Origin of the sequence: Rhodanobacter sp. K2T2, from assembly GCF_013408815.1 — a bacterium.
In the GTDB taxonomy this organism is placed as follows: Bacteria; Pseudomonadota; Gammaproteobacteria; order Xanthomonadales; family Rhodanobacteraceae; genus Rhodanobacter.
The window spans coordinates 26551-84221 of the sequence record NZ_JACCCA010000015.1; the positions used below are offsets into that span (position 1 = coordinate 26551).

48 protein-coding genes and 1 riboswitch (1 of these 49 running past the window's edge) are annotated in these 57671 nt (G+C 63.3%); of the genes, 31 read left to right on the top strand and 17 right to left on the bottom strand.

Annotation, left to right across the window (positions count from 1 at the left end):
• From HDE78_RS18825 to HDE78_RS18835, 3 genes are all read left to right on the top strand, one after another.
• Positions 1-353: hypothetical protein (locus tag HDE78_RS18825; protein WP_218862559.1), on the top strand; the 353-nt coding region annotated here is incomplete at its 5' end.
• Positions 354-513: 160 nt separating this feature from the next.
• Positions 514-2118 carry an APC family permease gene (locus HDE78_RS18830; protein WP_179482363.1) on the top strand — a complete coding sequence of 535 codons (1605 nt, stop codon included), beginning with the start codon at positions 514-516 and terminating at the stop codon, positions 2116-2118.
• 150 nt (positions 2119-2268) lie between these two features.
• Positions 2269-2952: a hypothetical protein gene (locus tag HDE78_RS18835; protein WP_345776086.1), complete on the top strand. Its 684-nt coding sequence runs from the start codon at positions 2269-2271 to the stop codon at positions 2950-2952.
• A 16-nt stretch (positions 2953-2968) separates the two neighbouring features.
• On the opposite strand, the gene HDE78_RS18840 is transcribed toward HDE78_RS18835, so the two are convergent.
• The 3 genes from HDE78_RS18840 to HDE78_RS18850 form a co-directional block, all read right to left on the bottom strand.
• Positions 2969-4063: a homoserine dehydrogenase gene (locus tag HDE78_RS18840; RefSeq protein WP_179482365.1), complete on the bottom strand. Its 1095-nt coding sequence runs from the start codon at positions 4061-4063 to the stop codon at positions 2969-2971.
• Positions 4060-5265 (bottom strand): cystathionine gamma-synthase, encoded by a 1206-nt coding sequence (metB, locus tag HDE78_RS18845; RefSeq protein ID WP_179482367.1) that lies wholly within the window; start codon positions 5263-5265, stop codon positions 4060-4062. The genes HDE78_RS18840 and metB overlap by 4 nt, the downstream gene beginning before the upstream one ends.
• A 65-nt stretch (positions 5266-5330) precedes the next feature.
• Positions 5331-6362 carry a homoserine O-succinyltransferase gene (locus tag HDE78_RS18850; RefSeq protein WP_179482369.1) on the bottom strand — a complete coding sequence of 344 codons (1032 nt, stop codon included), beginning with the start codon at positions 6360-6362 and terminating at the stop codon, positions 5331-5333.
• A gap of 87 nt (positions 6363-6449) precedes the next feature.
• A riboswitch (SAM riboswitch) is annotated at positions 6450-6568 on the bottom strand.
• Between the two features lie 238 nt (positions 6569-6806).
• Here HDE78_RS18850 and HDE78_RS18855 point away from each other — a divergent pair.
• From HDE78_RS18855 to HDE78_RS18930, 16 genes are all read left to right on the top strand, one after another.
• Positions 6807-7826, top strand: a complete 1020-nt coding sequence (locus HDE78_RS18855; RefSeq protein WP_179482372.1) for a cysteine synthase A — start codon at positions 6807-6809, stop codon at positions 7824-7826.
• A 60-nt stretch (positions 7827-7886) separates the two neighbouring features.
• Positions 7887-8615, top strand: a complete 729-nt coding sequence (locus tag HDE78_RS18860) for a 2OG-Fe dioxygenase family protein (RefSeq protein WP_179482374.1) — start codon at positions 7887-7889, stop codon at positions 8613-8615.
• Positions 8616-8700: 85 nt separating this feature from the next.
• Positions 8701-9873, top strand: coding sequence for an acyl-CoA desaturase (locus HDE78_RS18865; protein WP_179482376.1), 1173 nt, complete (start codon positions 8701-8703; stop codon positions 9871-9873).
• 101 nt (positions 9874-9974) lie between these two features.
• Entirely contained in the window at positions 9975-10331 is a 357-nt protein-coding gene (locus HDE78_RS18870; protein WP_179482378.1) for a DUF1304 domain-containing protein, read from the top strand.
• A 41-nt stretch (positions 10332-10372) separates the two neighbouring features.
• Positions 10373-11047: a M24 family metallopeptidase gene (locus HDE78_RS18875; RefSeq protein ID WP_179482380.1), complete on the top strand. Its 675-nt coding sequence runs from the start codon at positions 10373-10375 to the stop codon at positions 11045-11047.
• A 21-nt stretch (positions 11048-11068) separates the two neighbouring features.
• Positions 11069-11380, top strand: coding sequence for a hypothetical protein (locus HDE78_RS18880; RefSeq protein ID WP_179482382.1), 312 nt, complete (start codon positions 11069-11071; stop codon positions 11378-11380).
• Positions 11377-11856 (top strand): shikimate kinase, encoded by a 480-nt coding sequence (locus HDE78_RS18885; RefSeq protein ID WP_179482384.1) that lies wholly within the window; start codon positions 11377-11379, stop codon positions 11854-11856. Before HDE78_RS18880 ends, HDE78_RS18885 begins: the two co-directional genes overlap by 4 nt.
• Positions 11857-12107: 251 nt before the next feature.
• Positions 12108-13136 (top strand): LysR substrate-binding domain-containing protein, encoded by a 1029-nt coding sequence (locus HDE78_RS18890; RefSeq protein WP_179482386.1) that lies wholly within the window; start codon positions 12108-12110, stop codon positions 13134-13136.
• A gap of 343 nt (positions 13137-13479) precedes the next feature.
• Positions 13480-15609, top strand: coding sequence for an elongation factor G (gene fusA / locus HDE78_RS18895; RefSeq protein WP_179482388.1), 2130 nt, complete (start codon positions 13480-13482; stop codon positions 15607-15609).
• 311 nt (positions 15610-15920) lie between these two features.
• Positions 15921-18881: a TonB-dependent receptor gene (locus tag HDE78_RS18900; RefSeq protein WP_179482390.1), complete on the top strand. Its 2961-nt coding sequence runs from the start codon at positions 15921-15923 to the stop codon at positions 18879-18881.
• A 192-nt stretch (positions 18882-19073) separates the two neighbouring features.
• Positions 19074-20675 carry a peptide chain release factor 3 gene (locus HDE78_RS18905; protein WP_179482392.1) on the top strand — a complete coding sequence of 534 codons (1602 nt, stop codon included), beginning with the start codon at positions 19074-19076 and terminating at the stop codon, positions 20673-20675.
• Between the two features lie 87 nt (positions 20676-20762).
• Positions 20763-21662, top strand: coding sequence for a type II CAAX endopeptidase family protein (locus tag HDE78_RS18910; RefSeq protein ID WP_179482394.1), 900 nt, complete (start codon positions 20763-20765; stop codon positions 21660-21662).
• 126 nt (positions 21663-21788) lie between these two features.
• On the top strand, positions 21789-25457 hold the full coding sequence (locus HDE78_RS18915) for a response regulator (RefSeq protein ID WP_179482396.1): 3669 nt from the start codon (positions 21789-21791) through the stop codon (positions 25455-25457).
• 6 nt (positions 25458-25463) lie between these two features.
• Positions 25464-26333 carry a CheR family methyltransferase gene (locus tag HDE78_RS18920; protein WP_179482398.1) on the top strand — a complete coding sequence of 290 codons (870 nt, stop codon included), beginning with the start codon at positions 25464-25466 and terminating at the stop codon, positions 26331-26333.
• Positions 26320-26898: a chemotaxis protein CheB gene (locus HDE78_RS18925; protein ID WP_179482400.1), complete on the top strand. Its 579-nt coding sequence runs from the start codon at positions 26320-26322 to the stop codon at positions 26896-26898. Before HDE78_RS18920 ends, HDE78_RS18925 begins: the two co-directional genes overlap by 14 nt.
• Before the next feature lie 5 nt (positions 26899-26903).
• Entirely contained in the window at positions 26904-27914 is a 1011-nt protein-coding gene (locus HDE78_RS18930) for a diguanylate cyclase (protein WP_179482402.1), read from the top strand.
• A gap of 109 nt (positions 27915-28023) precedes the next feature.
• Here HDE78_RS18930 and HDE78_RS18935 read toward each other — a convergent pair whose 3' ends face one another.
• Positions 28024-30540, bottom strand: a complete 2517-nt coding sequence (locus HDE78_RS18935; protein ID WP_179482404.1) for an acyl-CoA dehydrogenase — start codon at positions 30538-30540, stop codon at positions 28024-28026.
• Positions 30541-30612: 72 nt separating this feature from the next.
• The gene (locus HDE78_RS18940; RefSeq protein ID WP_179482406.1) at positions 30613-31512 is read right to left on the bottom strand and encodes an alpha/beta hydrolase; all 900 of its coding nucleotides are present in this window, start codon (positions 31510-31512) and stop codon (positions 30613-30615) included.
• A 137-nt stretch (positions 31513-31649) separates the two neighbouring features.
• Here HDE78_RS18940 and HDE78_RS18945 point away from each other — a divergent pair, with 137 nt between their 5' ends.
• The 5 genes from HDE78_RS18945 (at position 31650) to HDE78_RS18965 (ending at position 36247) form a co-directional block, all read left to right on the top strand.
• Positions 31650-32228 carry a TetR/AcrR family transcriptional regulator gene (locus HDE78_RS18945; RefSeq protein ID WP_179482408.1) on the top strand — a complete coding sequence of 193 codons (579 nt, stop codon included), beginning with the start codon at positions 31650-31652 and terminating at the stop codon, positions 32226-32228.
• Positions 32229-32293: 65 nt separating this feature from the next.
• Positions 32294-34141: a phosphoenolpyruvate carboxykinase (GTP) gene (locus tag HDE78_RS18950; RefSeq protein WP_179482410.1), complete on the top strand. Its 1848-nt coding sequence runs from the start codon at positions 32294-32296 to the stop codon at positions 34139-34141.
• A 179-nt stretch (positions 34142-34320) separates the two neighbouring features.
• Positions 34321-34878 carry a sigma-70 family RNA polymerase sigma factor gene (locus tag HDE78_RS18955; protein ID WP_179482412.1) on the top strand — a complete coding sequence of 186 codons (558 nt, stop codon included), beginning with the start codon at positions 34321-34323 and terminating at the stop codon, positions 34876-34878.
• 1 nt (position 34879) lies between these two features.
• On the top strand, positions 34880-35329 hold the full coding sequence (locus HDE78_RS18960) for a hypothetical protein (RefSeq protein ID WP_179482414.1): 450 nt from the start codon (positions 34880-34882) through the stop codon (positions 35327-35329).
• Positions 35330-35347: 18 nt separating this feature from the next.
• Positions 35348-36247 carry a DUF4097 family beta strand repeat-containing protein gene (locus HDE78_RS18965; protein ID WP_179482416.1) on the top strand — a complete coding sequence of 300 codons (900 nt, stop codon included), beginning with the start codon at positions 35348-35350 and terminating at the stop codon, positions 36245-36247.
• Positions 36248-36357: 110 nt separating this feature from the next.
• On the opposite strand, the gene HDE78_RS18970 is transcribed toward HDE78_RS18965, so the two are convergent.
• Entirely contained in the window at positions 36358-37272 is a 915-nt protein-coding gene (locus HDE78_RS18970) for a hypothetical protein (protein WP_179482418.1), read from the bottom strand.
• Positions 37273-37545: 273 nt separating this feature from the next.
• Here HDE78_RS18970 and HDE78_RS18975 point away from each other — a divergent pair, with 273 nt between their 5' ends.
• Positions 37546-40443, top strand: coding sequence for an EAL domain-containing protein (locus tag HDE78_RS18975; RefSeq protein WP_179482420.1), 2898 nt, complete (start codon positions 37546-37548; stop codon positions 40441-40443).
• 67 nt (positions 40444-40510) lie between these two features.
• Here HDE78_RS18975 and HDE78_RS18980 read toward each other — a convergent pair whose 3' ends face one another.
• Complete coding sequence (locus HDE78_RS18980) at positions 40511-41410, bottom strand: Hsp33 family molecular chaperone HslO (RefSeq protein WP_179482422.1); 900 nt, start codon at positions 41408-41410, stop codon at positions 40511-40513.
• A gap of 128 nt (positions 41411-41538) precedes the next feature.
• Between HDE78_RS18980 and mtgA the strand changes: the two genes are divergently transcribed.
• From mtgA to HDE78_RS18995, 3 genes are all read left to right on the top strand, one after another.
• Entirely contained in the window at positions 41539-42279 is a 741-nt protein-coding gene (gene mtgA, locus HDE78_RS18985) for a monofunctional biosynthetic peptidoglycan transglycosylase (protein WP_179482424.1), read from the top strand.
• 72 nt (positions 42280-42351) lie between these two features.
• Complete coding sequence (locus HDE78_RS18990; protein WP_179482426.1) at positions 42352-43290, top strand: glycosyltransferase family 2 protein; 939 nt, start codon at positions 42352-42354, stop codon at positions 43288-43290.
• A 121-nt stretch (positions 43291-43411) separates the two neighbouring features.
• Entirely contained in the window at positions 43412-43840 is a 429-nt protein-coding gene (locus tag HDE78_RS18995; protein ID WP_179482428.1) for a CBS domain-containing protein, read from the top strand.
• A gap of 9 nt (positions 43841-43849) precedes the next feature.
• Here HDE78_RS18995 and HDE78_RS19000 read toward each other — a convergent pair whose 3' ends face one another.
• Positions 43850-45112, bottom strand: coding sequence for an MFS transporter (locus HDE78_RS19000; RefSeq protein ID WP_179482473.1), 1263 nt, complete (start codon positions 45110-45112; stop codon positions 43850-43852).
• Positions 45113-45270: 158 nt separating this feature from the next.
• On the opposite strand from HDE78_RS19000, the gene HDE78_RS19005 reads away from it, so the two are divergent.
• A complete protein-coding gene (locus tag HDE78_RS19005; RefSeq protein ID WP_179482430.1) occupies positions 45271-45471 on the top strand; it encodes a hypothetical protein in 201 nt (66 codons plus the stop codon).
• A gap of 139 nt (positions 45472-45610) precedes the next feature.
• A complete protein-coding gene (locus HDE78_RS19010; RefSeq protein ID WP_179482432.1) occupies positions 45611-46900 on the top strand; it encodes a serine hydrolase domain-containing protein in 1290 nt (429 codons plus the stop codon).
• Positions 46901-46966: 66 nt separating this feature from the next.
• On the opposite strand, the gene HDE78_RS19015 is transcribed toward HDE78_RS19010, so the two are convergent.
• From HDE78_RS19015 to HDE78_RS19055, 9 genes are all read right to left on the bottom strand, one after another.
• A complete protein-coding gene (locus HDE78_RS19015; RefSeq protein ID WP_179482434.1) occupies positions 46967-48010 on the bottom strand; it encodes an energy transducer TonB in 1044 nt (347 codons plus the stop codon).
• Between the two features lie 381 nt (positions 48011-48391).
• Positions 48392-48904 carry a met regulon transcriptional regulator MetJ gene (gene metJ, locus HDE78_RS19020; RefSeq protein ID WP_179482436.1) on the bottom strand — a complete coding sequence of 171 codons (513 nt, stop codon included), beginning with the start codon at positions 48902-48904 and terminating at the stop codon, positions 48392-48394.
• 228 nt (positions 48905-49132) lie between these two features.
• Complete coding sequence (locus tag HDE78_RS19025; RefSeq protein WP_179482438.1) at positions 49133-49408, bottom strand: hypothetical protein; 276 nt, start codon at positions 49406-49408, stop codon at positions 49133-49135.
• A gap of 198 nt (positions 49409-49606) precedes the next feature.
• A complete protein-coding gene (gcvH, locus tag HDE78_RS19030; protein ID WP_179482440.1) occupies positions 49607-50002 on the bottom strand; it encodes a glycine cleavage system protein GcvH in 396 nt (131 codons plus the stop codon).
• Between the two features lie 100 nt (positions 50003-50102).
• Positions 50103-51203, bottom strand: a complete 1101-nt coding sequence (gene gcvT / locus HDE78_RS19035) for a glycine cleavage system aminomethyltransferase GcvT (RefSeq protein ID WP_179482442.1) — start codon at positions 51201-51203, stop codon at positions 50103-50105.
• An 87-nt stretch (positions 51204-51290) separates the two neighbouring features.
• A complete protein-coding gene (locus tag HDE78_RS19040) occupies positions 51291-51926 on the bottom strand; it encodes an alpha-ketoglutarate-dependent dioxygenase AlkB (RefSeq protein WP_179482444.1) in 636 nt (211 codons plus the stop codon).
• Between the two features lie 50 nt (positions 51927-51976).
• Positions 51977-53854, bottom strand: coding sequence for an adenylyl-sulfate kinase (gene cysC / locus HDE78_RS19045; RefSeq protein ID WP_179482447.1), 1878 nt, complete (start codon positions 53852-53854; stop codon positions 51977-51979).
• A complete protein-coding gene (gene cysD / locus HDE78_RS19050) occupies positions 53854-54771 on the bottom strand; it encodes a sulfate adenylyltransferase subunit CysD (RefSeq protein WP_179482449.1) in 918 nt (305 codons plus the stop codon). The genes cysC and cysD overlap by 1 nt, the downstream gene beginning before the upstream one ends.
• Positions 54772-54867: 96 nt before the next feature.
• Positions 54868-56265: an amidase gene (locus HDE78_RS19055; protein WP_179482451.1), complete on the bottom strand. Its 1398-nt coding sequence runs from the start codon at positions 56263-56265 to the stop codon at positions 54868-54870.
• A 178-nt stretch (positions 56266-56443) separates the two neighbouring features.
• Between HDE78_RS19055 and HDE78_RS19060 the strand changes: the two genes are divergently transcribed.
• Positions 56444-57671, top strand: partial view of an electron transfer flavoprotein-ubiquinone oxidoreductase gene (locus HDE78_RS19060; protein WP_179482453.1) — the 5' portion only. The gene runs 374 nt beyond the window's last position; only the first 1228 of its 1602 coding nucleotides appear in the window; the start codon lies at positions 56444-56446; its stop codon lies off the right edge, out of view.

Genomic DNA, 57671 nt, shown 5'->3' on the forward strand with positions numbered 1-57671 from the left:
GTGATCGAGTGCTGAGGCGCGAGGACGGCTTGGCCATTTCACCGTTCGCCGGTTCACGGCTCACCCTCGCCCGAATCGACATGCGCTTCAACGCATGTCGATCCAGCCTCGACCTCGCGCGGCGGCTTGGCCGTCAACGTGATCGAGTGCTGAGGCGCGAGGACGGCTTGGCCATTTCACCGTTCGCCGGTTCACGGCTCACCCTCGCCCGAATCGACATGCGCTTCAACGCATATCGATCCAGCCTCGATCTCGCGCGGCGGCTTGGCCGTCAACGTGATCGAGTGCTGAGGCGCGAGGACGGCGAACCACCGACCGATACGCTACCGAAGCCATCCCGACCGACAGGCTGATTCGCCCGATCCGTTCGCCTATCGTGCCGAACCGATGTATTCCCCGCGCGACGCGGTATGAACGTGCCTCGGGCTGACAGTCCCTACCCCCTCTGTCATCATCGAACAATTGCGCCGTCGGGGATGGCGACCACCTTTCGCACCGTATCCAGGAGACTCCATGTCCTCATCCAGTTCGATTCGCCGCGACGTCGGCCCGTTTGCCCTGATGCTGACCGGCCTGGGTTCGATCATCGGCTCGGGCTGGCTGTTCGGTGCATGGAACGCGGCCAAGCTGGCCGGCCCCGGCGCGATCTGGGCGTGGGTGCTGGGTGCGGCGATCATCATGACGATCGCGCTGACGTACGCCGAACTGGGCGCGATGTTTCCCGAATCCGGCGGCATGGTGCGTTACGGCCATTACTCGCACGGCTCGCTGGTCGGTTTTATCGCGGGCTGGGCCAACTGGATCGCGATCGTCTCGGTGATTCCGGTCGAGGCGGAGGCCTCGGTGCAATACATGTCGGGCTGGAAATGGGGCTGGGCTCAGGATCTGTATCACGTGACGGCCGGCAAGGGCGAACTCAGTCATACCGGCCTCGGCATCGCCGCCGTGCTGGTGATCATGTACTTCCTGCTGAACTTCTGGAGCGTGAAGCTGTTTGCGCACTCCAACACCGTGATCACCGTGATCAAGCTGATCATTCCGGCAGCCACCGGCGTCGCGCTGATTGCCAGCGGCTTCCATAGCGAAAATCTTTCCGTCGGCATCAACGGCGGCAACCACACCAACGATTTCGCGGCGATCCTCACGGCCGTCGCCACCGCCGGCATCGTATTCGCCTTCAACGGGTTTCAGAGTCCGGTCAATCTGGCCGGTGAGGCACGCAATCCCGGCAAGAGCATTCCATTTGCCATCGTCGGCGCCATCCTGATCGCTACCGTGGTCTATGTGCTGCTGCAGGTGGCCTATCTCGGCTCGGTGCCGCAGGCGATGCTGGCCAAGGCCGGCTGGCACGGCATCAGCTTCAGCTCGCCGTTCGCCGAGCTGGCGATCATCGTCAATCTCAACTGGCTGGCGATTCTGCTGTACGCCGACGCCTTCGTCAGCCCGAGCGGCACCGGCATGACCTACACCGCCACCACTGCCCGCATGATCTACGGCATGGAGCGCAATGGCACCCTGCCGAAAATTCTCGGCCACGTGCATCCGAAATCCGGCGTGCCGCGGCCGGCGATGTGGCTGAACCTGGTGGTGTCGTTCCTGTTCCTGTTTTTTTTCCGCGGCTGGGACTCGCTGGCGGCGGTGATTTCGGTGGCCACCATCATCTCCTACCTGACCGGCCCGGTGAGCGTGATGACGTTGCGCCGCACGGCGCCCGAGTTGCATCGCCCGTTCCGGCTGACGGGCCTGCCGATCATCGCCGGCATCGCTTTCATCATGTCGGCCGAGCTGCTGTACTGGGCCAAATGGCCGCTCACCGGCAAGATCATTCTGCTGATCGTGGTGGCGTTGCCGATCTATCTCTACTACCAGTACAAGAGCGGCTTCCACGATTTCGGCCGGCAGATGAAAGGCGCCTGGTGGCTGGTGTTTTATCTGATCGCCCTGGCGGGCGTGTCGCGCATCGGCAGCGTCAAATTCGGCGGCCTGGACTACATCCCCTTCGGCTGGGATCTGGCCGTGGTCGCCGTGATCGGCCTGGTGTTTTTTCTGTGGGGCGTAAAGTCCGGCTGGCGCACGCCATCCATCGAAGAAGCGCGTGAGGAAGCGCACAACGATTGAGCGGCGCCTCTTCTGTGTGAATGAGGCAGCGATCCCGACCCAGAGTAAACAACATGGCGAGTCGTACGTTTGCAGTTGTATGACGGGATGCGCCGATCACTTTCTCGATGGCTCGCCTATCTCACAAACCCACAATCAACGGAGATCGGCGTGAAACTATCGATGAAAGTCGCGTTGGTTTTGCTCGGACTCAATGTCTTCGGGTCCGTCCCTGCCGCCTTCGCCGAGTCCCCGGCTGCGACGCAGGCCGTGCCGGCGGATGAAAAGATCAACAACTGCAACAGAGGCCTGGAACAGATTCTTCCCGGCGACTATTACGCCTGCGAAGCTCGCTACTATTTCCAGAACGGTCACAACCAGCACGGAGCCTCGGAACTCGAGGAGGCGGCCTATTGGGCCAGCAAGGACGCACAGTTTGCACTGGGCCTGATGTATTTCAATGGCGATATGCAGGGCATTCCGGCAAACCGTCCGCTGGGGCTGGCATGGTTTGCCCTGGCGGCCGAAAGAAACGATTTCGACCATCAAAGATCCTACGCCATCGCTCGCGCCAAAAGCAGCGAACAGGACATTCAGGCCTCCGAGGCGCTGCTGAAAAAAATGCAGTCGACGTACGGCGATAAAGTCGCCGGCTTACGCGCCATGCGCCGGTTCAATCATGAAATTGCCCCGCTGGAAGATGCCGCCAATACCGGAGGAATCGTTTACCTCCGGGGATATTCGCCGTTTCCCGAGGACGCCAACACCGTGGTCGCTCAGTTGCACGCGGAAGCCGACAAGGCCTTTGAGGGTTTAATCGGCACCGTCACGGTCGGCCCGCTGCAGGTGAGATAACCCGCCAAACTGCGGATCAGCAAAGCGCGAGAACGTCGGCCAGCAGTGCCTGCGCCGTGACTTCCGGCCCGGCGCCCGGCCCCTGGATTACCAGCGGCTGGGTGTTGTAACGCAAGGTGGTGAGGGCGAACTGGTTGTCGGTGCCGTAGAGGCGCGCGGCCGGATGCGTGGCCGGAACCTCGGCGAGGCCGACACGAGCCTTGCCGCGCTGATTGAGCCGCGCGAGGAAGCGCAGCACGTTGCCTTTGGATGTCGCTTCGGCGTAGCGGGCGGCCAGCGGCTCGTCCAGTTCGGCCAACCGTGCGAGAAACTGTTCGGCCGATATCGCCCGCAGCGTTTCAGGCACCAAGCTGTCGACCTGGACCTCGTCGACGCCCAGCGCAAAGCCGGCATTGCGCGCGATGATCAGCAGCTTGCGCGCGACGTCGTCGCCGGAAAGATCGGAACGCGGATCGGGCTCGGTATAGCCGAGCCGGCGCGCTTCCAGCAGCAGGGCGGAAAACGGCTGGCTGCCGTCGTACTGATTGAACAGCCACGACAGCGAACCGGAGAACACGCCTTCCAGCGTGAGCAGGCTGTCGCCGCACTGGCGCAAGCGACGCAGCGTCGAGAGCACCGGCAGGCCGGCACCGACGGTCGCCGAATCGCCGTAGCGCGCTCCGTGCGCGGTCGCGGCCTGCAGCGCGCGCCAGCCAGACAGCTCGCCGCCGGCCAGCGCCTTGTTGGCGGTGACGACGTGATAGCCGCGTCCCAGCCATTCGGCGTGGCGTGACGCCAGCGCGGCGTTGGCCGTGGCATCGACGATCACCTTGTGTCTGGCATCGCAAGCATCGAGAGCCGCCAGCAGCAGCGCGTCATCGCGCGGATCACCGCCAGTGTTCAACTGCTCGCGCAATGTCTTACTGGCGAGGCTTGCCGCCTCGGTGTACTGGCGACGCGAGTTCGCCGCACCGACGAGTCGAATGCTCGCCGCTGCCGGCGTGTTGAGCAGCTTGAGCAGGGCGCCGCCCACCACGCCCGTACCCAGCAGCACAATGCCTGTCGCGAATGCCGATGCAGAAGGTGCCGGCGATTTCAGCGGGGCGGCAGGCACGACGACCGCCGAACTCATGCGTGGACCCGGCCGACAGCGGCAGCCCGGGCGGCTTTGGCTGCCAGCGCATGTGCGCGGGTCAGCCCGGCATCGATATCGCGCAGCAGATCGTCGCCGTCCTCGATACCGACCGAGAGGCGCAGCAGACTGTCGGCAATGCCGGCAGCGTGGCGAGCCTCGGGGGCCATCGACGCATGCGTCATCGAGGCAGGATGCGCGACCAGGCTCTCGACGCCGCCCAGCGATTCGGCCAGCGAGAAATATTCCAGCCCGTCGACGAAGGCCTCGATCTGGCTCACGTCGCCCTCCAGCTCGAAGCTGAGCATGGCGCCAAAACCCTGCTGCTGGCGCGACGCAAGCGCGTGGCCCACGTGGTTTTTCAGGCCCGGGTAATAGACTTTGCGCACGGCCGCATGGCCGTCCAGATGGCTGGCGATGCGCTCGGCGTTTTCCTGATGCTGACGCAGACGAACGGCCAGCGTGCGCAGGCCGCGCAAGGTGAGGTAACTGTCGAACGGCGCGCCGGTGAGCCCATTGCAGTTGGCCCACCATTTCAGCTGATCGTAGACGGCGGCGTCCTTGGCTACCGCCGCACCGCCGACCACGTCGCTATGGCCATTGATGTATTTGGTGGTCGAATGCACGACCACGTCCGCACCGAGCAGCAGCGGCTGCTGCAGCGCGGGCGAAAGAAACGTGTTGTCGACGACCAGCAGCGCGCCGGCGGCGTGGGTGGCCTGCGCCACGTGGCGGATATCGGTGATGCGCAGCAGCGGGTTGGACGGTGTCTCCACCCACACCAGCGCCGGCTTCTTGGCGAGGCCGGCGGCCAACGCGGTGCTGTCCGTCAGGTCGACGAAATCCACTGTGAAACGGCCCTTTTTTGCCCAGGCATCGAGCAGGCGCCAGGTACCGCCGTAGCAGTCGTGCGCCGCCAACACATGGCCGCCGGCCGGTACCAGCTCCAGCACCAGCGCAACCGCCGACATGCCGCTGGAGGTCACCACCGCACCGGCACCCTGCTCCAGCTCGGCCAGCGCGTTGCCGAGAAGATCGCGGGTCGGGTTGCCGCTGCGCGAATAGTCGTAAGCGCGCTTGCGACCGAAGCCCTCGAAGCTGTAGTTGCTCGACAAATGCAGCGCAGGCACTACCGCACCGTGCTGGGTATCGGTTTCGATGCCGGCACGCACGGCGGTGGTACAGGGGGTGCACTTGCTCATGGAAGTCTCCGGAACCGTTTGATGTGTTGATGCAAGAGAGGCTTGAGTCGATCAGGCCGCATCGATTAATTCAGCGCGCCGCGCAGCAGCGGCGCGAGCTGTTCGGGCTCTTTCAGAAAGGCATCGTGGCCGTACGGCGAATCGACCACTTCCAGCGTGGCCGAACCGTGCAGCCGACTCTGCAGCTCGCACAGGTCGGACAACGGCACCAGCCGGTCGGACGGAAAGCCGATCAGGGTCGAGCGCACGGGCACCAACTCCGGCGCGATGTCATGCAGGTCGATCGATTCGGACAGCGCCAGGAAGCGATCCGCGTCGAAGTGTTCGACGAAGCGGCGGCCGGCGTGCTCCAGATAATCCTCGACCGGAAAATGGAAGCGGCCGTCGCGAAACTCCGGACCACCGGCGAAGCGCTTGCCGAACTCGGTGCTGCCGCGGTACGTGGTCATCGCCAGCTGACGCGCCAGCGACAGCGCCTCATTAACCTGCCCACTGGCCTGACCCATGCGCACGATGCCGCGCTGCACACTGCGCTGGGCGGTGGCCAGCGGGTGCGGCCGATGCGCCCCGGCCAGCAGCACCAGTCGATCGACCGCATGCGGATGACGCGCGGCAAACGCCAGACCCACCATGGCGCCATAGGAAGAGCCGATAAACGCATAGGCCTGCGTAACACTCAGCGACTGTAGCAGCGCGGCCAGGGCGTCGGCCTGATCCTCGCTGGAGATGGCATTCGTGCCCAGCTCGGCCGGGCTCAGCCAGTCGATCGACAGTACGCGCCATTGATTCAAATCGATGGCGGCACCGGCGCCGACCAGCGGCTGCCACCAACCCGGCGCGGCACCGCGATCCAGCGTCACCACATCGCGATCGGCCGAAATGCCGCCCTGCACGATCAGCGTAGGTGCATCCGGCGCCCCCGTCCACGCATAGCGCACGTCGACTTCGACCGCGTCGCTGCCGTATTTCGGGGTCAGCGTGACGCGGCGCATGCTGCGCCGAACGGTCAGGCTGGGGCGGTGGCGCAGCGGTGCCAGTATCGCGTCGATCGCGGCGCTGGTGCTGGAGGCGGCAAGGGCTTCGGGCGAACAGGTCATTCGGTCTCTCCGGTCGGCATCGTCCTGCGAAGGGCCGGAAAGGTCGTCATGCGTAGGATCGACAGCAAAGCGCTGCGAGAGACATGACGCCCATCTTCCGGATTGGCGCCAGATGGCGCTTCCGCAGGAATTAGCACCGTTGCGAAAACATTCCGCAGGTTGCCCCGGCTTCAATGGGCCTGTCCCTCAGCCGGTCTCGATGAGTGAGTCGACAGTAAAGGCTGACATTTTTATTGTCAATAGACGTCTAAACATCTAAACGTATAAACTGTCGATCGCCAAGAAAATAGACAAACATCCTTTTACGCCAATGCGCAGCCGCGTCGGACCGGGGACTGACGCCATCCTGGCGGCGATCCGCTACACCGGCGGCCCGATCGCCTTTGATCAGACCAATTCGCTCTAGACTTGGCTTCTGACTTCAGCCAGTGGCGAAACCTACCCATGAGCCATCACACCGACTTCGCCAGCGCCATCGGCCGCACCCCGCTACTGCGCCTGCGTCATGCCTCGGAACTCACCGGCTGTGAGGTGCTTGCGAAGGCGGAGCTGATGAATCCGGGCGGCTCGATCAAGGATCGGACCGCGCTGGGCCTGCTGCAGGACGCGCGCGATCGTCGGCTGATCCGCGCCGGGGGCACCGTCGTCGAGGGCACGGCCGGCAATACCGGCATCGGCCTGGGCCTGCTGGGCGCCAGCCTCGGCTATCGCACCGTCATCTTCATGCCCGAAACGCAGAGCCGCGAAAAGATCGACGCGCTGCGCCTCACCGGCGCCGAAGTGCGGCTGGTGCCCGCCGTGCCGTATAAGGATCCCGGCCACTACGCCCACCAAGCCCGCGCGCACGCCGAGGCCATGAACGCGGCGGATCCCGGCAACGCCTGGTTCGCCAACCAGTTCGACAACACCGCCAACCGCGATTTCCACGAGGTCACTACCGGCACCGAGATCTGGGAGCAAACGCATGGCCGAGTCGACGGCTTCGTCTGCGCGTCGGGTACCGGCGGCACGCTGGCGGGCGTGGGTCGCGCGTTGAAAGCGCGCAAGCCGCAAGTGCGCATCGCCCTAGCCGATCCGGCCGGCTCGGCGCTGGCGAACTACGTCAATACCGGCGAACTGATCGCCAGCGGCCATTCCATCAGCGAGGGCATCGGCTCCAGCCGCGTTACCGCCAACTTCGACGGCGCGCCGATCGATCTGGCCTGGTCCATCCCGGATGACGAATCGGTTCCGCTGGCGCATCGGCTGCTGCACGACGAAGGCTGGTGCGTGGGCGGCTCCAGCGGCGTCAACGTGGCCGGCGCGATTCGGCTTGCGCGCGAGCTGGGCCCAGGCCACACCGTGGTGACGATTCTCTGCGACGCCGGCACACGCTACCAGGCGAAATTGTTCAACCCCAACTTTCTGCGCGAAAAAAATATTCCTGTGCCGGCGTGGCTGGATGCCGCGTTTCCTGGCGGATGAAGCCCAAGCTATGGCCGACCCGAATATCTGCATAGCCTTGGCTGCTGGTAACGTAAGAGCATGACTACTCAATCCGATCTGTCCGCCCTGCACGCCCGGCTGCAAGGCGAGGGCTTTGCCTTCCTCGGCGCCGAGACCATGGATGGGTTGCTGGGCGATCCCCGCTCGCTGGAAGACTGGCAGACATTTACCGAAAGCTGGAACGATCTGGCGCCCGACGCCTATCTGGCCGCCAAGGGGCGCAAGCGTCGCCGCCGCCATGCCACGTTCACCATCGACGCCGACGGCGGCATCACCCGCAACCCACAGCAGCCGCACGTGCAGACCCTGCAGCACAACAAGCTGCAGGGCGGCATCGAGCGCTGGTTCGTGCCGATCCGGCCGAAGATCACCGACGGCCCCAGCTTTGGCCGCATTCTTGCGTTCAGCCACGCGCTGTTCGGCTCGCTGGCGCCGCGCGTGGCGCACTGGCACGTCGAGGTACACCAGTTCCGCATCGAGGCTACCATTGGCGAAGCAGGCGAACCCACGCCCGAAGGCGTGCATCGTGACGGTGTGGACTACGTGCTGGTGCTGCTGATCGACCGCACCAATATCGAAAGCGGCATCACGACCATCCACGGCGGCAGCGGCAATCTGCTCGGCAGCTTCACGCTTACCCACCCGCTGGACGCGGCCCTGGTCGACGACGCCAAGGTCAGCCACGGCGTAACCGCGGTGACGCCGTTCGATCCGACCAAGCCGGCGCATCGCGACGTGCTGGTCGTGACGTTCAAGGCGGCTGTTTAGCCGCCCCTGTCGTCGAAAGGCCCCACAACGCGCGCATAACCGCGAATGAGCTAGGCTGGCAATCACATCACTCGTCTGGCTGCCCATGTCCTTCGATTTATCGCATCGCAGGACGGCCGCCGCGGCGCCGTTACCCGACGCCCTGTCCGAACGCCTGAAGTTCAACGGCGACAACCGCTTTCATCGCGAACTGCGTCGACGCGTCGACGCGCAGTTCAAGCACAGCGGCACCCGCCAGCGCGACAGTGCGGCCATGTATCTGAAAACCGCCGTCATCCTGGCCATGTTTGCCGCCAGCTACATTGCGCTGGTGTTTTTCGCGACCAATGGATGGCTGGCTCTGGCGATCAGTACGGTGCTCGGCAGCACCGTTGCCTGCATCGGCTTCAACGTGATGCATGACGGCGGCCATCAGGCGTATTCGGATCGGCGCTGGATCAACCGACTGATGGCGCTGACCCTGGATCTGGTCGGCGGCAGCTCGTATATCTGGCAGTGGAAGCACGCACGCTTTCACCACACTTGGGTCAATGTGGCCGGGCACGACAGCGATATCGATCTGGGCGTGCTGGGACGACTGTCGCCCGAACAGCCATGGCGTCCCTGGCACCGCTGGCAGCACCTGTATCTATGGGTACTCTACGGCGTCACCGCCATTCGCTGGCATGTCTATGGCGACTTCCGCGACATGATTACCGGCAGAGTCGGCGAGCGCCCGTTCGATCGACCGCATGGCTGGGACCTGGTGGGCTTCGTGATCGGCAAGCTGGTGTTTTTTACGCTCGCCTTCGGACTGCCGCTGATGCTCCATTCGATCGGCGCGGTGCTGCTGTTCTACACGACCACCTCGGCCGTGGCCGGTGTGCTGCTGGCGCTGGTTTTCCAGATGGCGCACGTGGTCGAGGAAGCCGACTTTCCCGCACCGAACGCCCAGAGCCGGCAGATGGACACGCCGTGGGCGATCCACCAACTGGAGACCACGGTGGATTTTTCGCGCGACAGCCGCGTGCTGAGCTGGCTGATCGGCGGGCTCAATTTCCAGATCGAGCACCATCTGTTTCCGCGCATTTCGCACGTGCATTACCCGGCCGTAGCGCGCGTAGTCGAGGCCACCTGTCGAGAATATGGCATCACTTATCGCACGCATCGCAGCTTTGCCGCGGGCATCGCGTCGCACTATCGCTGGCTGCGGCAGCTGGCTATGCCGGTGGACGTGGTTCCACCGGCCCTCCTACCTATCGATGCAGTTCCACACTGAGCCACTGAACGGCGAATTTGCGATGGGCTGATCCGGCTGCGACACTGGCCGACACGATCACCGCCGCAACCGCCGGCGGACGTCGCCACCCGGGGAAGCTCATGTCCGTCGTCGCCACTGTCGTCATCGCCATCATTGCGCTGCTCCACGTGTATTTCCTCATCCTGGAAATGTTTCTGTGGACCAAACCAGCCGGCCGCCGCGCCTTCGGCCTCACCGCGGAGTTTGCCGAAGCGTCCAAAACGCTGGCGGCCAATCAAGGCCTGTACAACGGCTTCCTCGCGGCGGGGCTGATCTGGGGCCTGAGCCTCGGCGTCGCCGGCTTTGGTGTAAAAACATTCTTTCTCGTCTGCGTACTGGTGGCCGGCATCTTCGGCGGCCTCACGGCCAGCCGGAAGATTCTGTGGATTCAGGCGCTACCCGCGCTGATCGCTTTACTGCTTTTGCATTTGGGCTGATCGTGTCACTCCGTCAGCAACTCTCCCTGGGTTTCGACAGCATGCCTGCTACAGCGCGCGAAGCCGTCGGCAAACGCTACGACATCGAACGGATGCAGCTCGCCCGCGACAAAAGCTGGGCAGCGCTGCACGGCATTCGCGCCCGCATGCGCACAGGCATCTCCGAAGACGAGGCCGCGCTGGAGGCGGCCGAAGTCTTTCGCAAGCTGGGCATGGAACGACTTTGGCACCCGGTACTGATCCGTATCGGCCCGAATACCACCAAAACGTATCGGCAAGCATCCGACCCCGCCGTACGCCTGGGCGAGAACGACAGCTACTTCATCGACCTCGGCCTGGTGTTCGATGGTCATGAGGGCGATGTCGGCGACACGTTTGTGGTGGGCGACGCGCCACAGCGCCAGGCCTGCGCCGAAGCGGCGCGCGCGCTGTTCCACGAAGTGGCCGACACTTGGCGAAATCGAGGATTGAGCGGCCAGGCGCTATACGCATATGCCGACGAACGTGCCGAGGCGATGGGCTACCGGCTCAATCACGCCGTCAAGGGTCATCGCGTCAGCGATTTTCCCCACGCGATTCACAAGGGCGGCGACCTCGGCGCGCTGGAGGCCTCGCCGACGAGCGGACTGTGGATTCTGGAAATCCAGATCGCGCATCCCAGCGAGCCGTTCGGCGCGTTCTACGAAGATCTGCTGGTGTCGACGAACGCCGCATAACTACGCTGCCAGGAGCTGACGATGCCTCACTTCTACATGGAATTAGCCGTTGTGCTGGTCTGTCTTATCACCGGTATCGCCAGTTTCCGGAAGCATGACAAACGTACTGGCCTCGGATTTGTGTGCTCTTCGATCGGAATATTCGCCGTCGCACTGGAGCGGGTGCTGCCCGCCGCAGCCCCCTGGCTCGGCGATGCGGGTGCCTTCGTATCGTTGCTCGGCAGCGCATTTTTCGTTGCGAATCTCTGGCATGCGCGGCAGCCCATTTCTCGCAGCATGCCGATTGAATCTGCGCGGCAGCACGTACGAATTTCGCCAACACGCAAGTCATGAAAATTCTGATCTTCGGCAATTCCGGCTCCGGCAAAAGCACGTACGCGAAGGCGATGGCCAAGCAGCACGCGCTGGCTCATCTGGATCTGGACACGATCGTATGGGAGCCCGGACAGATCGCCGTGCCGCGTTCGTCCACCGCGATTGATCGCTCACTGAAAGCTTTCCTCGATGCTCATTCGCGCTGGGTCATCGAAGGCTGCTACGGAGAGCTCGTATCGGCTGCAGCGATGCGCTGCGACCGGCTGGTGTTTCTCAATCCGGGGCTCCAGACCTGTCTGGCCAACAACCGGCGGCGCCCGTGGGAACCGCACAAGTACGCCTCGAAGGAAGCGCAGGATGCGATGCTGGAAAAACTTCAGACATGGGTCGCCGGTTACTACCGACGCAGCGATCACTGGTCGTACCGGCAGCATCGGCAAATCTTCGATGCGCATACGGGCACGAAGCACGAATACGTGACGTCGCCACCATAGATTCCGGCTACTTGCTGGCGCGATTATCCGCGACCGGCATGAAATGCGCGCTTGACTCGTCATTCATTATGGATGTATAGACGTCCATATGACATTTATTGTGCAGCCCAACATCTTTGTGGCTCCCGCCGGGGCTAGCGGCGCGCTTTGCACTGGTTCGCCATGCGGCAAGAACGGGCGATGTTCGCGGGGGTAGCGTCTTCTCCTCAACCGGATCCCAGCCAGCCCCCAACACGCATTGCGAACAAGCCATGACCCTGACCCAGCTGCGCCACCTCGTCGCGATCGTCGATTGCGGACTCAATATCTCCCTCGCTGCCGAGCGCGTGCATGCCACCCAGCCCGGGCTGAGCAAGCACCTGCGTCACCTGGAGGAAGAACTCGGCTTTCCGATGTTCAACCGGCGCGGGCGCAACCTGGAAAGCCTGACCCATGTCGGTGGCCGCGTGCTGGAAAGCGCCCGCATGATCCTTGCCGAAGTGGATTCGATCCGCTCGGTGGTCGCCACCATGCATGGGGTGACGCGCACCATGCTGCGCATCGCCACTACGCACACCCAGGCGCGCTTCGCCCTGCCTGCAACGATCGGCGCGCTGAGCCAGCGCTTTCCCAACCTGAGCGTGCACCTTCAGCCGACGGCCGATGCCCTGCTGCTCGACGTGCTGGACAGCGACGGCGCCGATATCGCCATCGTCAGCACGTCGGGCGGGCCGCCGAAAACCAACGGCCTGGCGCTGCCGGCCTACCGCTGGCATCGCGTCGCCCTGGTGCCGCGCGAACACGCCTTTGCCCAGCTGACGCGGCCGTTGACCCTGGCGGAACTGGCCGGCGTGCCGCTGATCAGCTACGACTCGTCGCTGAAAGCGGATTCGTCGCTGCGGCAGATCTTCGAGACGGCGGGCCTGCACCCGCAGATCGCCATGACCGCCGGCGACGCCGACCTGATCAAAACCTACGTCCACGCCGGCATGGGTGTAGGCATTCTGGCCGAGATGGCGCTGCAGCCGTCGGACGCGGAGCACCTGCGCGCGCTGCCGGCCGATCACCTGTTCCCGACCTGCACTACCTGGATCGTGCTGCGGCGTGAGAGTCCGCTGCGCGAGCAAGCGCTGGAGTTCGTGGCGCAGTTCGCGCCGCATCTGGACCGGGGCCAGGTCGGCCAGGCGCTGACCAGCGGCGTCAATTTTGATGGCCAGTGGCCAGCTACGCCGTACTGGCATCAGCCCGGATCGGCCTCGGCCCAGGTCGTGCCGTTTCCGGCGCGCGGGTCGCAGCGGTAAACCACCACGCCGCCCCGGGTTCTCGGACAGCCATCCAGGGCTGACGAAGCCCCTATTCCACCCAACCGACGGCGCTCATCGCGAGCCGAAAACCCTGCCCCAGCACGGCGCGGCGGCTGCGGGTGCGCATGAAAATCGGCCGAATCACAACTCGGACCCGAAAACACGCTAAAATCATGAGTTAGCCGCTGCCGATCTTCACCGGCGATGCCTTTGAACCGGGTTCAAGGCACGCCCTATGAAGCGCGGCCGCAAGGCGGACGGCCCCGTGCGGCCCGCCGATCGACGTTATATACCCAACGATTACTCATCCAACCACGCTCGACATTTCGGAAACCAGGTCATGGCCAGAAACAAACCACTCACCCTTTATCGCAACATCGGCATCATTGCGCATATCGATGCGGGCAAGACCACGACGACCGAGCGTGTTCTGTACTACACCGGCAAAAAGCACCAGATCGTCGACGTGCATGACACGAAAGACGGCAAGGGCTCGACCACGACCGACTACCTCGAGCAGGAGCGCAAGCGTGGCATCACCATTCAGTCGGCCGCCGTGTCGACCGAGTGGAAGGGTCACCAGATCAACGTGATCGACACCCCGGGACACGTGGACTTCACCATCGAAGTGAACCGTTCGCTGCGCGTGCTCGACGGCGCCGTGGTGGTGTTCGACGGCGTGGCCGGCGTGGAACCGCAGACCGAAACCAACTGGCGCCTGGCCGACCAGTACAACGTGCCGCGCGTCTGCTACATCAACAAGATGGATCGCATCGGCGCCAGCTTCGCGCACTGCGTCAAGGGCATCCGCGAGCGCCTCGGCGCGCCGGCCCTGCTGTGCCAGATTCCACTGGGCAGCAGCGACGAGTTCTGCGGCATGGCCGACCTGGTTGCCAACGTGGCCTATATCTGGGCGTCGGACGACAAGGACAGCAAATGGGAAACCGTTTCCTTTGAAGAAGCGAAGGCCCGCCTGAAGTTCGGTTCCACCGTCGACAACGACTGGATCGATCAGCTGCCGAAGCTGCGCGAAGAAATGCTGGAAACCGCGCTGGCAATGGACGACGACGCGTTCGAGCAGCTCATCAACACCGGCGAGCACGATCCGAAGGTGCTGAAGGAGTGCATCCGTAAGGGCTGCGTCACCGGCAAGCTGGTGCCCGTGTTCTGCGGCTCCTCGTACAAAAATAAGGGTGTGCAGCAGCTGCTGGACGCCGTGGTCGACTACATGCCCTACCCGGGCGAGAACGGCGGCATCTCGATGGTCGACGAGGACGGTAACGTCATCGGCGAACAGGAAGTGCGCGACGACGCACCGGCACGCGCGCTGGCGTTCAAGGTCATCAACGACCAGTTCGGCACTCTCACCTTCTGCCGCGTCTACTCGGGCGTGATCAAGAAGGGCGACACGCTGCAGAACGTCACCCGCGGCAAGAAAGAGCGCGTGGGTCGTATCGTGGAAGTGCAGGCCAATGCGACCAAGGAAATCGACGAAGTGCGCGCCGGCGACATCTGCGCGTTCGTGTCGATGAAGGACACCGAGACAGGCGACTCGCTGAGCGATCCGGCGCACCCGGCCCTGCTCGAGCGCATGCGCTTCCCGGACCCCGTGATCAGCGTGTCGGTCGAGCCGAAGACGCGCAACGACGTCGACAAGATGTCCACTGCGCTCTACAAGATGGTCAAGGCCGATCCGTCGCTGCGCATGGAAGTGGACAAGGAAACCGGTCAGACGGTGCTCAAGGGCATGGGCGAGCTGCATCTGGAAATCACCCTGGATCGCATGCGTACCGAGCTGGGCGTAGACGCCAACATGGGCAAGCCAAAGGTCAGCTTCCGCGAAGCGTTCGGCCAGACCGTCGAGCACACCTACACCCACAAGAAGCAGTCCGGCGGTTCGGGCCAGTTCGCCGAAGTGAAGATCATCTTCGAGCCAGGCGAGTCCGGCTCGGGCGTGGTGTTCTCCGACGAAGTAGTCGGTGGCCGCATCCCGCGCGAGTACATCCCGGCCGTGCAGCACGCAATCGAAGTCGAGTCGCGCCAGGGCCAGGTCGCCGGCTACGAAGTGCTGGATTTCAAGGCGCGCCTGATCGACGGCAAGTACCATGACGTCGACTCCTCGGCGCTGGCCTTCGAAATTGCCGCGCGCGCCTGCTTCCGCGAGGCACAGAAGATGTCCAAACCGAAGCTGCTCGAGCCGATCATGGCCCTGGAAGTGGTCACCGAAGCGACCTATCTCGGCGACGTCATCGGCGACATCAACCGTCGTCGCGGCAGCATCTCCGACCAGGGCCAGAAGGGCATGTCGGCCTTCGTGCAGGGCTTTGTGCCGCTGTCGGAAATGTTCGGCTACATCAACTTCCTGCGTTCGGCCACCAGCGGCCGCGGCAACTTCACCATGATCTTCGATCATTACGAAGAAGTGCCGGCCAGCATGGTCGAGAAGCTGATGGAGAAGGAAGCGAAGTAAGCTTCGCTTTCATAGCGCGCTGCCCTCACCGTCAGCGCGAAATCAAAGAACCCGGGGAGCGATCCTCGGGTTTTTTTGACCGCGGTCGACGTGATGCGACACCTGGAATGATTAAAACTTTGGGCGCGGCACCGGGGTCTGCTCTTGTCGGTGCTGCATCGCATGATGACAGCGGCAATTTCTTTCGTTCATGCTCGGCGGAGGGGACACGAAACCTACGACCTCACCGGCATATTGCCGGCGCCGTCGGGTAGCGGCTCAAAAAAGGACGCCAAGTGATGGCGCGATGTATTCCAGGGTAGGGAAGCTGCATGAACGATTTTAGGCGGACGCCGTTCGCACACACGCGGGCACCGCAGGGCCGACGCCAGAGGCTCGCCAGCGCATGCGCGCTAGCTTTGCTGATAGCCGCGGCTAGCCAGGCCGTCTCGGCGCAAGATTCAGCGACGACAGCGCAAGGCCGCCAGGACCAGAAGCCTGCTGCGGCTACCGCAAATAAAGACGCCAAGGACACTAAAACGGCAGCGGCAAAACCGGTCAAGCCCGCCGCCAAACCAGAGGACTTGGCCAGCACGCTGGACACTGTCGTGGTCACCGGCATTCGGGCCAGTATCGAGAATTCGATCAAGGCCAAGCAGTTTTCCGATGACATCATCGAAGCGATCTCGGCGGAAGATATCGGCAAGCTGCCTGATTCCAGCATTGCCGAAAGTCTCGCCCGCCTGCCCGGCTTGGCCACGCAGCGCGTCGACGGTCGCGCCAACCAGATCTCGATTCGCGGCCTGTCGCCCGACTTTGCCGGCACCACGCTCAACGGACGCGAGCAGGCCACCATCGGCGAAAACCGCGGCGTAGAATACGACCAGTATCCGTCCGAGCTGATCAGCGGCGTGGCCGTCTATAAGACGCCCGACGCCAGCCTGATCGGCCAGGGCCTGTCCGGCACCGTCGATCTGCACACGATCAAACCGCTGGACCTGCCGAACCGGACCATTTCGGCGAACCTTCGCGGTGAGTCCACCTCCAACGGCAACCTCAATCCAGGCAGCGGCGTCGGCGATACGGGGCATCGGGCCAGCTTCTCCTACATCGACCAGTTTTTCGACCACACGCTCGGCGTTGCCGTGGGATTCGCGCAGCTCGATTCGCCGATCCAGGAAAAGCAGTATCAGGCTTGGTACTGGAGCGTCGACAACGGCCCCGCCGGCATTGAGCAGAACTACAACTACCCGCATACGCCAGGCATACCGGACAACGTGCTGTCGCAGGAAGGCATGGCCCTGCGTGCCAAGTCGGAGAGCCAGCAACGCAACGGGTTGATAACGGTACTTGAATGGGCGCCGAGCAAGGCATACCACTCCACGCTGGATCTTTACTACTCCGCCTTCCGCCAACGCACTTACAGCAATGACGCGCAGTGGTCGAGCAGCCCGTACGACACTGTCCCACACAGCTACAGCAACGTCGGATTGACGCAGGCGCAACCTTATCCTGTCGTCACCTCGGGCTCGATGACCAACATCGCGCCGATTCTGCAGAACGACTACACCAAGGAACGCGACAAGCTCTTCTCCGCCGGCTGGAACAACCAGTTCGAGTTCGGCGGCGACTGGTCCGGCACGGCCGATCTCTCCTATTCCAGCGCCAAGAAAAAACTGCAGGATGCCTACCTGTTCGCCGGCCTGCCGGACGGCGCGTTCACCAGCGTGGACTTCAACACGCCGGCCGACAACGGCTATCCGGATTTTCGTCCGGCGGTGAATCTGGCCGCCCCCGGCACGGTGGTGTTCACCGATCCGGACAATTACGGCTACAACGGCCGCGAGGAGTTCGACAGCCAAAAGGATTCGATCAAGGCCATCCGCCTCGAAGCCACGCGACAGCTCGGCTGGATCTTCGACAGCATGAATCTCGGCGTGGACTACTCCGATCGCATCAAGGTGAAGCAGGCCAATGTGTTTTTCGCGTGGCTCAACGGCAACGGTTCCGATGACGCCACTTACAACCACAACTTCAGCGTGCCGATCGACCCGGCTTATCTGCTGGGCCCCACGTCGCTGGGCTACGGCGGCATACCCGGCATCCTCAACTACAACGTGCTCGACGCGCTGGGCAGCCAGTTTTATCTGACCCAGCGCAACGGCCAGGGCGACTTCAGCCGCAACTACTCGGTGGAAGAAAAGGTGCCGCTGGGCTACCTCAAATTCAACATCGACACCTCGCTGGGAAGTATCCCGCTGCGCGGCAACGCCGGTGTGCAGGTCGTGCATACCGACCAGTCGTCGGAAGCGCTGCAGACCGATGGCGACACCCTGGTCGGCCGCATCGATGGCGGGGCCAGTTATACCAAGGCGCTTCCCAGCCTGAACCTGGTCGCCGAGCTAGGCGATCAGCAATACCTGCGATTTGGCCTGGCCAAGACGATGGCGCGCGGTCGCATCGACGACGAGAAGGTGGCCACGTCGGCGGGCGTAGCCGTTGTAACCGACGGCCCCGGCACGGGTCAGGTGCTGTGGTCCGGAAGCGGCGGCAACCCGAAGCTGCTGCCGTATATCGCGGTCGGCACCGACCTGTCGTGGGAAAAATACTTCGGCACGTCCAGCTACGTGGCGGTAGCGGTGTTCAACAAGAATCTCCTCAACTACATCTACAACCAGACCACGCTGAATTACGACTTTTCCAACTACGTCAACGACACTCCCACGCTCACGCCGACCAGCAATTTCGGCGCGTTCACCCGACCGGAAAACGGCACCGGTGGGCGCATGCAGGGGCTGGAATTATCCGGCGCGCTGGAAGGCGGTCTGATCGCGCATGCGCTGGATGGTTTTGGGGCGCAGGCCAACTTCTCGCTCACAAACAGCTCCATTCCCACCAACGCGATCTCGTCCATTCCCGGCAGCCCGAGCACCCTGCCAGGCCTGTCGCGCAAGGTGGCCAACCTGCAGCTGTATTACGAAAAACATGGATTCTCCGTGCGCATTGCCGAGCGATACCGGTCGTCGTTCACCGGCGAAGCTGTGGCGCTGTTCGACCAGCTTGGCTACACGAAGATCCTGCCCAACAAGCAAACCGACTTGCAGCTCGGCTACGACTTCACCGAAGGCCGCTGGAGCGGCCTGTCACTGCTGCTGCAGGTCAACAACCTCACCAACACTCCGGACACCACCGTGCAGGTTTCAAACCTGCCTAACGGCGTTTCCCTGTCCAGCCCGCTCGAATACGACACCTACGGGCGCACGGTACTGTTCGGCGTAAATTACAAGTTGTGAGGTGGATTTGTGCCATCAACGCCGCCGACTAACACGTTGCCCACGTAGGTTCGCGATGACCACAGCGAACCCCAACGCCGTATATTCCGTCACGTTGGGGTTCGCTGCGCTCACCGCCAACCTACGAGCGGAACGGGCGCGCGGCCGATCCGCGGTATCATTACGGGTTGACGCTCCAGCCGACCCGCCCGCATGTCTTCGCATCTTCAAGAAACCCGCCGCCGCCGCACGTTTGCCATCGTCAGCCATCCTGACGCGGGCAAGACCACGCTGACGGAAAAGCTGCTGCTGTTCGGCGGCGCGATCCAGATGGCCGGCTCGGTCAAGGGCCGCAAGGCCGCACGCCACGCCACGTCGGACTGGATGGCCCTGGAAAAAGAGCGCGGCATTTCGGTGACCTCGTCGGTGATGCAATTTCCATACGAGGGCAAGATCGTCAACCTGCTCGATACGCCGGGCCATGCGGACTTTTCCGAAGACACCTATCGCGTGCTGACCGCGGTGGATTCGGCACTGATGGTGATCGACTGCGCCAAGGGCGTGGAAGAACGCACCATCAAGCTGATGGAGGTCTGCCGCCTGCGCGACACGCCGATCATGACCTTCATCAACAAGCTCGATCGCGAGGGCCGCTCGCCGATCGAACTGCTGGACGAAGTGGAATCCGTGCTGGGCATCGCCTGCGCCCCGCTGACCTGGCCGATCGGCATGGGCAAGCGCCTGAAGGGCGTATATCACCTGCTGCTGGACGAAGTGCACGTGTTCGAGCCGGGCAAGAATTTCACCCGTCAGGACTCGACCATCTTCAAGGGGCTCGACGCGCCGGGCCTGCTGGAAAAGATCGGCGACGAGGCGATGCGTGAGCTGCGCGAGGAACTTGAGCTCGTGCAGGGCGCGGCGCCATCTTTCGACATGGACGAATATCTCGCCGGTCGGCAGACGCCGGTGTTTTTCGGCTCGGCGGTGAACAATTTCGGCGTACAGCTGCTGCTGGATTTCTTCGTCGAGAACGCACCCTCGCCACGCCCGCGCGCCACGCTCACCCGCGAGGTCGAGCCCGAAGAGGAAAAACTCAGCGGCTTCGTGTTCAAGATCCAGGCGAACATGGATCCAGCGCACCGCGATCGCGTCGCCTTCATGCGCGTATGCTCGGGCACCTATACCGCCGGCATGAAAATGATGCAGACCCGCACCAACAAGGAGGTTCGCATCGCCAACGCGCTGACCTTCATGGCCAGCGACCGCGAGATCGTCGAAACCGCCTACCCCGGCGACGTGATCGGCCTGCACAACCATGGCACCATCACCATCGGCGACACGTTCACCGAAGGCGAGTCGGTCAACTTCACCGGCATCCCGAACTTTGCGCCGGAGCTTTTTCGCCGCGCGCGCCTGCGCGATCCGCTGAAGATGAAGGCGCTGCAGAAAGGTCTGGCCCAGCTCAGCGAGGAAGGCGCCACCCAGTTCTTCCGGCCGCTGATGAGCAACGACCTGATCCTGGGTGCGGTGGGCGTGCTGCAGTTCGATGTGGTGGCGTATCGGCTGAAAGACGAATACAACGTCGACGCCAGCTTCGAACCCGTCACCGTCACCACCGCGCGCTGGGTGCACTGCGACGACGAAAAGGTGCTGGCCGAATTCCGCGAGAAGAACGCGATGAACCTCGCCATCGACGGCGCCGGCGAGCTGGTCTACATCGCGCCGACGCGCGTCAACCTGCAGCTGGCGCAGGAGCGCTGGCCGCAGGTGCGTTTTGTCAATACGCGCGAGCACGCCGCGTCGGTGGTTGCCTAAGCGCTGCGGTTGATCTGCGGCAAAGTTGCAGACAAAGCCCGCGCGGCGGACGTTCGAGCGACGTAACGACCATCACCGGGAATTGCCATGCAAGCCGCTTCGCTCGCCTTCGTCACCCCGCCCGATGCGCCGCGCTGGCAGCGCTGGCTGGTGTTTTCGGCGGCAGGGCGAATCGCCTTCTTCGCAGCGATGCTGCTCGGCGTCGGCTTCGTCATTCACCTCGCGCTGGGGATGCTTGGCTGGACCCCGAAAACCGCGTCGCCGTTGAAACTGGCGCTGGTCACGCTGAGCCTGCAACTGTTGCCGACAGTCATCGCCTATCTCGTTCTGGTCAAGCGGATCGAGCGGCGGCGCATGCGTGAATGGTCGCTGGCGACTTTGCCCACTTTCGGCGTCGGTGGCCTGGTGACGGGGGCGGCACTGTTCACGACCATCGTCGGCGCGCTGTGGCTGCTCGGCGTCTATCACGTGACCGGCACCAATCCGCAGGTGAACTGGCTGCCGCAGCTGCTGGTAGCCGGCGTTGGCGCCGGCATCGGCGAGGAAATCGTGATGCGCGGCGTGCTGTTTCGCAGCATGGAGGAAGGCTGTGGCACGTGGATCGCCGTTGCGGTCTCGGCGCTGTTTTTCGGCGGCGCGCATAGCTTCAACCCGGGTGCCACGCTGTGGAGTTCGGCAGCCATCGCCGTCGAAGCCGGGGTGATGCTGGCCCTGCTGTACCACGTCACCCGCTCGCTATGGGCATGCATGGGCCTGCATGCCGGATGGAACATCATGCAGGGCACGGTCTACGGCATCCCGGTTTCCGGTAGCACGGTCGATGGCTGGCTGGTCTCCCATCGCACGGGCCCGGCGTGGCTCAGCGGCGGCGTTTTCGGCGCCGAAGCGTCGGTGGTGGCGCTGCTGATGTGCTCGCTGCTCACCGCAGCCCTGGCGACGGTGGCGCTACGTCGCGGTTCGATCGTACCTTTCCGACGCCATCGCTGACTTATTGTCATACAAAGCTGGCGAACGCGCGCCGCTATGGCATAACGGCGACAACGGCTACTCTGTTGCGTGGCCCATCGTCCGATGCCTCCCACCGAATTGCCCATCAACCCTGACGGCCCGCGCATGCCACAGACTTCCACGCCACTATCGAAGCAATCATGGCTGGTCAATCAGCCGTTGCAGCGCAAGATCACACTCGGCATCGGCCTGCTGCTGGGGCTGTTTCTACTGATCTGCGTGGTCACGATGAACTCGCTGCGAGAGCAGCATGTCTATCGCCAGTGGACCAATCATACCTACGAGGTGATGCTGGCCATTGCTGACGTGCGCCGCGCAGTGCAGACCGAGCAGATCGGCGCGCGCGGTTACTTGCTGTCCCAGCGCGCGGACCAACGCGCGGATCAGCGCGCCATATTCGACGGTGGCAACAAAGACATCTACGTGGACCTCGCTCGGTTGCGCCGGTTGACCGCGGACAATGCCATCCAGCAGTCGCGTGTCGGCGCCATCGAGACCATGGCGACCCGCTGGCATCAGGAATTCACTCTCAACGTGCTCGGCCCGTTGTCGCAGCTCGCCGCTGTCGATACGGCGGCGGCGGTACTGGAACGCCAGCGCATCCAATCCAGCTATCTGGAAAAACGCACCGTCACCCTCGAGGAACTGCAGGGCGTGCTCGACCGCATGGCCGACGAGGAAAACCAGCTGCTGGCCGAACGCACCCAGCGCCAGGACAGCTCGCTGCGCACCACCCGCATGGTCAACCTGGCGGCGATATTGCTTGGGCTGCTGCTCGGTTTCACCATCGTGCGGCTCACCTCGCGACTGGTGACGCGACCGCTGCATCGGCTCACCGATTTGATGGCACGACTGTCGAACCACGATCACGACTTCGAGATTGGCCGACTGAACCGGCAGGACGAGATCGGCAAGATCGCGCGCGGTCTGCAGGTGTTCAAGCAGATGGCCATCGATACGCAGGGGCAAACGTGGCTGAAGACGCAGGTCAGCAGCATTTCGCACCGGCTGCAGGAAGCCACCACGCATCGCGAGTTTGCCCAGTGGCTGACCAGCGAACTGGCGCCGCTGTTCAAGATGGGGGTGGGTCTGTTCTATTCGTTCGACGAAACCCGCTTTCGACTCGATCTGCTGGGCAGCTATGGCCTGCGCCTGGGCGCCCATTCCGCAGAAAGTTTTACGCCGGGTGAAGGTCTGGTCGGTCAATGTGCCATTGAGCGCAAGCCGATTTTTGTCGACAACGTGCCGGCCAACTACGTACACATCGATTCGGGCAGCGGCGCCGCGCTGCCCAACACCATCGCCATTCTGCCGGTGCTGTTTCGCGACCGGCTGATCGGTGTGATCGAGATGGCCGGCTTTACCGCCATCGATGCGCTGCATCAGCAATTGCTCGATGAATTGCTGCCGATCGTGGCGCTGACCCTGGAAAACCTCAATCGCGCCGTCAACACACTGGACCTGCTCGAGCGCACGCAGGAACAGGCCGACGAACTGCGCCTGTCCGAACTGGTCATGCGCCAGCAGCGGGAAGTTCTGCGCGACAACAACGAGGCGCTGCAGGCCAAGACGGTCGAACTCCAGGAGCAGTCCGAGCGCTTGATCGCTTCCGAAGAAGAGCTGCGCGTGCAGGCCGAAGAGCTGCAGGCCTCGAACGAGGAGCTGCGCGAAAAGACCGACAGTCTCAACCGGCAGAAACATGTGCTGGAAGATCTTCAGGTGGAAACCGAGGAAAAGGCCCAGGAGCTGGCGCGCGCCAGCCAGTACAAATCGGAATTCCTGGCCAACATGTCGCACGAGCTGCGCACGCCGCTGAACAGCCTTTTGATCCTGTCGCGCAGCCTGTCGGACAACGACACCGGCAATCTGGACGAGGAGCAGATCGAATCGGCACGAATCATCCACGACTCCGGCACGAGCCTGCTGCACCTGATCAACGACATCCTCGACCTTTCCAAGATCGAGGCCGGCAAGATGGAGCTGATGATCGACGAGCTTCCGCTGGCCGACCTGCAGCACCGGCTGATGCGTACGTTCGCGCATGTGGCGGAAAAGAAGAGTCTCGGCTTCACCATCGTTATCGATCCGGACCTTCCGGCGATTCTGCGTACCGACGGCGCCAAGCTCGAACAGATCGCCAACAACCTGCTGAGCAATGCGTTCAAGTTCACCGCCAAGGGCAACGTTGCCGTGCGTATCGGACGTCCGGATGCGGAACTGGCTGTTCCGGAAGACCTGGTCGGACAGTCGGTGATCGCGATCAGCGTGACCGATTCGGGCATCGGTATTCCGGCCGACAAGTTTCAGCACATCTTCAACGCGTTCGAACAGGTCGATGCAAGTACCAGCCGGCAGTTTGGCGGCACCGGCCTCGGCCTGGCCATTTCGCGCAAGATGAGCGTGCTGATGGGCGGCGATATCCTGCTGCAAAGCGAAACCGGCCGCGGCAGCTGTTTCACCATACTGCTGCCGGAGACGCCGCCCGACCGCACCGACGACGCGATCGACCGTGCTCCGCGTACCGCTGCACCGCCCTTCGTGCGCAGCGGCACGGCGCATCAGCATCTACGGCCGGACAACATCGACGACGACCGCCGCGCGATCGAACCAGGACAGACGTGCATTCTGGTGATCGAGGACGATGCCGCCTTTACCCGCATCCTGATCGACATGATCCATCGCAAGGGCTATCGCGCACTGGCAGCCAGCAATGGCGAAGACGGCCTGCAGCTGGCCCGTGAGCATCATCCCACCGGCATTCTGCTGGACGTGATGCTGCCGATGATGGACGGCTGGACCGTGATGGACCGGCTCAAGGCCGATGCCGGCACGCGCGCGATTCCCGTGCATTTCATTTCCGCCACCGACGAAGCCCCGCGCGGGCTTGAGCTGGGCGCGGTCGGCTTTCTCACCAAGCCGGTAAGCCGCGAGTCGATCGGCGCGGCCTTCGAGAAGCTGCTGCACTTTGCCGAGGGTCACCAGCGCCATCTGCTGATCGTCGACGACGAGGCCGACTCGCGTAAGGCCGTTCGAACGATGCTACGAGCCGACAACGTGCTGATCGATGAAGCCGGCTCGGCCGAGGAAGCGCTGGAGAAAACCGCCGCCACGCGCTACGACTGTATCGTGCTGGATCTGGGCCTGCCCGGCATGTCCGGACTGCAGCTGCTCGAACACCTGTCCGGCTCGGCCGAGGGCGTGCCGCCGGTCGTGGTGTATTCCGGCCGCGATCTGAGCCGCGAGGAAAACCTGCTGCTGCGGCAATACACCGATTCGATCGTGATCAAGGGCGCTCGCTCGCCCGAGCGGTTGCTGGACGAGGTCAGCCTCTTCCTGCACAGCATCCAGCATGCGCCCCGGCATCTGGCGAACGGCGGCAACACGCTGGCCAGCGCCGAAATGACCGGCCGACGGGTACTGCTGGTGGACGACGACATGCGCAACCTGTTTGCGCTGTCCAAGGTGCTGCGCAGCTGGGGTCTGGCGGTTACGATGGCGCAGGACGGCCAGAAGGCGCTGAAGGCGCTGGCCGACGACGAGGCGCCGGAACTTGTACTGATGGATATCATGATGCCGGTGATGGACGGCTACGACACCATTCGGGCGATCCGCGCGCAAACGCAATTTACCCGCCTGCCGATCATTGCGCTGACCGCCAAGGCCATGCGCGGCGATCGCGAGAAATGCATCGAGGCCGGAGCCAGCGATTATCTTTCCAAACCGATCGACATCGACAAACTCGCCTCGATGATCCGCGTCTGGCTGCAGCGTTGAGCACGCATGTCGACACCGCTGCCTGATATCGAACTGGAACGGATCGAGGTGGATCTGTTCGTATCGGCGCTCAAACGCCGCTACGGCTTCGACTTCAGCCAGTACGCGCCGGCCTCGCTGACCCGGCGCGTGCGCCAGCTGATGCACGTGCATCACTGCGACAGCATCAGCGCGCTGACCGCGCGACTGCTGCACAAGGCGGATTTCGTCACCCAGGTGATCGAAGGGCTTTCGGTGCCGGTATCGGAGATGTTTCGCGATCCGCTGATGTTCCGCGCGCTGCGCGAACAGGTGCTGCCGCTGCTGGCCTCCTACCCGCGCATCAATGTGTGGCAGGCCGGCTGCGCCTATGGTCAGGAAGTCTATTCGCTGGCAATTCTGCTGGAAGAAGCCGGCCTTTACGAGCGCAGCCACATCTTCGCCACCGACTTCAATCCCGCGGCGCTCAAGCGCGCGCACGAAGGCATCTACCCGGCCAAGGATGCGCAGCTGTGGTCGCGCAACTACATCGAGGCGGGCGGCAGCCAGTCGCTTTCCAGCTACTACAGCGCACGCTACGACTTCATCCGCCTGCACGAACGTCTGCGCAAGAACATCACCTTCACCAATCACAACCTCGTAACCGACAAGGTGTTTTGCGAGGCGCATCTGGTGCTGTGCCGCAACGTGCTGATCTACTTTTCCAATCCGCTGCAAGATCGCACGCTCGCGCTGTTTCGCGACAGCCTGGTGCGTGGCGGCTACCTGTGTCTGGGACTGCGCGAAAGCCTCGATTTTGCTCCCGCCGCCGCGGATTTCACCGCCGTCGACGCCAGCCAGCGGCTCTACCGTCGAAAGCTGCAGGCCCCCTCCGGTGAGCACGATGCGTCCGCCTGAGGCGATCGCCATCGGATGCTCCCAGGGCAGCTTCCACGCGCTGCGCGTGATACTTGGCGGACTCGATCGACGACTGACGCAAACCCTGCTGATCTGCTGTCATACTTCGACCGACGTGTCGGGTCTGTGCGCATTGTTGGCCAGTCATTCAACGTTGCCGATTGTCGAGGCGCGCGAGCGACAGCAGGCCATCGGCGGCACCGTGCATGTGGCACCGGCAGGTTATCACCTGCTGCTGGAGAACGATCGCCACTTTGCCCTTTCCGTGGACGATCAGGTGCGCTATTCCCGGCCGTCGATCGACGTCATGTTCGATTCCGCGGCCGACGTCTATACCTGCGATCTGATCGGTGTGGTGCTTACTGGAGCGAACAGCGATGGCGCCGAGGGACTGGCGAGAATACGCCGGCGCGGTGGCGTGGCCGTGGTGCAGACGCCCGAGGGCGCCGAAGCCCCGGCGATGCCCCGAGCCGCGCTGGAACAAGCGGGGGCCGACTATTGCCTGCCGCTGGAAGAGATCGCTCCGCTGCTCAACCGCCTTTGTCTGGCCCAACCCTTGCGTTGAATCCGATGCCGCCAAAAATTCTCGTTGTAGACGATACCACCGCCAACCTGGTCGCCATGCGCCGACTGCTGGCGCGCTGCGGCGCAGAGATATTCGAGGCGAACAGCGGCAATGCGGCGCTCGCGCTTTGCCTGGATCATCAGTTCGCGCTGATCCTGCTCGACGTCAACATGCCGGACATGGACGGCTTCGAAGTCGCCGCCCTGCTCGGCGAAACCGAACAACTGCGCGAGACGCCGATCATTTTCGTCACCGCCGCCTATGCCGACGACCTTAGCCGACTGAAAGGCTATCGGTCCGGCGCGGTGGATTACGTGGCCAAACCGATCAACGACGTGATCCTGCAATCGAAGGTGCGCGTCTTTCTCGAACTGTATGCCGCGCGCGCCGAACTGGAGCAGGCGCTGACCTCGCTGTCCGAGCGCAACCAGCAGCTCACGGTGGAAATTGCCGAACGCAAACGCATCGAGGCCATGGTGCGCCATCAGGCCAGCCATGACACGCTCACCGGCCTGCCCAACCGCATGCTCTTCCACGATCGCCTGCGTGGCTCGATCCAGCGCGCGCAGCGCCAACGCGGCGGCTTTGCCCTGGCCTGCATCGATATCGACGGCTTTAAAAATGTGAACGACGAGCACGGCCACCCCGCCGGCGACGTGCTGCTGCAGGAAATCGCCGCGCGCCTGCAAAGGCAACTGCGCAGTAACGACACTGTCGCACGGCTCGGCGGCGACGAGTTCGCGCTGATTCTCGAGGACATCGATGACCCGCGGCTGGCCATGCAGTTGTGTCAGTCGCTCTGTGACGCACTGGCCGAGCCCTATGCGTTTTCGATCGGCGAAACCCAAATCACTGCACGTGTGGGCGCCAGCATCGGCGTGGCGCCCTATCTTCATACCGATCGGCAGAACGCCGACGAGCAGCTGATCCAGGCCGCCGACCGCGCCATGTACGAAGCCAAGCGCGCCGGAAAAAGCCGTTGCGTACTGGCCGGCCAGCCTGCGGCAGCCGCCTAAGCGGCGACGTCACGTTCAGCGCTGCTCGAAGACAACAAGCACAAAAAAGCGGCGGGCAGATTCACTGCCCGCCGCTTTTTGACCCTGACTAACGCCAGGTCCTCGCGTCTCAGCCTTCCGCACTTTCCGGCGTGCGCACTTCGGGCTTGCGTATCCATGCGTCGGCCTGCGCCTCGGCCTGACGATCGGCACGCGTCTTGAACGCACGCAGTTCGTCAGTGTGGAAATCGTCCACCGAGATGAACTCGTACAGGCTCTCGCGCACATGCTTGAGCAGCGCCGATTCGGTCGCCGTCAGCACGCCAGCCTTCTCCGCCTCGGCCAGCTGATCGACGTATTCCAGCGACTTGAACTGGCCACTCTTCTGCGCCTTGGCAAACTTGCGATCGACCGGCTCGGCCAGAATCACTTCAGGCAGCAGCGCGTTCAGACGGCCAACCACGTTATTGGGCGTCGGGGTGAGATAGACGTACTCCAGCAGGTGATCGCGCGCCTCGCTCGGCCCGGTGATCAAGGCGGCGACGCGGCGGCCCAGACGATCGGACGGCGGTACTTCGCGACGGCCGAACGGGAACACCAGGGCACGCAGCAGCCATGCCACGGGACGCACAGGGAAGTTGCGGATCGCGCCGTCCAGCGCGGTCTGCGTGCGCCACATGCACTCGTGGAACGCCCAGGCCAGCAACGGGCGATCGGATTCCGGACGACCGCTGTCCTCGTAATGCTTGAGCATGGCGCTGGCGATATAAATATTGCTCAGCACGTCGCCCAGACGGGCCGACAGCTTCTCCTTGAATTTCAGCTTGCCGCCCAGCACGCCCATGAAGACATCGGCGCACAGCGCCAGCGCAGCCGAGTAGCGGTCGAGCTTGCGGTAATAGCGACGGGTATAAGCGTCGCCGGCGCTTTCGCCCAGGCGCGACCCGGTCAGACCGAGCACCAAGCTGCGTACGGCATTGGACACGCCGAAGCCCAGGTGACTGAAAAGGAGGCGATCGAAGGTTTTCAGCTGTTCGCTGCGGTCGGCGATCGCCAGCGCCTGCATTTCCTTCAGTACGTAAGGGTGGCAGCGAATCGCGCCCTGACCGAAGATCATCAGGCTGCGCGTCATGATGTTGGCGCCTTCGACCGTGATGGCGATCGGCACGGCCTGGAACGAACGGCCGGCGTAATTCTTGGGCCCCATCTGCACGCCTTTGCCGCCGAGCACGTCCATGGTGTTGGCGGCGACCTCGCGGCCCCACTCGGTGGCATGGTATTTCGCGATGGCCGACGTGACCGCCGGCTTTTCGCCACGGTCCACCGCGGCCGCGGTCGACTTCGACAGCGCCGCCGTGGCGTAGGTCAGGCCGCCGATGCGCGCCAGCGCCTCTTCCACGCCCTCGAAGCGGGCGATCGACAAACCGAACTGCTTGCGGATGCGCGCATACGCGCCGGTAGCGGCCACCGCACCGCGAACGGCACCCGTGGCGCTGGACGGCAGCGAAATCGCGCGACCCACCGACAGGCATTCCACCAGCATGCGCCAGCCGTGACCGGCCATGTGCGGACCACCGATCAGCGTGGACATCGGCACGAACACGTCCTTGCCTTGCACCGGACCGTTCTGGAACGGCACGTTCAGCGGGAAATGACGGCGGCCGATCTGCAGGCCCGGAGTGGCACGCGGCAGCAGCGCCAGCGTGATGCCCAGGTCTTCCTTCTCACCGAGCAGGTGCTCGGGATCGTACATGCGGAAGGCCAGGCCGACCACGGTGGCGATCGGCGCCAGTGTGATGTAGTGCTTGTTGAACGTGAGCTTCAGACCGAGCGTCTCGACGCCGTCGACGGTCTGCTTGCAGACGATGCCGTAGTCGGGCAGCGATGTGGCATCGGAGCCGGCGTAGGGACCGGTCAATGCAAAGCACGGAATATCTTCGCCCACCGCGAGACGCGGCAGATAGTGGTTCTTCTGCTCGTCGCTGCCGTAATGCAGCAGCAGCTCGGCCGGCCCGAGGGAATTGGGCACAGCCACCGTCGAAGCCACGGTCGAGGAGATGGTCGACAGCTTCTGCAGCACCGCCGAATGCGCCAGCGCGGAAAACTGTAGACCGCCGTACGACTTCGGAATGATCATGCCGAAGAATTTGTTCTTCTTGATGAAGTCCCACACGTTCGGCGGCAGATCCGCCAGCTCGTGGGTGATCTGCCAGTCGTCGAGCATGCCGCAAAGCTCTTCCACCGGACCGTCCATGAACGCCTGCTCCTCTACGCTCAGCACCGGCTTGGGCTGCCTCATCAGCACGCTCCAATCGGGCTTGCCGGAGAACAGCTCGCCCTCGAACCCGATCGTGCCGGCTTCCAGCGCCGTCTGCTCGGTGTCGGAAAGCTTCGGCGTGACCTTGGCGAAGGTTTTCAGGATCGGCGCCGTGATGTTGCGGCGACGGAAGCTCACCATCAGCAGCGGTACCGCGATGGCCAGCTCGATGATCAGCAGGATCACCATGGTGCCGATGGCGCCCGAGAACAGCCCGACCACGAACGTCGCGGCCAACGTGGCGATCGCCCACGTGCGCAGGCTGGTACGGTGATATGCGCAGGCACCGGTAGCAATCAGCGCCGCCAGAATGGTCAGTAACACGGACATGTCAACACCTCATCACGGTTGAACAGCACCGGCGATTTGCCGGTTATCGGGTCGATCCAGCTTTTTCGTCGTTCAATGCACTTGCAGATTCGCTTTCGACTCGGCTGGACCGCACCGGGTCAAATCTTGCACAAACCGCGTCACTTCACGCGTGAAGGCATCATTGGCATCGCCCGCCACCATGTGCGTGGCCTGGGCGATTTCCACGTGCCGCGCGTGCGGTACCCGCAGCAGAAACTCGTTGACGGTATCGCTCGAGACTACGTCGCTGCGTGCGCCGGAAAGCAGCAATACCGGTACATCGATTTTCGACGTTGCCGCCAGCAGACGCGGCTGGTAGCGCTCGCTATCGTTCACCACGCCGGCGAGCAGGGCCGGATCCCAGTGCCAGCGAAGCCGGCCGTCGGTGCCCTGGCGCAACAGCGGTCGAAGCTGTTCCTCGGTCTTGCGCTCGCGACGCTGTGGCAGGTAACCGGCGATTTTGTCCGCCGCTTCGGCGTAATCGGCGAACCCTTCGGGGTGCGCCTTCATAAACCCAAGAATGCGTTCGACCCCGGCCGGCTCCCAGCGCGGTGTGATATCGACCAGCACCAGCGCGCGAAACGGCGACGGCCTGACTTCTCCAGCCACCAGCATGCCTATCAATCCGCCCATCGACGCGCCGACCAGTATCGGCGGCTCGGGCTGGGCCTTGCTGAGGCGGATCAAGTCATCGGCAAATTGCTCCATGCGGTACGCGCCGTCAGCTACCCGATCACTCTGCCCGTGGCCGCGGCAATCGAAAGTCACGCAGCGGCAGCCTTCCTTCGCCAAGGCCGATGCCGCGCCGTACCAGGCACCGCGGGTTTGCCCGAAGCCGTGGGAAAAAAGCAGCGCCGGCCGGCCATCCGGGTTATGCGTTTCCACCGCCAGCTCGAGATCAGCAACGGGGAAACGGCTCAACTCGACGGCGGTGGTATTCTGGGCAACCATACGGAAGAGTATGGGCTGACTCGGCAAGCGCCGTCAATACGCCGGCTTGCCGTACCCGCGGGGCCATTGACGCGGTTTTTTCGCCGTTTGCGCCGGCACCGCATTACAAACGCGGGACGTGTGGCTACCATGCTCGCATGAACGTCGCGATCAAACCCGAACGTACCCGCCTTTCCGCCGAGGATTGGGAGCTAGCCGCGCTGCACCTGATTGCCGAACAGGGCGTGGGCGCCCTGGCGGTCGAGGCGCTGGCGCGGCAGCTTGGTGTGACCAAGGGCAGCTTTTACTGGCACTTCCGCACGCGCGAAGCGCTGCTCAACGCCGCGCTGGAGCGCTGGGAGCAGTACGGCGAGCGCGAGGTGATCAACCAGATCGAGCAGATCGCGGACCCGCGCAAGCGTCTGCCGGAACTGTTTCGCCGCGTGGCGCACGAGCTGCAGCCCCATCGCGTTTACGCCGCCCTGCTCAAGGCGCTCGATCACCCGCAGGTGGTCCCGGTGATGGCGCGCGTATCGCAGCGGCGGATGGAGTTTCTCACCACCGCCTACAGCGAGGCCGGCCTGCCCTCGCCCGAAGCGCTCAACCGCGCCCGATTGACCTACGCCGCCTATGTCGGCTTTCTGCAGCTGAACTTCACGCTGGGCCTGCCGCGCATCAACCATGAAGAGTTCGACGCCTATGTCGAGCACATGATCGCCACGCTGATCCCAGCGTAATCCGCATCGCCCCATGCGGGCGGTGTATCGCCTGCGCTGAGTGCATTGTTGCGATACGCCTTGCAATGCCAATCTCTGCAAACTACCGTTTCCGCTCTGAATTCACGCAAGACCAGAGAGGGACACCGATGGCGAGCTCGCTCGAATCACTGCAGCAGTGGGTAAACGACGTGGCCGCACTGACCCGCCCCGAGCGGGTGCATTGGTGCGACGGTTCGGACGCCGAATATCGATCCCTGGTACAGCAAATGCTGCGGACCGGCGAGCTGATCGAGCTGAACCAGCGGACGCATCCCGGCTGTTATCTGCATCGATCCAGTCCGTCGGACGTGGCGCGTGTGGAGCACTTGACCTTCGTCTGCCACACCGACCGGCAGGACAGCGGACCGAACAATCACTGGATGGCGCCGGCCGACGCACACGCTAAGATGAACGCGCTGTTCGACGGCTGTATGGTCGGCCGCACGCTTTACGTGATTCCCTACTGCATGGGTCCGATCGATTCGCCGCTGGCGCGTTGCGGCGTGGAGATCACCGACAGCCCCTATGTCGTCGCCAACATGCGCATCATGACCCGCATGGGTGTCGCCGCGCAGGCGCGCATCGAGCGCGAGGGACACTTCGTCAAAGGCCTGCACTCCACGGGTGAACTCGATCCCGATCGCCGCTTCATCATGCACTTTCCCGAAGAGCTTTCGATCCAGTCGTACGGCTCCGGCTACGGCGGCAACGCGCTGCTGGGCAAGAAGTGCCACGCGCTGCGCATCGCCAGCAATCAGGCGCATACGGAAGGCTGGCTGGCCGAACACATGCTGATCGTCGGCATCGAAAATCCGCAGGGAGAAACGCACTACATCGCCGCCGCCTTTCCATCCGCCTGCGGAAAGACCAACCTCGCCATGTTGATTCCGCCGGAAGGCTATCGCCAGAACGGCTGGAAGGTCTGGACGATCGGGGACGATATTTGCTGGATGCGACCAGGCGACGATGGACGCCTATACGCCATCAACCCCGAGGCCGGTTTTTTCGGCGTGGCCCCGGGCACCAGCGACAGCAGCAATCCCAATGCGCTGGCCACCATTGCGCACGACACCATCTATACCAACGTGGCAGTAACGGCCGACAACCAGCCGTGGTGGGAAGGCCTGCCGGGTACCCCGGTCACCGACTGGCAGGGCCGCCCCTACGACCCTGCCAACGGCCCTGCAGCGCACCCGAATTCGCGTTTCACCGTCAGCGCCAAACAGTGCCCGACCTGGTCGGACAAAGCCGAGGCGCCGCAGGGCGTGCCGCTGAGTGCGATCGTGTTCGGCGGCCGTCGCCCCTCGCTGCTGCCGCTGGTGATGGAGGCTCGCGACTGGACGCATGGCGTGCTGATGGGCGCGGCGATGGGTTCGGAAACCACGGCGGCGGCGACCGGCGAGGTGGGCGTGCTTCGCCGCGATTCGATGGCGATGAAACCCTTCTGCGGCTATCACTACGGCGATTATTTTGCGCACTGGCTGTCGTTCCACCGGGCCGGTGCCAAGCTGCCGAAAGTTTTCCACGTGAACTGGTTCCGCAAAAGTACGGACGGCAAGTTCCTGTGGCCCGGCTTTGGCGACAACCTGCGCGTGTTGCAGTGGATGATCGATCGCGTCGAAGGCCGCGTTACCGGTGTCGAGACCGCTATCGGCACGCTGCCGCAGGTCGGCGAACTTCATCTGGACGGTCTGAAAATCGATAGCGCCAGTCTCGAAACACTGCTCGAGGTCGACAACGGCGCCTGGCGGGATGAACTCGCCGCAATCGGCGACTATCTCGATACGTTTGCGCCGCGCCTGCCCGACGCTCTGCGAGACGAGCAACAGCGTGTGGCACTCGCCCTGACCGCGGCAGTCGAACAGCCACGTCGAAAAGCGGCATCATCGTGAACATCTGAGTCCTGGGGCGCGGTCGGTGGACGTTTACGAGCTCACGCGGAAACTGCGCCAAGGCGAGAGAGCGCACAGTGCGGGGCACGCATCACGTGCAGCTCGATTCAAACCCTTCTGCGCCCGGATGCATCCAAGCTGGCAAGATGACCCTCGCCAGCCACGCCATTGGACTTTTCATGTCACCCGTCGCCACTGCGGTAGCCAACGACAGTGACGACGTTCGCGCAGCAGCAGGCGGTGACCGGCGCGCGTTCCAGCGGCTGTATCACCTGCATGTTGGCCGCGTGCATGGCGCGGTTTTTCGACTCGCCGGCTATGACCACGCCCGAGCGGAAGATCTGACCCAGGACGCTTTCGTGCGCGCCTGGCAGAAATTGCCGGATTTTCGCTACGAAAGCGCTTTCGGTACTTGGCTGTACCGGCTCGCCGTGAATGTCGCACTGATGGACATTCGCGCGCGCGGCGCAGATCCGGTGAGCATGGTCGACGACGAACACCTGCCCGATCCCGGTCAGACGCCGTTCTGCGCAGCCGAACGCGAGGAGTTGGAACGCGCCATCGCGCTGCTTCCGCCGCGAGCCCGCGCGGTACTAGTGCTGCACGATATCGAAGGCTGGCGACACGAAGATATCGGCAACGAGCTGGGCATGGCCGTGGGTACGTCCAAAGCACAACTGCACCGCGCTCGCGGTCTGCTACGCAAAATGCTGGGATCCGCTGATGCGGGAGAGTGATATGAACGAATTTGAATGGCGTCGACAAATGCGGGACCTGCGCCAGCCGCTGGCGCCGCGTCAGGATCTGTGGGCGTCGATCGACGCCGCGCTGGGCGACGCCGAATCCACCGCAGCCGGTGATGCGCCCACAGCGACAACGCCATCGGGAAGCCGACGGCGCTGGCTGATCGCCGCCAGCTTTGCCGCGTCGGTGGCGCTGGCCGGCGCCATTGGATGGCATGCCAGAAACGCAACCATGACAACGCCGGTCGCCAGCGCGCCTTCGGTGCAAAACTGGAAGCCCGCCGATCCCCGACTGGCGGGTGCGGCAACTCAGCTGAATGCGGCTCGCATGGAGCTGCAGCAGGCGATGCAACAGGCGCCCCATTCGTCGGCGCTGCAGCGTCTGCTTATCCAAACCGAGCGTCAACAAAGCCAGCTGCGTCAGCTGGCCAGCGACGCGGGTTGATCAACACCTGGACTAACTATGAAAACCGCACGCTACATTCCCCTGCTGCTATGCCTCTGCGTCGGTCGAGCATTGGCCGAAACGCCGATCAACCTGCACCATGAAGCCAGCCCCACCGTCCGCGTCAGCGTGAGCAACGTGGCAGGCGATGTGACGATCAGCGGCTGGGATCGCAATGAGGTGCAGGTCACCGGCCAACTCGGCGACGGCAGCAAGCCGCTGGCGATCACCGGCAGCAATGGCGATCTCTCGATAAAGGTCGAACCGCAGGGTGGCTCCGGCTGGCTCAACTGGAGCAGCGACAGCAGGATGTCGCCGAGTACGCTGGAACTGCATGTGCCCAAGGCCGCCGCGCTGGATGTCAATGTCGTCAGCGCAGCGGTGGTCCTCGATGGGCTGGACGGAGGCAGTATCCAGATCGACAGCGTCAGCGGCCGGGCGCGCATCAGCGCACGCACGCCGTCGCTCAAGGTGAACAGCGTCAGCGGCAATATCGAGTTGAGTGGTCATGCCGACACGGCCGGGCTGCAGACGGTCAGCGGCGACATCCTTGCACCGACACTCGGCAACGAGGCGAAACTGGAGACCATTTCCGGTCATATCCAGGCCAGCGGCGGCCCCTGGAAAAAATTCACATTGAGCACGGTATCTGGCGATGTCCAGTTGTCCGGCGGCATCGCTCCCGACGGCAGCCTCGGCATCGACAGCATGAGCGGCGATGTGCTGCTGCAACTACCCGCGACGGTCGCCGGTTCGCTGCATGCCAGCAGCTTCAGCGGCGATCTGCGCAGCGATTTCGGCACGCCGGAGAAAGCCGAGCACGGACCCGGCAGTAGCCTGGACGTGCATCTGGGCAGCGACGGCGGCAAGATCAATGTCGAAACGTTCAGCGGCGATCTGCGCATCCGAAAGAATTGATGCCGGTCGCGTCGGCCCGATTCGTTCCCCTTCAACACCAACGAAAACGCCGTCGCATAGGCGACGGCGTCATCGAGATCACCAAGTCACATCGGCTGGCTGCCGGACGATCAGAGATCCTGGTGGTATTGCACATAGGGCGTGCGCGACTGATCCGGTTCGGGGCCTACCGGAGTATTCGTCGACGTGCCGGACGACCAGAGGTTTTGCGCGCCCACGCTCAGCTGGCCGCGCCACGGCAATCGCCAGGTGACGCCCAGATCGATACTGTTCCAGCGACGGTCAGGGGCGATATTGCCACCGGGAACACCGACCTGAGGCTCCATCGTACGGCCGATCAGCATGCCGCTCAGCGAACCGTGATCCACGCCGAAGCTCAACGCTTTCTGATCCAGCGTATTCACCCCCAGCAGGTTACCCGGCAGCAGATGGATGCGGCCTACGCTGGCACCCAGATCGATGCCGCTGGTACTGCCCAACGCCAGGCGACCGCGCGCGTTGACCTGAGAGCTGCTGTCGAAGCTCGATAGGCCATCCACGCCCGCTGCCGCACTAGGAAGTATGCGTGGCAAGGTCGCGCTGCTGTCCTGCGTGCTGTTGGCGCCCACGCTGAGGCCCAGACTGTAACGGCCGGCGTTGTAGGTAGCCCCGACTTCGCTGCCGATGATACGGATTGGCTGGTTGACCCAGGTCCGCTGACTGACTTCGGCGTTGGCCTGAAGATTGGGCGCCAGGCCATATTGCAGACCGGTCGAGTTGACGCTGGCCGCATCGACCACGTGAAACGACAACAGGGTGCTGCTGCGCAGCGCATCGGCGCCGCTTGCCTGGTCGGCCTTCAGAGCGAGCAAATGCCCGTTGGAACCCAGCCACAGCGGGACCGATACGCCAGCGCCCACCGGAGCCATCTGCGCCGGCTGCTGTGAAAGCAACTGCTGGGCCGTCGCGTCGTCGCCGACCGCAGACTGCCCGGCCGCGGCGAGCGGCAGCAGAAGCATCAGCAGGGGCGAATAAAGTCGGCGCATCGGCTTGTCTGGGCAACGTTTCCGAATGAATGTCTTGAGTGGTCAGTATAACTCAACTTTACAAATAACTAACACCGTTGATCAGGCCAAACATTCCCCACCAGCTCAAGAAAAAGCAGTTTCAGGCCCCTGAAGGACCTTGGAAGGTTATGAGTGTTCCCCGTGCGTCAACAATGCTGGCTACCAAGCCAACTTACGCGATATAAGCTTACACAAGAAAATAACGTACCGATACCTCGATCCACAAGCGCGGCCCGGAAGCGATCACGTCGCATGAGCGTCACACCCACGACCCGCCCGTCCCTGCCATTTTTAGTGGTGCGGGATCTTGCGTCCCTGCGTTACGCGGTCGAAAAGCTGTTCGACGCGGTCGACGCGGCCGGCGTGATGGAGATCTGCGAGCGGATGATGCTCAGCCTGGGCGTCGAGGGACGGCTACGCTGGCGGCCGAAGGACGAGCAAGCGGCTGCGGAAACTCAGCTCGACCTGGCGCAAGACCCGCAAGGCGACCGCGTCATGACGCTGGAATGGGACGGCAGGCCACTGCTGGACGGCGTGCGGGAACAGCTGGCATGGCTGGGTCGACTGGGCAATACACGCCTGCGCCAGCTGGCCGAAACCAGCCGTTTGTACGAGGCCATTTCTCGGCTCGCACTGGCCGAACGATTGCAGCGGGCGCTGTACGCCATTGCCGAGCAGGCCGGCGCCGAGCACGACATGCCGGAAATGATGCGCTCGCTGCACGCGATCGTCAGCAGCCTGATGTATGCCGAGAACTTTTACATCGTGCTGCACGACGCCACGAGCGACACCATACGGTTCCCCTACTACGTCGACACGGTCGATACCGATCCGCCGCCGCCCGATCAGGACATGCCGCTGCAGGAGGTGCTGCACAGCCTGACCTGGAATCTGCTGCAGGAGGGTCGCCCGATGATGGGCTCGACTGAGGAGCTGGAGCGACAGTTCGGCGAACGATTCGTGCTGGTGGGCCCCCGCTGCGAGCATTGGCTGGGCGTACCGCTGCTGCGCGCGGGGCGCGTCGTCGGCGGCATCGTGGTGCAGAGCTATCGCGCGGATACGCATTATTCGCGGCACGACCTGGAGCTGCTGAACTATGTGGCACAGCACGTACAGACCGCGCTGGAGCGGCGCGAGGCGCATCTGGAGCTGGGCCGGAGGGTGACCGATCGCACGGCAGCGCTGCGCGAAGCCAACCGCGTGCTGCGTCAGCAGGTGCTGCAGCGCCAGCGCGGTGAACGTCTGCAGGCCGCGCTGTTCCGTATTGCCGAACTGGCCAATACCCCGATCAGTCTGGACAATTTCTACGCCGCCGTACATCAGGCCATCAGCGGCCTGCTCTACGCGCGTAATTTCTATATCGCGCTGGTCGATGAGGAAACCAACGAGCTGACCTTTCCCTATTCGGTCGATGAAGTCGACAACGTGCGGCCATCGCGCGCGCACGGCCGCGGCGCCACCGAATATGTGCTGCGCCGCGGGCGGCCGCTCCTGGCATTCCCTACCGACATCGATCGGCTGGTCGAGGCCGGTGAAATCGCCCACTTCGGCACGCGCTCGGTCTGCTGGCTTGGCGTGCCGCTGGTCTGGGGCGACAAAGTGATGGGCGTGCTCGCGCTGCAAAGCTATTCGCTCGAACACAACTATCACGAGCGCGACCAGGAACTGCTGACCTTCGTCAGCTACCACATCGCCAACGCGCTGCAGCGGCGCTACGCCGATTCATCGCTGAAACAGGCGTATGCGGGGCTGGAGCGACGCGTCACCGAACGCACCCGCGCGCTGGCGCTGGCCAATCGCGATTTACGCGAACAAATCGCCGAGCGCGAGCGCGTCGAGCGGCGGCTGAAGTACGAAACCCTGCATGATTCGCTCACTGGCCTGCCCAATCGCACCCTGCTGCTACAGCGGCTGGAACAGGCGATGCAGCGCTATACCGCCAATCCGGCCGAACAGTTCGCCGTACTCTTTATCGATCTGGATCGCTTCAAGGTGATCAACGATTCGGTCGGTCACCTGGTCGGCGACGATCTGCTGTTCCAGGTCGGCGGCCGCATCCGCGCCTGCCTGAAAACCCGCGATGTGGTCGCCCGCCTCGGCGGCGATGAGTTTGCCGTGCTGCTCGAGGGCATCGCCGACACCAGCAAGGCGATGGTCGTCGCCGAGCGCATCATCGTCGAACTGCAGACGCCGTTCCGGCTGGGGACCAAGGAAATCTTCACCTCGGCCTCGATCGGCATCACCCTTTCCAGCCCGCACTACAAGCAGCCCGAAGAGCTGCTGCGTGACGCCGATGCAGCGATGTACAACGCCAAGGACGGCGGCCGCCATCGCGCCGCGATGTTCGACGAGCGGCTGCGACGCCAGGCGCTGTCGCTGCTGGACATGGAGAGCGATCTTCGCCATGCGCTCAGCCGTAACGAATTCGTGCCGTTCTACCAGCCGATCGTGGAACTGGCCGATGGCCGGGTCGCCGGCTACGAGGCGCTGCTGCGCTGGCACCATCCGCAGCGCGGCCTGCTGCTGCCGCAGGACTTTTTGCTGATTGCCGAAGACTGCGGCTGCGCCGAGGCGATCGACTGGCATATCTTCGAGCAGGTATGCAAACAGGGCATGAAGCTGATCGGTGCCGATGGTTTCATCAGCATCAACGTCTCGGGCCGGCACTTCCGCTCACCGGACCTGGATCAAAAGCTGCTTGCGCTGTTCGATCGTTACGCCGTACCCACGCACTGCATTCGTATCGAGGTCACCGAGCGTGCGCTGCTGGAAAATCCGAACCAAGTGAAGCAGATGCTGCAGAACCTGCGCAGCCACGGCGTCGGCATTGCACTGGATGATTTCGGCACCGGTTACTCGTCGTTGAGCTATCTGCACCAATATCCGTTCGAGACGCTGAAGATCGATCGATCCTTCATCACCGAACTGCCGGCGGACGATCAGGAAACTCAGGGCCTCGCCCTGGTTCGCGCAATCCAGGTGCTGGCCGATTCGCTGCAGATGAAGGTGATCGCCGAAGGCATCGAGGAAGAATCGCAGCGACAGGCGTTGATGAAAGTCGGCTGCCGCTATGGCCAGGGCTTTCTGTTCGCCGCCGCTCAGGCCGCCGAAACGTGGCTTGGCTCGGTCACGCCGCCGCGACCGAATTGATCGGTCGATCGACGGCGCTGCGAAAGGCACGCGGCCAGCGCCGCTCGACGTCAAGCCAACCCGATGGCTATTGCGCCGTATCCGGGGTACTCAACACGGGGCTCTCGCTGAGCAGGTGCTCGGCGTCGATACGATCGAACAGGTAGCGCTGCGCGCAGAACTCGCAGATCACTTCGATCTCGCCATCGCGCGCTTCCAGCGCGGCCTCCACCTCCTCGCGGCCCAGCGAACGCAGCATCGCCGTGACACGCTCCCGACTGCAGCTGCAGCCGAAGGCGAGAGGGCGCGATTCAAACAGTCGAACCGACTCTTCGTGATACAGCCGATACAGCAGCTGCGCGGGCGCCGTGGCGAGCAGTTCTTCCGTGCCCAACGTAGCGGTGAGCTGGACCACGCGATTCCACGCGTCCGCGTCGTGAGACGCGTCGCGGCCGCCTTCATCGGGAACCTTTTGCAGCATCAGGCCGACGGCATAGTCGCCGCTGGTGGCCAGCACGATCCGCGCCGGCAGTTGTTCGGATTGAACGAAGTAATTTTCCAACGCGTCGGCCAAGCTCGCGTGCTGCAGATCCACTAGGCCCTGATAGCGCTGGCCGCGCTCCACATTGCCGATGGTGATCGCCATGATGGCTTCGGGCAGCGCCTGCAGCTGCAGCGGCTCGGGCAGCGGATCGTTCCAGCGAGCGAGGCCGCGCAGGCTGCCCTGGTCATTGCATTCGGCAAACAGCAGGCGAAGCGCACCGGTGCTTTTCAACTCGATCGACAGCGCGCCATCGAGCTTGATGTTGCCGGTAAGCAGCGCGCTGGCGGCCAGCGCTTCACCCAGCACCGCGTGTAGCGCCGGCGGATACTGCGCACGGCCGGCCACCTCGCGCCATGCCGGGCCCAATCGGACCAGCGCGCCGCGAATGCCTGCGTGCTCCAACAGAAACCGGTAAAGAACATCGTCGACTGGCAGCTTTTCCAAAACGGTGGTCCTCGTGAGATCGAAGTATCGGGGCTGCGCGAGCCGCACCGACAACTCTTTCAAATGGGGGCGCGGACGCTGGGGAACAACGCCGTTATACTCGTTGGACTTCCGATAGCGTGTCGCCCATGTCCGAGTTTTCCCGACGATCTCCGCTGCGTCGCCTGCTGCGCCTCCTGGCGATCGTCGCACTGGCCTGGTTCGGTGTGACGTGGCTGATGGTGCTGATGCTGCGCTTTATACCGCCGTGGACATCGGCCGTGATGGTGGAACGCCAGATCGGCGCATGGGTGCATCACGAGCCGAATTTTCATCTGCGCCATCGCTGGGTGCCGTGGAGCCAGATATCGCCATGGGTTCCGCTGGCGATGGTGGCTAGCGAGGATCAGAAGTTTCCCTACCACCACGGCTTCGATTTCGACTCGATCCACAGCGCCATCGACGAGGCCGACGACGGTGGCCGACTGCGCGGCGCCAGCACGATCAGCCAGCAGACGGCAAAAAATCTGTTCCTTTGGAACGGGCGCAGTTTTGTGCGCAAGGGGCTTGAGGCGTATTTCACCGTGCTGATCGAAATGACCTGGCCCAAACAGCGCATTCTGGAGGTGTACGCCAACATCGCCGAGCTGGGCGACGGGGTTTATGGCGTCGGCGCCGCCAGCGACGCGTTTTTTCATACGGTGCCTGCGCGGCTCGGCCCGTCGCAAGCCGCGCGCCTGGCGGCCGTGCTGCCCAGCCCGCGGCGCCTGCATGCCGACCAGCCCAGCGCGTACGTGCTGCGCCGCGCCGGCTGGATCGAACAGCAGATGAGCCAGCTCGGCGGACCAGGCTATATCGAAGGCAACGCGCCGCCACACGCTAAGCGCTGAGCGTCTCCTCAACCTATTCGCCTGATCGACGCTACTTGGTTAGCATGGCGCATCCCTTCCCCGGCGCCTGCCATGCCGCAACTCACCGTTGTTGTTCCCGCGTACAACGAATCGGATGTGCTGACGACTTTTCATCAGCGCCTGAGCAAGGTGCTGGACGGTCTCGCTCTGGATTGCGACGTGCTCTACGTGGATGACGGCAGCAAGGACGACACCTGGTCCATCATCGAGCGCCTGGTCGCGAGCGATCCACGCGCCGGCGCGCTCAAGCTCTCGCGTAATTTCGGCAAGGAGGCGGCAATGACGGCCGGCCTCGACCACGTGACGGCCGATGCCGCTGTGGTGATCGACTCCGACCTGCAGGACCCGCCCGAGCTCATTCCGGCCTTGGTGGAACAGTGGCGCGCCGGCTTTGACGTCGTCTACGCGACGCGCAGCGCGCGCGCTGGCGAAACACGCTTCAAGCGATTCACTGCAGCGGCGTTCTATCGCAGCATGAACAAGCTATCGGATACCGCGATACCTCGAGACACCGGCGACTTCCGCCTGCTGTCGCGACGCGCCCTCGATGCGCTGGCCCAGATGCGCGAACGCCAACGTTTCATGAAAGGGCTTTTCAGCTGGATCGGCTACAAGCAGACCGCCGTGCGTTACCTGCGCGACCCTCGCCAGGCCGGTATCACCAAGTGGAATTACTGGCGGCTGGCGCAACTGGCGATCGAGGGCATCACCTCGTTTTCCACCGCACCGCTGCGGCTGGCCACCTGGGTCGGCGTCGCGTCCGCCGGCTTTGCCTTCGTCTACGGTTTCTTCGTGCTGATCCGCGCGCTGTTCTACGGCGATGTGGTGCGCGGCTACCCTACGCTGATACTGGTCATTCTGTTCCTCGGCGGTGTGCAGCTGCTGGCGCTTGGCGTGATCGGCGAATACCTGGGACGCAACTACGCCGAGAGCAAGCGGCGCCCGCTGTATTTCATCGAAGAACACCGGCCGCCGCGACAGTCGAGCTGAACCACCGCGATGAACGGCAAGCGCGCACTTTCAACCGGCTTCGGCAGGTCACTACCGCCCGTCATGGCGCCGCAGTAGACTCGCTGAACTCGGCCCGTCCGGGCCTGCAGGAGACCCCGTCATGCACCAGGTCCGACATCTGCTCGAAAGCAAGGACAGCACGATTTTCACCATTGCGCCGGACGCCCCGGTGCTCGACGCGATCAAGCAAATGGCCGAGCACCGCGTGGGCGCGCTGCTGGTGATGCGGGGCGAGCATCTGCTGGGCATCGTGTCGGAACGCGATTACGCGCGTAAAGTGATCCTGCAGGGGCGTTCGTCGGCCGCCACGGCCGTCTCCGACATCATGCACAGCGAACCGCTTACGGTAAGTCTGGATACCGACGTATTCGACTGCATGCGCCTATGCACCGACAGCCGCGTTCGCCATTTGCCCGTGGTCAAGGACGGTGCTGTGGTCGGCGTGATTTCGATCGGCGATCTGGTAAAGGCGGTCATCGACGCGCAGGCCGAGCAGATCGAACACCTGCAGCGCTACATCACCAGCTGAAGATCGGGTTTATTCATCGATGTGCTTTGCTTTCGTCACCTGCTGAGGCGTCTCCGGCGCCAGATCGGCGGACCATCCTGCGCGCCGCGCAACGACAGTGGCGATAGCCGCAACGCCGGTGCCAACCACAGCGAGCCCTGCCACACCCAAACCGAACGCATGCAGGCCATTCACGCCGCTGGTGACCAGCACATCGCCCAGGCGCCAGACGGCCGTCTCGACGAAGTTCTTGCCCTTGTAGCGCGTTTCGCGCGGCACCCGGGTGTACAGTGAATCGACCGCCGGCTTGGTCATGCCATAGGCAAAGCCACGTGTGGTGACAATCATTACCGCCAGCACGGATACACCGTAGCCGAACAGCACGACACCGCCGCCACCGACCCACGCCACGCCGGCGAGCAATGCCACATTGACCAGCGACGCCAGCACCAACCCCCAGCCGGCGCCACGCCGAATCAGCAGCCATGGCGTCAGCGTCAGCTGCAGCAGCGCACCGAGCAGATTGGTGTAGAGATCCAGATCGTTGTAGAACGACGTACGCGCGACATTGCCGACGATATGCGCCTTGGCGTAGTCGGCCACCAGCGCATAGGCAAGCGTGCCGATGCCGTCACCGAACAGCATCAGCAGCGCCATGTAACGCAGGAACGGCCTCGTCCACAGTTCGCGCACGCCGGCCCAGAGCGAACCGCCCACCGCCTCGTCACCATGGCTGCCCGGCTGGCGATCGTGCTGCGCGGAAATCGTCAACAGAATGACCAGCGCCAGCCCCAGCGCGACAGCCGACACCACCAGCAGCGGCGCCACGCCGATCCACACCACCAGAAATTTGGTGATCAGCGGACCGAAGATCGCGCCCGCCATGCCGCCCAGCGCAATCAGTGAAAAGACCTTGCGCGCGCGCAGGCTGGAAAAGATGTCGGCCATGAAGCTCCAGAACAGCGACACCACAAACAGATTGAACACGCTGACCCACACGAAAAAGGCGACACCGAGCTGACGCGCTCCGATGCGATCCTGCGCCATGAAGGCCGGCGCGAAGGCGAGCAGCGACAGGATGAAAAAGCTGTAGCTCCAACCCAGCAGCTGCCTTCGCGGATAACGAGCAACCAGCAGACCGAAGGCGGGCGTGAACAGCAGCATCACGGCAAACACCACGCCATAGAAAAGCGGGAGCGACGGTGAGCCCACCGCACCGCTGAGTTGATCGCGCACGGGTCGCACGATGTAGTACGACGTCATCACGAAGAAAAACGCCACTGCCGACAGCATCGGTGCGGCGGATTGACCCGCGTCAGGTTTGCCCACAACAGCGTCACGAAATGAGTTCACGGGCTTATCCAGGGCGTTCGCAAAAAGACTAGCACGCGCAGATCGCGCTCCAACGGATATGCGTGAAGGTAGATAGACAAAGCAACGCAAAAACACGCTTGTCGACGCCGCTGTTTCTTTCGGGACGATTGACGCACGTTGGCCAGATGCCGGACGCGCGTGTCGGCTTCGGTGTGGCGATGGCGACGAACCAAGGCCGGCTCTTTATGTCAAAGCTCAAGGCAGAGCGCGCGCGCTCCGAAACAAGGGCGTCCACACAGGGTTCGGCGCCGCGTTACATCGACGCCTTTGCCGGCTAACGCAAAAAACCGTCCTATCCGTTGTGGACTGACATCCAGTGCTAGACAATCAAAGAAATAAGAAGTCGATTCCGACGCCCATACGCGTCATATCATCCAATCGCGGACCGCTCGTTCGCCGCATGAAACCAAAAAAACCATGCCTTTGAAAAAGTGTTTTTTGCTGATCGCGAGCATAGGCGCATTGGCGAGCCCCGCGGTGATCGCCCAGCCTGCCGTCACCGCGCCGCCGAAAGTCGCCACTGGTGCAGCGGTCGAGCAGAACCTGCCGGCTGCACGTATCAAAGACACGCTGGCCGACTATCAACGCTGGCTCGATCGGCTCGCCGACAGTGACGCCGTGGCTGGCCTGGCGACCGCGGTGGTGATCGACGACAAGGTCGTACTGGAACGCACCGTCGGCTACGCCGACGTGTCGACGCAAAAGCCGATCACACCCGACACCGTATTTCGACTCGCCTCGCTGTCCAAAGCGTTTGCCACCGCGCTGACCGGCCTGCTGGTCCAGGACGGCAAGCTGAGCTGGGATACCAAGCTGGTCGATGTGCTGCCGTACTTCAAGCTCAAGGACGCGCAGGCGAGCGCGCAAGCGACGGTGAGCGACATCCTCGGCCAGCGCCTCGGGCTGCCGCGCAACACCTACGACAGCATGCTCGAAGGCGAGGTGTCCTACGAAGAGCTCGTGCGCAAGCTCGATGAAGTGGACATGGCCTGTGGCGTGGGCCAGTGCTACGGCTATCAGAACGTGGCCTTCGGCATGATCGGCGACATCGTGCTGGCGCGCACCGGCGACTTTTTCTATCGCCTGGTCGACAAGCGCATCTTTTATCCGCTGGGCATGACCACGGCGAGCTACGGCCTGGCTGCGCTGGAATCCAGCCCGAGCTGGGCACGGCCGCACCGACCCTCGGCAAACGGCTGGATCCCGTTCGAGCCCACGGAAACCTATTACCGCGTCGCGCCAGCGGCCGGCGTCAACGCCAGCCTGCACGATATGGAAAAGTGGTTGGCCGCGCAGATGGGCGCACGTCCGGACGTCCTTCCCCAATCCCTGCTCGATGTGCTGCACACACCCGGCGTGGTCACACCGACCGAACTGGGCGCCACACCCTGGCGCAGCGCGCGACTGAAATCCGCGTACTACGCGCTGGGCTGGCGTGTCTACAATTACGGCGGCGAAACGCTGATCTATCACGCCGGCGCCGTGGCCGGCTATCGCACCATGATCGGCTTCTTTCCGAAGTACCGCGCCGGCGTGGTGACCCTGTGGAACTCGACCGGGCCAGTGCCCAGCGGACTCATGCCCATGGTGTTCGACAACCTGCTGGGGCTGCCGCACGTCGATTGGGCGGGCATCGAGAGCGCCACCGCGCCAGGGGCTGCAACAAAGAAAAGCGGCAAGCCCCGCAAAACTCGAAAGCCGCATTGATTCCGCAGCAAATACCAAAAAGAACGGCGCATCTCTGCACCGTTCTTTCGCACGCTGAATCTTCGATCAGAGGTTGAACTCGATTCTTTGCTCCCGCGTACTGGCGACAGGCTCTCCGTTTTTCATCGCCGGAGTAAAACGATAACGCGTCACCGCATCGATGGCGGCACGATCGAATAAGTGCCTGGGCTGAGAGTTCGTAACGTGGACGTCACTGGTGCGGCCATTGGGATCGATGGTGAATGCCACCACGGCCCAGCCGGCCTGGTGAGCGCGCAATGCGCTCGGCGGATACACGGGCTCGGCACCCTTCACCAGAACCGCCTCACTGGTTTTCCCGATAGCGCCAGCCGCGGCGCGCTCGCTCTGGCCGGCAGCCGTCGGCGCTGCCACTACGGCCTGCTGCTGGGCCGGTTGCGTCGCCGCACTAGCCTGGCGCGTCCTCAGCTGCGCCGTTTCGGCGGCCTGAACTTTCTGCTGCTCAGCCAGCTTGTCCGCTTCGGCCTTTTCTGTGGCGGCCCTCTGCGCCGCCAGCTGCTGCGCCTTCTGCTGATCGATCGCCTGCTGCTCTTGCTTGTCCTGCAGCTTGCGCTGAGCGTCGAGCTTGGAACGCAGGATGGTCAAAGTGAAGTTGGCCGGGTCGGCCTTGGCCAACAGATCGATCTGACGTTGGGATTCGTTGAAGTCGCGGGCGTTGATCACCTGCTCCGCGGATGTCGCCGCATACGGGAACGTTTCACGCAACGCATCGGCCGCCACCTGATTGCCCGGTTGCTTGGCCAATACGCGTAGATAGAATTCGAACGCGTTGTTTCCCGCTGGCGCGAGATAGCGCTGTTCGTTGATGGCCCGGCGCGCTTCATCGAGCAGCTGGTTGACGTCCATGGATGCCACATTCGCCGGTGGCGTCGGGGCTGCTCCAGGCGACGGCGCGATCAGTGCGGACGGGCGGCCTCCGGCGTCCTCCGCCATCATCTCCTGATGCGGCTTGATGATCAGAAACCACGCGCCGATCACCAGTACGGCGAGTACAACAATGACGGCAACAACCAGGGGCTTCGCAGCCCCGCGCGCACGACGACGCGTATCGAGTGAGTATCGGGTATCCATGGTCTCTCGCTTGGGTATCGAATAGATACCCGCGCTTTTCCCCCTGTAGGAGCGACCAGTCCCCTGACGGGTCGCGGCGCGGATGTGTGAAAGGTAACCCCAATGAGGCAGCACGGCAAATAGCGAGTGCTCTCAGCGTAAGGCCGAAGCGGCCGCGCCAAACCACCCAAGACGATTCGCCTTACGCCGCCACCGCGTGGTTCCCGCGATCGCATGGAACCTGTCAGCCCCCCCAACAGGGGTCGCTGGATGTTTCAGACTCCTGAAACGAAGCGTCCCGGCAAGCCGGGACGAATCTTTTCGAAGTGCTTTCCCCGCGCTGGGCACCGCGGGGAAAGAAGTATCGATGACCTAGTTTTATTGGTGTACGTGTTGCCTTGCTTACTTCTTGGAGGTCTTGGTGGCCTTGACCACCTTGGCCGGTGCAGCTTTCTTCACGGCTTTCTTGGCAGCCGGCTTCTTGGCGGCAACCTTCTTCGCTGCCGGCTTCTTGGCAGCAACCTTCTTTACCGCCTTCTTCACAGCCTTCTTGGCGGCGACTTTCTTCACGGCGGCTTTCTTGGTGGCGGTCTTTTTGACGGCAACCTTCTTTACGGTGGATTTTTTGGCAGCCTTTTTGGCGGCCGGTTTCTTTGCGGTGGTTTTTTTGGCAGTGGCCATAGTTCGTCTCAGCTCCTCATCAGTTGGCAGTGGTTGCCCAGTAAAAGCGTGCAGGAACGCCTCAACCAACAAGTCGCTGTTGGTAGCGTGCCGAAGGTTGTTCACTTGACGGTGTGTACGCAAATCGGAAAGCCGCCGCAAAACATGCAGCGGAATCGAGACGGTGATCTTGCGTACCGCGTTTGCCTTTTCACCGTGCTCGACATACGGCTTAATGAATTTTGCTGTTGCCATAACGCACATTCCCCGTGATCTGTTGCGAAAGCTATCCCTGAAGATTTCAGCTGTCAATTGATTTTAGCCATGAAATCAATCCACTTCACCCCCTTTGTAGCCCCCTCAAACCCCGGCACACCAACGCTTCCGGAGGCATAGACAAATATTCCTATGGACGTCCAGACGTCCATACAATGTTTTCATTCAAATACGCGAAGACATCAAAAACCCTTGTTTCAAAGGGTTTTAATACAAAACTTCTCTTTCCGGATCAAAATCAAGGTATTTCAATGCCTTGAAAATAGCGCGCAAATTTTTCCATCCGATCGCCGCCGCGGACATGAACGGGACGCCACTGGCATGACGAAAATATATTTTTGTCGAGCCAGAATTTTTCGTTTCTGAAGGCCGACGCTTCGCTCGAAGCGGACGCGAAGGAGCCTGCCGATCGTCCGCGGGTGAACCCGTCGAAGAGAAATCTTCGCGCCGATCGGCGATGTTTTTGCCGTCGCGATGTGTCATCTGGAGATGGAATCGACGAGCCGTCCATCGCATGCGTGAGTGTGAAAATTTTTCGGCTCGACACCTTCTTCCTATCGACCAGCCCACTGTCCGTCGCAGCCGCTCGATAGCTTCGTTTTGCGTGATCGAGAAATCGAGTGTTCGAAAAGATCAACGGCCGCAAAGGCGGCCGTTGATCTTTGACGCGAAAGCGAAGATTCAGTGATCTTCGTTCTCGACCAGCTCTTCGTATTCGTTGGCATCGAGCAGCTCGTCGAGCTCGGCGCGGTCGCTGGGTCGGACCAGGAATATCCAGCCGTCGCCGTAGGCGTCTTCGTTGATGGTCTCCGGCTTGTCGCTGAGGATCTCGTTGACCTCGACCACTTCACCGGAGATCGGCGAATAGATGTCCGATGCCGCCTTCACCGACTCGACCACGGCAGCGCCGGTACCCGCCTTGATGTCGGCACCGACTTCCGGCAGCTCGACATACACCAGATCGCCAAGTTGGCTCTGGGCATGGTCGGAGATACCCACGCGAACCAGGCCGTCGTCTTCGACGCGGGCCCATTCGTGGGACTTGAGAAATTTCAGATCGCCGGGAATCTCACTCATGATCGGGTCCAGTGGTTGGGTAGCAGGGGGATGGGTGGATTCTAGCCGCATACGGCGCAGCGCAAAACGTCCGGCGACTGAACCAGCCCGGGCGTGGATTTCAGATACCTTCGCAAGGCTTGCCGTCGCGCACGAAGGGATATTTCACCAGACGCACCGGCACCTCGCGGCCGCGGATATCCACGCGGATGTCGCCGGGATCACCGGCGGGAATGCGCGCGAACGCCACCGCCTTGTTGAGCGTCGGGGCAAAGCTGCCGGAAAGAATCTCGCCCTCGCCCTGGGCCGTGAGCACCTTCTGACCGTGCCGCAGCACGCCCTTGTCGTCGAGCACCAGGCCGACCATCGCGCGCGGAACCCCTGCGGCTTTTTGCGCCTCGAGCGCGGCCCGCCCGATGAAGTCGCGTCCTTCGTCCAGCGCCACCGTCCAGGCGAGATTGGCCTCCCACGGCAAGACGTCCTCATCCATATCCTGACCGTAGAGGTTCATGCCGGCCTCCAGTCGCAGCGTATCGCGCGCGCCGAGCCCGGCGGGAACGACGCCGGCCTTGGCCAGCGCCTCCCACAACGCGATGGCGTGTTCTTCCGGCACGATGATCTCGAAACCGTCCTCGCCGGTGTAGCCCGTGCGGGCGACGAAGAGCGGCATACCGCGAGGCCCCTGTGCGGCGGCAGCGGAAAACTTGCCGAGCTTCTCGATACGCAAACGATCCGCCTCGTGCAGCAAACCGATCACCTTGGCACGCGCGTTCGGACCCTGCACCGCAATCATCGCGAACTCGGGGCGTTCCTTCACCTCCACGTCGAAAGCGCGCGCCTGCCGCTCGATCCAGGCAATATCCTTGGCGCGCGTTGCGGCGTTCACTACCAGACGAAAATGCGAGTCGTCGAAGTAGTACACGATCAGATCGTCGATCACGCCACCACGCTCGTTGAGCATGCACGAGTACAGCGCCTTGCCGGCGACCTTGAGCTTGTCGACGCTGTTGGCCAGCAGGTGGCGCAGAAACTCGCGGGTGCGCGCGCCGTGCAGATCGATCACGGTCATGTGCGATACGTCGAACATGCCCGCATCACGACGCACCGCATGATGTTCCTCGATCTGCGAGCCGTAGTTGATCGGCATGTCCCAGCCGCCGAAGTCGACCATGCGGGCGCCCAGCGCGCGGTGGGTGGCATTGAGTACGGTCTTGTCGGTCATGACGGCAGCCTACGGGAAAGTCACGCATTATCGCCGCCTGCTCCGGTCAATCCAAGCGGCGACCATAAGCGCCACGTTTAGACGTGTTCAATCCTGTTTCGAATCGATCCAGCGAAAGGTGAGGTTGATCCGCCCGCCGATAGGTTCCCGCGTCTTGGGAATCTCATGACGATAAAGCCGCTGCGTATCGCCGGCCATACGCAGCAGGCTGCCGTGCGTCAGCGGCAGGCACAGCGTGTCGCCGCGCTGTACACGAACGCCACGCGGCAACCGGCGACGAAGGCGAAACGGTCGCGTGGCGCCAAGGCTCAGCGAGGCGATCACCGGTCGCGCGCCGAGCTCCGACTCGTCGTCGCTGTGCCAGCCCATCGAGTCGCTGCCGTCACGATAGAAATTGGCCAGCACGCTGTTGAAGGACGCCATGCAGTCTGTTTCGAGGCGACCGCGCAAGCTGGCCAGCGATTCCGGCCAGGGCCGCGGCTCGAAGCGCGTTCGCGAATAGGTATAGCCCGTACCCGCGTCGCCGATCCAGCAGCTCAACCGCGGCGAAGCGACCTCACGGCCGAACAGCTTTATGTAGTGCGTCTCCCAGGCTACGCTTTCCAGCAGGTCCGCATACAGCGCGTCGGCCTCGTGCGACGCCAGCCACCCCGGATGCAGCGTGATATCGGCACCGGGCAGATCGATACGTTGCGCAGCAGTTTTCGAAAGGCTCGACGCCATGCACTCACCCACTATCCAGCCAACGGGTTGCGCCCGCTTACGTCGGCGATCTAACGCGCCGGTTCATCCTCGTCATCGTAGGAGGGAACAATTCTGGCCAAAAGCTGTTCGCTCAGCTGCTGAGCCAGACTTTCGGCGTGCCGACCGGATGAAAGCAGGTGCACATCCGGCGACTCGGGCCGCTCATACGGCGCATCGATACCGGTGAAATTGCGGATCAGCCCCGCGCGCGCCTTCTGATACAGGCCTTTTGCATCGCGCCGCTCGCACTCCTCCAGCGGCGTATCGACGAAGACTTCCATGAACTCATCCTCGGCGAACAGCTCGCGCGCCGAACGCCGCTCGCTGCGATACGGCGAAATCACGCTCACCAGCACGATCAGCCCGGCATCCACCATCAGATGCGCCACCTCGGCGATGCGACGGATGTTCTCGACACGATCCTGGGGCGTGAAACCCAGATCCTTGTTGATGCCGTGGCGCACATTGTCGCCGTCCAGCAGATAGGTGTGATAACCCAGCGTGTGCAGCCGTTTTTCCACCAGGTTGGCAATGGTCGATTTGCCGGCACCGGAAAGCCCGGTGAACCACAGGCACAGCGGACGCTGTCCCTTGCTGCTGCCGCGTACTACCTTGTCGATATCGACATGCTGCCACTGCACGTTGGACGAACGGCCCAGCGCATAGTCGAGCATGCCGCAGGCGACCGTGGCGTTGCTTTGACGGTCGATCAGGATGAAACCGCCGAGGGTGGGATTAGTCGCGAACGCCTCGAAAGCTATATCGCCATCCAGCCCCATCGTGCAGTAGCCGACCTCGTTCAGTTCGAGCAGACGCGCCGCCAGCTTCGCCTGTGTGTTGACGTCGACCTTGTACTTGATCGACATGACGCGAGCATTCACCTCGCGCGCGCCGATCTTCAGCAGATAGGTACGGTTGGGCAGCATCACCGCGTCACCCAGCCACAGTACGTGGCAGTTGAACTGATCGGCCACCGGTGCCGGGCGCAGCGCCGTGGAAATGACGTCGCCACGACTGGCATCGACCTCGCGATCGAGACACAGCGTGACCGCCTGCCCACGCGAAGCGCTGGGCAGATCGCCGCCAGGGCCGACGATGCGCTCGATCCGAGCGGTTTGCGTCCCTGGCTGAATCACCACCTCGTCGCCGCGGGTCACGCTGCCGCCGCAAATCGTGCCGGCATAGCCGCGAAACGACTGATCCGGCCGATTCACCCACTGCACCGGCATGCGGAAGTCGCCGACCTGCGCCGCCGCCACGTCGATCGACTCGAGCAGCTCCAGCAGGCATGGGCCGTCGTACCAAGGCATGCGCGCGGAACGGCTGCCCACATTTTCTCCTGTCGGCGCGGCCACCGGCAGACATTGCACGCGGTCGATGCCGAGCGACTGCGCCAGTTCGCGATACTCGTCGGCGATGGCGTCGTACACAACCTGATCGAAATCGACCAGGTCCATCTTGTTGATCGCCAGCACCACCTGACGGATGCCGAGCAGCCCACATATATAAGTGTGCCGGCGCGTCTGCGTCAGCAGGCCTTTGCGCGCATCCACCAGCACCACGGCGAGTTCCGCGTGGGAGGCGCCGGTGGCCATGTTGCGCGTGTAATGCTCGTGCCCGGGGCAGTCCGCCACAATGAAGCTGCGCCGCGATGTATGAAAGTAGCGGTAGGCCACATCGATGGTGATGCCCTGCTGGCGTTCGGCATCGAGGCCGTCGGTCAGCAGCGAAAAATCGAGCGCGTCGCCGAGCTCCGCGTGCAACTTGCGGCTGTCCCGTGTGAGAGCGGCGAGCTGGTCGTCGGGTACCATGCCGGCGTCGTACAGCAGGCGACCGAGCAGCGTGCTCTTGCCATCGTCGACGCTACCGCAGGTAATGAAGCGAAGCAAACCCTTGGCGTCGGTCATCAGAAGTAGCCCTCCTGCTTCTTGCGCTCCATCGATGCCGAAGGGTCCTGGTCGATCACCCGCCCCTGCCGTTCGGAGCTGCGCGAGCGCACCATTTCATCGATGACCTCCCGCAGCGTCGAGGCGGACGACTCCACCGCGCCGGTCAGCGGATAGCATCCTAACGTGCGAAACCGCACCTCGCGCAGTTGTACCGATTCGCCCTGATGCAGAACGAAACGCTCGTCGTCGACCATGATCAGGGCGCCGTCACGCTCGACCACCGGCCGCGGCTTGGCGAAATACAGCGGCACGACCGGAATATTCTCGTGCTGGATGTACAGCCAGACATCCATCTCGGTCCAGTTGGACAACGGAAAAACCCGCACGCTCTCGCCCTTGCGGATATGCGTGTTGTAGGTATGCCAGAACTCGGGGCGCTGGTTCTTCGGATCCCAGCGATGCTGCGCATTGCGAAAGGAAAAAATCCGCTCCTTGGCCCGCGATTTCTCTTCATCACGACGGGCACCGCCAATGGCGGCATCGAAGCCGTGTTTGTCCAGCGCCTGCTTCAATGCCACCGTCTTCATCACGTCGGTATGCACGGTGGCGCCGTGCGTTTGCGGCGAGATGCCCTGGCGCACGCCATCCTCGTTGATGTGCACGAGCACCTCGACATCGCCGGCCGCGGCCACCTCATTGCGGAAGGCGATCATCTCGCGGAACTTCCAGGTCGTATCGACATGCAGCAGGGGCATCGGCGGGCGGGCCGGAAAGAACGCCTTGCGCAGCAGGTGCAGCAGCACCGAAGAATCCTTGCCGATGGAATACAGCATCACCGGATGCCGAAAACTCGCCGCCACCTCGCGGAAGATGTGGATACTCTCGGCTTCGAGGTCATCGAGATGGGAATGCGGCGGCAGAAAATCAGTGGTCATGGCCTGGATAAAACGATACGCAGTGGTGTGGATGACCGGGCGACCCGGGCGCGTAGATGCACGCGTAGATGCAAGACCTCACATGGTACGCGATGATCAGGCGATCACCGGATACGCCGGCTCGGCGTCGAGGGTGGCGGCACACACCGCGGCCAGTTCCAGCAGGCGCAGGTCCGAGCCCCGCGCACCGACCAGCTGCAGGCCGATCGGCATGCCATCGGGCAAGGTGCCCATCGGCAGACTGACCGCCGGGCAGCCGGCGAGACTGGCAAAGCTGGCCAGATCCGCCTGCGAATCCGGTATCGGGCCATCGAGTGCAAACGCACCCTGCGAGGTGGTGGGAAGAATCAGCACGTCGACCTGGGCGAACAGTCGACGCATCTTCAACGTGGCCGCATCGAGCACGCGATCGGCGGCAGCATAGTCGGCGGCGCTCTTGCCAGCGGCGTAGCCGAGCATGTCGCGGAAGCGCGGCGACACCGGGTGCTGCGCGTCGGCCAGATCCGCCGCAAACGTACCGAGCATCTCGGCTTCCATCAACAACAGGCCAGCTCGGCGCGTGCGCGCGAAATCCCAGTCGTCGAAATCCACCGTGCGCCGATCGCCCAGCGCATGCGGTAACTTGGCCATCGCCGACTCGAACACGTCGATCACATCCGGCTGCACGCCGATGGCGGCGAGGTCGGGCAGAAAGCCCGCGCGCAGATGACCCGGCTCCCAGTCCGGCAGCGCAAACGCCACCCGGCGCCGGCGCGAGCGCGCGTCGTCGGCGTCGTACCCGGCCAGCACCTGCAGCAGCACGGTGAGATCGTCCACACCGCGCGCCAGCAGTCCAACGGCATCGAGACGGCGCGCGGCCGGCACCAAACCGCGCGCCGATAGTTCGCCATGCGTGGGCTTGAGCGCGTAGACGCCACAGTAGCTGGCCGGAATGCGGATCGAGCCGAGGCTATCCGAGCCGATGGCCGCGACAGCGAGACCAGCCGCGACAGCCGCCGCCGCGCCGCCGGAGGAACCGCCGGCGGTATACCCGTGACGATGCGGATTGTGCGTGGCGCCGAAATGAGGGTTGTCGGTCACGGTGCCCAGCGCGCCTTCGTCCATATTGGTTCGACCCACCAGCACGGCACCCGATGCGCGCAGCCGCTGCACGACATGCGCGTCGTGCTCGACCGGCTCACGACGCCCCGGCAGGCCCGCGCGCGTTGGCCAGCCGGCGACGTCGAAGTTGTCCTTCAAAGCGATCGGAATGCCGTCGAGCCGACCGATCGCGCCGTCGCGGCGGCGGCGATCGGCCATATGCGCCTGGTCCTGCATCAGGCTGGGACGATGATCGATATAGGCATTGATCTGCGGGTTGATCCGTTCGATCGCCTCCAGATACACCTCGGACAGCGCGCGCGCCTGCACCCGTCCGCTCGCCAGCCAGTGCAGCAGCTGGCACAGCGTGGCGCGGCGCAGGTCGAGATCGGCAATCGGCGACGTCGAATTCATGGTCTCTCCTTGAATATGTCTGCCGATTATCGCGTTGCACGGTTAACAGAGTGCAAGTCCGACAGGGATTGGACGTTATGCGGCATGCGTTGCCGCGCCGCACACGAACCCGGACAATACCGCCTGATCATCGGTTTGCAACCGACCCACGCACAACTTAGTAACTACGGAGCCAGCCATGAGCGAGCGCGAGACGATGGAATACGACGTGATCGTCGTCGGTGCCGGGCCGGCCGGGCTGTCGTTTGCGATCCGCTTGAAACAGCTCAAACCCGAGGTCAGCGTCTGCGTGATCGAGAAGGCCTCGACCATCGGCGCGCAGATTCTTTCCGGCGCGGTCATCGAACCGCAGCCGCTGGACGCGCTGCTGCCCGGCTGGCGCGACAATCCGCCGCCGATCTGCGTCCCGGCAGGCGAGGACGAATTTTGGCTGCTCAGCAAGGACAGCGGGCGCAAGCTGCCGGTGCCGCCCGGGATGCGCAACCACGGCAACTTCATCGTGTCGCTCGGCGCCATGTGTGCGTGGCTGGCACCGCAAGCCGAGGCGCTGGGCGTCGACGTGTTCCCCGGTTTTGCCGCCGCCGACACCATCTTCAATGAGGACGGCTCGGTCGCCGGCGTCAGCATCGGCGACATGGGCGTGGCGAAGGACGGGTCGCACAAGGCCGGTTACGCGCAGGGCATCGACATCAAGGCCAAGGTCACCGTGCTGGCCGAGGGCGCGCGCGGCAGCCTGACCAAGCAGCTGATCAAGCGCTTCAAGCTCGACCAGGGCAAGGATCCGCAGGCCTACTCCATCGGCATCAAGGAGCTGTGGCAGCTGCCGGCAGGACGCGCCACGCCGGGCAAGATCGTGCACAGCTTCGGCTGGCCCGCCGACAGCCACACTTACGGCGGCAGCTTCATCTATCACCTGGACGGCGACCGCGTGGCCCTGGGTTACGTCAGCGGCCTAGACTATAGCGACCCCGACTACAAACCGTGGGAAGCGTTCCAGCAGTGGAAGAACCATCCGTCGCTGAAGCCGCTGCTCGAGGGCGGCGAAATTCTTTCCGCCGGCGCGCGCGCCATCGTCACCGGCGGCTACCAGTCGCTGCCCAACGTGGAGATGCCCGGCGCACTGCTGATCGGCGATACCGCTGGCTTGCTCAACGTGCCGAAAGTCAAAGGCACGCACCAGGCGATCAAGAGCGGCATGCTCGCCGCCGAACATCTGGTGGCCAATGAGCTGAAGCCCGCCGGCTTCGACGCCAAGCTGCGCGCCTCCGACGTGGTGGCAGAGCTTAAGAAAGTCCGCAACATCAAACCCGCGTTCAAGAAAGGCCTGTGGTTCGGCCTGCTGAACGCCGCGTGGGAAACCGCCCTGGGCGGCGCGTCGCCGTGGACGCTGAAGAACAAGGCCGACT

Excerpts from the sequence above, each read along its gene's own strand:
- HDE78_RS18830 (WP_179482363.1), top strand. The coding sequence starts at position 514 with ATGTCCTCATCCAGTTCGATTCGCCGCGACGTCGGCCCGTTTGCCCTG.
- HDE78_RS18840 (WP_179482365.1), bottom strand. The coding sequence starts at position 4,063 with ATGAGTTCGGCGGTCGTCGTGCCTGCCGCCCCGCTGAAATCGCCGGCA.
- metB (WP_179482367.1), bottom strand. The coding sequence starts at position 5,265 with ATGAGCAAGTGCACCCCCTGTACCACCGCCGTGCGTGCCGGCATCGAA.
- HDE78_RS18850 (WP_179482369.1), bottom strand. The coding sequence starts at position 6,362 with ATGACCTGTTCGCCCGAAGCCCTTGCCGCCTCCAGCACCAGCGCCGCG.
- HDE78_RS18855 (WP_179482372.1), top strand. The coding sequence starts at position 6,807 with ATGAGCCATCACACCGACTTCGCCAGCGCCATCGGCCGCACCCCGCTA.
- HDE78_RS18860 (WP_179482374.1), top strand. The coding sequence starts at position 7,887 with ATGACTACTCAATCCGATCTGTCCGCCCTGCACGCCCGGCTGCAAGGC.
- HDE78_RS18865 (WP_179482376.1), top strand. The coding sequence starts at position 8,701 with ATGTCCTTCGATTTATCGCATCGCAGGACGGCCGCCGCGGCGCCGTTA.
- HDE78_RS18870 (WP_179482378.1), top strand. The coding sequence starts at position 9,975 with ATGTCCGTCGTCGCCACTGTCGTCATCGCCATCATTGCGCTGCTCCAC.
- HDE78_RS18875 (WP_179482380.1), top strand. The coding sequence starts at position 10,373 with ATGCCTGCTACAGCGCGCGAAGCCGTCGGCAAACGCTACGACATCGAA.
- HDE78_RS18880 (WP_179482382.1), top strand. The coding sequence starts at position 11,069 with ATGCCTCACTTCTACATGGAATTAGCCGTTGTGCTGGTCTGTCTTATC.
- HDE78_RS18885 (WP_179482384.1), top strand. The coding sequence starts at position 11,377 with ATGAAAATTCTGATCTTCGGCAATTCCGGCTCCGGCAAAAGCACGTAC.
- HDE78_RS18890 (WP_179482386.1), top strand. The coding sequence starts at position 12,108 with ATGACCCTGACCCAGCTGCGCCACCTCGTCGCGATCGTCGATTGCGGA.
- fusA (WP_179482388.1), top strand. The coding sequence starts at position 13,480 with ATGGCCAGAAACAAACCACTCACCCTTTATCGCAACATCGGCATCATT.
- HDE78_RS18900 (WP_179482390.1), top strand. The coding sequence starts at position 15,921 with ATGAACGATTTTAGGCGGACGCCGTTCGCACACACGCGGGCACCGCAG.
- HDE78_RS18905 (WP_179482392.1), top strand. The coding sequence starts at position 19,074 with ATGTCTTCGCATCTTCAAGAAACCCGCCGCCGCCGCACGTTTGCCATC.
- HDE78_RS18910 (WP_179482394.1), top strand. The coding sequence starts at position 20,763 with ATGCAAGCCGCTTCGCTCGCCTTCGTCACCCCGCCCGATGCGCCGCGC.
- HDE78_RS18915 (WP_179482396.1), top strand. The coding sequence starts at position 21,789 with ATGCCACAGACTTCCACGCCACTATCGAAGCAATCATGGCTGGTCAAT.
- HDE78_RS18920 (WP_179482398.1), top strand. The coding sequence starts at position 25,464 with ATGTCGACACCGCTGCCTGATATCGAACTGGAACGGATCGAGGTGGAT.
- HDE78_RS18925 (WP_179482400.1), top strand. The coding sequence starts at position 26,320 with ATGCGTCCGCCTGAGGCGATCGCCATCGGATGCTCCCAGGGCAGCTTC.
- HDE78_RS18930 (WP_179482402.1), top strand. The coding sequence starts at position 26,904 with ATGCCGCCAAAAATTCTCGTTGTAGACGATACCACCGCCAACCTGGTC.
- HDE78_RS18935 (WP_179482404.1), bottom strand. The coding sequence starts at position 30,540 with ATGTCCGTGTTACTGACCATTCTGGCGGCGCTGATTGCTACCGGTGCC.
- HDE78_RS18940 (WP_179482406.1), bottom strand. The coding sequence starts at position 31,512 with ATGGTTGCCCAGAATACCACCGCCGTCGAGTTGAGCCGTTTCCCCGTT.
- HDE78_RS18945 (WP_179482408.1), top strand. The coding sequence starts at position 31,650 with ATGAACGTCGCGATCAAACCCGAACGTACCCGCCTTTCCGCCGAGGAT.
- HDE78_RS18950 (WP_179482410.1), top strand. The coding sequence starts at position 32,294 with ATGCCAATCTCTGCAAACTACCGTTTCCGCTCTGAATTCACGCAAGAC.
- HDE78_RS18955 (WP_179482412.1), top strand. The coding sequence starts at position 34,321 with ATGTCACCCGTCGCCACTGCGGTAGCCAACGACAGTGACGACGTTCGC.
- HDE78_RS18960 (WP_179482414.1), top strand. The coding sequence starts at position 34,880 with ATGAACGAATTTGAATGGCGTCGACAAATGCGGGACCTGCGCCAGCCG.
- HDE78_RS18965 (WP_179482416.1), top strand. The coding sequence starts at position 35,348 with ATGAAAACCGCACGCTACATTCCCCTGCTGCTATGCCTCTGCGTCGGT.
- HDE78_RS18970 (WP_179482418.1), bottom strand. The coding sequence starts at position 37,272 with ATGCGCCGACTTTATTCGCCCCTGCTGATGCTTCTGCTGCCGCTCGCC.
- HDE78_RS18975 (WP_179482420.1), top strand. The coding sequence starts at position 37,546 with ATGAGCGTCACACCCACGACCCGCCCGTCCCTGCCATTTTTAGTGGTG.
- mtgA (WP_179482424.1), top strand. The coding sequence starts at position 41,539 with ATGTCCGAGTTTTCCCGACGATCTCCGCTGCGTCGCCTGCTGCGCCTC.
- HDE78_RS18990 (WP_179482426.1), top strand. The coding sequence starts at position 42,352 with ATGCCGCAACTCACCGTTGTTGTTCCCGCGTACAACGAATCGGATGTG.
- HDE78_RS18995 (WP_179482428.1), top strand. The coding sequence starts at position 43,412 with ATGCACCAGGTCCGACATCTGCTCGAAAGCAAGGACAGCACGATTTTC.
- HDE78_RS19000 (WP_179482473.1), bottom strand. The coding sequence starts at position 45,112 with ATGCTGTCGGCAGTGGCGTTTTTCTTCGTGATGACGTCGTACTACATC.
- HDE78_RS19010 (WP_179482432.1), top strand. The coding sequence starts at position 45,611 with ATGCCTTTGAAAAAGTGTTTTTTGCTGATCGCGAGCATAGGCGCATTG.
- HDE78_RS19015 (WP_179482434.1), bottom strand. The coding sequence starts at position 48,010 with ATGGATACCCGATACTCACTCGATACGCGTCGTCGTGCGCGCGGGGCT.
- metJ (WP_179482436.1), bottom strand. The coding sequence starts at position 48,904 with ATGGCAACAGCAAAATTCATTAAGCCGTATGTCGAGCACGGTGAAAAG.
- HDE78_RS19025 (WP_179482438.1), bottom strand. The coding sequence starts at position 49,408 with ATGACACATCGCGACGGCAAAAACATCGCCGATCGGCGCGAAGATTTC.
- gcvH (WP_179482440.1), bottom strand. The coding sequence starts at position 50,002 with ATGAGTGAGATTCCCGGCGATCTGAAATTTCTCAAGTCCCACGAATGG.
- gcvT (WP_179482442.1), bottom strand. The coding sequence starts at position 51,203 with ATGACCGACAAGACCGTACTCAATGCCACCCACCGCGCGCTGGGCGCC.
- HDE78_RS19040 (WP_179482444.1), bottom strand. The coding sequence starts at position 51,926 with ATGGCGTCGAGCCTTTCGAAAACTGCTGCGCAACGTATCGATCTGCCC.
- cysC (WP_179482447.1), bottom strand. The coding sequence starts at position 53,854 with ATGACCGACGCCAAGGGTTTGCTTCGCTTCATTACCTGCGGTAGCGTC.
- cysD (WP_179482449.1), bottom strand. The coding sequence starts at position 54,771 with ATGACCACTGATTTTCTGCCGCCGCATTCCCATCTCGATGACCTCGAA.
- HDE78_RS19055 (WP_179482451.1), bottom strand. The coding sequence starts at position 56,265 with ATGAATTCGACGTCGCCGATTGCCGATCTCGACCTGCGCCGCGCCACG.